Source organism: Planktothrix serta PCC 8927, assembly GCF_900010725.2.
In the GTDB taxonomy this organism is placed as follows: Bacteria; Cyanobacteriota; Cyanobacteriia; order Cyanobacteriales; family Microcoleaceae; genus Planktothrix; species Planktothrix serta.
In genome coordinates this window covers 249,284-292,011 of the sequence record NZ_LR734865.1, presented here as the reverse complement: position 1 = coordinate 292,011, position 42,728 = coordinate 249,284, and the positions used below count along the sequence as shown (strand labels likewise).

Genomic DNA, 42,728 nt, shown 5'->3' with positions numbered 1-42,728 from the left:
TAAGAATAACCATCCTTTTTATGAATTGATTGACAATATTTATGACTAATTCCTGCTACTCTTCCATTTTGAGTAACAATATCAAAACTGCCAGATGCGCGACAAAGAACTCGACCTAAATAAAAGCCTATTTTCTTACCTGCGGTAACAACAGCTTTAACAATATCGCCTGTCTGAAAGCCTTTGTGAATCTGTATTCGTGAGCGATGTCGTGTTGGAAATCCGTATTTGTCTGTACCACACATTTGACGAGTACCACGTCCTGTTGCCTGAATCAATAAGGGTTTATTGGTTAACACCTTTAAAGTTTTAACTTTCCCAACACAAGCTGCATCTAGCCAATGGGTTTTAGGTAGATTTAATCGAGTGCGATTGAATTTAGTTAAACCACCGGAGCTAGTTGAAACAGATAAACCTGTTTCTTTTAATCGATTAAACAGTAACCATCGAGTTGAGTTTACCACAGTAGCATCTTTTAAGGGTTGTTTAGCTTGTTTTAAAATCCGTTGCAGTAAGTTAGGTTTACCTGATAGGAAATCTTGAATATCTTGACTTCCTTTCTTTTGATTACAGTCATGACAAGCAACAGCAAGATTTGAAATTCGGTCAGTTCCGCCTTGGGATTTAGGGTGAATATGTTCTACTTCTAAGGGTACGTTTTCAACCCCACAGTAAGCACATTTTCTACTCCATTTCTCCAATAAATATTGTCGAACTTCGTATCCCTGTAACTCTCCTTGTTGGTACTCAATCCCAGAGATTTCAGGATTTTCAAGTTGCTGCAAGTCAAATCTGACTAACTCTTGAACAATTGAACCAATCGGTGCAAGCTTAATTAATTTGTTCACCCAAGTTAGAGTTGTTTCTACTCGATGTTGAAGACTGGGTGCTAACCCACCTTTTTGNTTGCTGCTATTATCAATAAAATTCGCCAATCCCTACAACTGGATACTATTTTTACCACAACAACCCAAGAAGTTTGTCACCTTTTAAAGGCAGATCGGGTTGTTATTTATCGATTTAATCCCGATTGGAGTGGAGAATTTTTAGTTGAATCAAAAACAGAGGGATGGAAATCTTTAATCGAAGAACAAAAACACGATCCTAAATTTGCAGAGAATATTAGTGAATGTAGTATCAAATATTTAGCCGATATCTCTATCACCGATAGCTATTTACAGGAAACCCAAGGAGGTGAATTTTCAAGGGGGGAAGTTTTTCGAGTTTGTAATGATATTTATAAAGCCAATTTTTCCGCCTGTTATATTCAAGCTTTAGAACGATATGAAGCCCAAGCGTATGCGATTATTGCGATTTATCAAGGGAAAAAATTATGGGGGTTATTAGCGGTCTATCAAAATCAAGAACCGCGACAGTGGGAAAAATCAGAAATTAATTTTTTAATTCAAATTGGGGGACAACTGGGAGTAGCCATTCAACAAGCAGAATTACTCGCTCAAACAGAACAACAAAAACGAAATTTAGAAACCATATTAGACGCAGAATTGCGACGTCAAGCAGAAAGTTTAGTTGAAGAAGCAGAACGAGAACGGGCTTTAGCCCAAGTGATTGATAAAATTCGCCGGACTTTAGATATTAATACGATTTTTCAAACCGCAACTTCTGAACTGCGTCAACTGTTGAATGCTGATCGAGTAGCGGTGTTTAAATTTGATCCCCATTCCCATTGGAATTTAGGAGAATTTGTCTCTGAAAACGTTTTATCTCCCTTTTGTTCTGTATTAGAAACAAAAATAGAAGATCACTGTTTTGGGGAAAGATTTGCTCAGAATCATCTAATAGATTATGTTTTGGATTTATCCGATATTCATCAGGCGGGATTAACAGATTGTTATATGCAACTGTTAGATCGATTTCAAATTAAAGCGAATTTAGTCGTTGCTTTACTTAAAGGAGATGAATTATGGGGCTTATTGTGTATTCATCAATGTTCAACACCCCGTCAATGGCAAAAAAAAGAAATTGAATTTGTTCAGAAAATTGCCGTACAGTTAGGGGTGGCATTACAACAAGCAGAACTCTTAACCCAAGCTCAAAAACGTTCAGAAGAACAGGCAAAAGTTGCTGAACAGGAACGAGCTTTAGCACGAGTCATTGATCGCATTCGCCAAACCTTAGATATTGATACGATTTTTAGTGCCACAACCCAGGAAGTTAGACAAATTCTACAATGCGATCGCGTAGTTGTCTATCGTTTGATCTCAGATCGTCGTGGAGAATTTATCTTTGAATCTAAGCCTTCCTGTGGAATTCCTTTAGAACAAGCCGAACATAAAAATTTATGGTTAGATACCCATTTACAATACCCCCAAATGGGTCAAGATCACAACCACGAAACCTTAATTATTGATGATATTTTTAACAACTCTTTATCGCCATCTCATCTCCAGGTTTTACAAGAATTTCAGATCCGTGCCTATATTTTAGTTCCGGTGTTTGTGGGAGAAATTTTATGGGGATCATTAGGAGCTTATCAACATACTAATATCCGGGATTGGGAATTAAGAGAAGTGAGTTTATTAACTCAAGTTGCCAATCAGTTAGGGGTGGCAATTCAACAAGCTAAACTATTAGCTCAAATTCAGGAAGCCAAAGAAACCGCAGATGCTGCCAACCATGCTAAAAGTGAATTTTTAGCGAATATGAGCCATGAATTAAGAACACCTTTGAATGCAATTTTAGGCTTTACTCAAATTTTAGCTAAAAATTCGGGATTGAGTTCTGTACAACAGGAATACCTCAGAATTATTGAACGCAGTGGAGAACATTTACTTGATTTAATTAATGATGTTTTAGAAATGTCTAAAATTGAAGCCGGACGACTGACATTAAATCAAAGCAGTTTTGATCTCTATCGGTTATTAAATAGCTTAGAAGAAATGCTAGAATTAAAAGCAGAAACTAAAGGATTAAACTTGATCTTTGAACGAGATCAAAATGTGTTTCAATATATTAAAACTGATGAAAGTAAACTCCGTCAAGTCTTAATTAATTTACTCGGAAATGCGATTAAATTTACCGAGGTTGGCTGTGTTGTTCTTCGAGTTAAACAAGAAGTCCTGAGCGCCACTGAGGGGCAACATCAAGAACCCTTAGATATTCTCCCAGAACGAGTTCAAATTACTTTTGAAGTTGAAGATACTGGCCCTGGTATTGCCGCAGAAGAAATTGATTTATTATTTGAAGCCTTTGGACAAACAGAAACAGGTCGAAAATCCAAAGAAGGCACCGGATTAGGGTTACCCATCAGTCAACAATTTGTATAAATGATGGGAGGAAATATTACCGTTAATAGTATATTAGGAACAGGAACAATTGTTAGATTTTTTATTCAGATAAGTTTAGCTGATAGTGACGATATTCAACCGCAATCTTCTAAAAAGTCAGTGATTGGTTTAGCACCAGAACAACCCCCTTATCGGATTTTAATTGTTGAAGATGCCGTTGAAAATCGTCAAGTTTTAGTAACCCTTTTATCTACAACTGGGTTTGAGGTTCGAGAAGCGATTAATGGTCAAGAAGCGATTGAATTGTGGTCAAGTTGGCAACCCCATTTAATTTGGATGGATATGCGAATGCCTGTGATGAATGGAATCGAAGCAACTCGCCACATTCGAGAAAATTCTACCTCAGAAAACTCCCCAATTATTATTGCATTAACCGCCAATGCGTTTGAAGAAGAACGCACCCAAGTTTTGCAAGCAGGATGTGATGATTTTGTCAGCAAACCCTTCCAAGAGCATATTATTTTTGAAAAGATGGCCGAGTATTTAGGATTAGAATATCAATATGCAGAATCCGACAAAGCCGGGACTTTAATCGCAAATTTGCCAGGAATTTCCGACCCTTCTAACTTAACATTAGACCATTTAGTATTAATGCCTCCCGCTTGGATTCAAGAATTTCATGAAGCGGTATTATGTACGAAAGAAAAGCGCATTTTTGAGTTAATTCAGCAAATTCCTGAACCCTATTCAGCCTTAGCTTTTACCCTCAAAAAATTAGCAGATGAATTTGAGTTTGATCAAATTTTAGCCGTCACAGAAACCCTAATTTTGTAGTAAGCCCTTCAGGGCTTCTTCCTCACAAGAAAAAAATGGGAAGGTTGGAAGCCTCGTCTCTTCAGAGCGAGGAGGAAAACCGACTAAGCGCGGTTTTAACCGCCTGAGTTCTTTTAGAATCCGTAAGAATAACCATCCTTTTTATGAATTGATTGACAATATTTATGACTAATTCCTGCTACTCTTCCATTTTGAGTAACAATATCAAAACTGCCAGATGCGCGACAAAGAACTCGACCTAAATAAAAGNAAAGACATTTTAATTGTTTGACCCCGATGGGTTAATTCTGCACCCCAAATTACTTTATTTCCCTGAACTAATGCAATTCCAGTGTTTTTTGAACCGGGATCAATTTTGAGGGTTATTTGTTGTATTTCTGGTTCGGGTTTTGACTCCTTTAAAATAATAGTAAATGGATAACGACGATAAACAGCAGCTTGACCTTGATTCAATAACAATCGAGCTTGGGCGGGATGTATTGGGTTTTGAGGCTGTTTATTCGGATCAATTACAAAGACGTAATTAGACATGAAATAACTCCTATTTCTAGGGTAATGTTCGCTTCGCCAATGTTTTCTGAACTTTTGGCGTTAACAACACTGTCTTACCCCTCGTAAAACTGTTTAATTGTTAACAATAGAGCCACAAACTAGCGTCGCATTCGTGGGTATTATGATTCAGAAAACGTAGCCGTTAGGCTTAGGCTGGTCAGCTATCTAAAGTTGGAGGCATGAAGCCCCGTCTCTTCAGAGCGGGGTGCTGACTACGGTTAACGAACTTCGATTTTTGCTAAAGCCGTATTGCGATAATAATGGCCTAAAATTTGCTGGTAATTGTATCCACCACGAGCTAAATTATAGGCGCCCCATTGACTTAAACCAACACCGTGACCAAAACCCCGACCTGTGACTTGAAAACTCGTGGTTCCACTTTTGCGGCTAACTTGAAACCGAGTGCTGCGAAGTCCTAACGCCGAGGCGATGTCCTCCCCACTCATAACTCGCGCCCCTTTGTCCCCCACGACTTTCATCGCTAGAATACTACCAAAAGCCGAAGTCCGTTGCGGGGTCATCGTTGTAACATTCCCTACACCCGAAATTCTCTTACTTAAATCCGCCTGCGAGAAGGTTTTTGTCCACTCAAATACCGGGGTTCCTTGGTCAAAATCCGGTACTCCCCGTAAATAAGGTAAGGGTTCATTCCAAACATCCTCAACGTTTTCGGTATGTCCCCCTGATGCAGAATGAAACGCCGCTAAAATCGCTTGACCATTATAGGTCAAAACCTGTCCCCGCGTGGCATTCACCGCCGACTGGGTTCCGTTAGACTCCGTAACTAAGCCTTTATAAACTTGCCAATTTTGGTCATCTCCGACATCAAAAATTCCATTGCTGCGTTGACGCTTGTAGAGGGCATAGGTTCGCGCTGCAACGGCCTGAGCTTTCAGGGCTTCCTGGGGCCATCCGCCATCCATTTCCGCCCCTAGAACGCTGTAGAGATATTGCTCTAAATCGACATAATTAATCGCTGTTAAACCGCCATTCCGAGGCACTAATAACACTCGCCCACGATACCAACCATTGCCGATCCAAACATTACCATTATTACTGGGATCAATCCACAGTTGGGAGCCTTGCCAGTTTCCCAAGGCGATTTTTCCCGATTTCGCCTGGGCGACACCGCCCCCCATCGCCACTAATTCCCCTAATGCTTGACCATTGCCATCTCGAACCAGCGCCTTAGTGGTACTCCCAACTTTAACCTGACTCGCACCGTCTTCGATGGCAACCCGTAATAATAATTCCGCTTGGGCGGGGGCGACCATACACAGCCAAATCAGCAACGTTGTCCACCAATAACGCTTAAACCGTTGCAGGGAGTTGGGGAAAGAGACAAAAGCATTCCAAGGGGAATTCGGGGGTTGGGGGGAGTCAGGAACAGAAAAAACCATTGTTGTGATCAGATCCAGTAAAATTGATCCATGAGAACTGCACTTTGGTTATATAACATATTTTTTCGCATTTGAAGAGGCAAGGCAGAAAGTGAATGCAGATTACTTTTTTAGGGACAAGTTCTGGGGTTCCGACGCGATCGCGCAATGTTTCTAGTATAGCTCTACGTTTACCACAACGGGCTGAAATTTGGCTGTTTGATTGTGGGGAAGGGACGCAACATCAATTCCTGCGGAGTGATTTAAAAGTTAGTCAAATTAGTCGAATTTTTATTACCCATTTACACGGAGATCATATTTTTGGATTAACGGGATTATTAGCCAGTTGTGGGTTAGCGGGAAATGCCAAACGCATTGATATTTATGGGCCGTCAGGTTTATCAGAGTATTTACAAGCCTGTGTTCGCTATTCTCAAACCCATTTTTCTTATCCGGTTAAAGTGCATACTATTGAACCGGGAATGATATTTGAAGATGAAGAATATCAAGTGGTTTGTGGTTATTTAAAACATCGAGTCACAGCCTTGGGTTATCGAATTATTGAAAAGGATAAACCGGGACGATTTGATATCGAAAAAGCCCAAAAATTAGGCATTCCTCCAGGGCCGATTTATGCTCAATTAAAACAAGGACAAACTGTTACCCTTCCCGATGGTCGTACTATTCGCGGTACAGAACTTTGTGGAGTTCCCCAAATCGGTCGTAAATTCGTTTATTGTACAGATACAGTATTTTGTGAAGGGGCGGTAGAATTAGCCCAAGATGCGGATGTTTTAGTTCATGAAGCGACGTTTTCCCATCAAGATGCAGAAATGGCGTTTCAAAGATTACATTCTACCTCAACAATGGCGGCACAGGTCGCGTTAGCCGCCGGAGTTAAACAGTTAATCATGACCCATTTTAGCCCCCGTTATGCCCCCGGAAATACGATTATTTTAGACGATTTATTAACAGAAGCCAGAGCCATTTTTCCTAATACCAATATGGCCTATGATTTCCTCACCCATGAAATTCCCCGACGTTCCTAACTTCGTAGTCAGCCCTTCAGGGCTGTCTTCATTTCCTCGTCTTCATTAAGAGGGGCTTTTGATTGGTATTCGGTATTGAGAGGACATATAGCAATCCGTGTAGGATTTGTGATCAAAACCTGTAGGGGTTTGGAAACCAAACCCTCTTTGCGCCTGGGTTTGGAAACCAAACCCCTACAGTTCTTTTTCACAAAAATAAGAATGCTATAATTAAATCATTATCTATGTTTGCTTATCTGTGTATTCGGTATGCTCGGAAAGTTACAAATCACTCACTTAGCATTTGTTATTCTGGCTAGGAATCATAATCCTAGTTTGCTAAATCCTGATTTTTTGAGAATCAATAAAATTGTTAATACAGATTGGGCAGTTACTTCTCCTACTTTTACTACGGATATCATTTCTCAGGTCGTTTATAAAAACGGCGTAACGATTATTATTCAATCTGATAAAATCTCTTTTGAACAATTAATTGAAGGAGAATATTCTGAAAACAAGGTGCTTCTTCAAGATATAGCTCTAAGATATTTAGAAGTTTTTCCCCATATTAATTATGAAGCCTTGGAAATTAATCCCAAAGGTCATATTGAGTTTCAATCTCAAGAAGAATTAGATCATTATATCTCTGATTACTTATTAAGACCCGGAGATTGGAAAAACTTCTTAAATAAAAAACCCTCATTATCAGCTACTTTCATCTATTCCTTTGAAGATTCTCAGATCAATATTTCTATCGATCCTGTCTTAATTTGTGATGATAAAAAAGCAACTGAAAAAAATCTAGGAATTTTATTTGCTGGTAATATTTATCGAGAGTTTAACCTAGATCATAGCTCAGAAGATAAGTTAAAACCTCTTAACGAAAGGGTATCTCTTTGGTCTGACGATGTGAATCGCTATATTTCATTAGTTAATGATTGTTTATTAAATGAGGAGGAATAATTGCTATGACAATCACCTATAAAAAAACAAGTGCTATCAAAGCGAATTTTGATCAGGCTTATCAAAAGCAATTAAGGGAAAGAATAGTTTTAAACACTCCAGTAGATTTGAGCCAAATTTTATCAACTATTTCACATCATCAAAAGCCATTATGTGAAGATTATCTAGCTAGAGAATCTTCACATAATTCTGATTTTATTATTACCTTTAAGCGTCTTTTAGAGTTAACAGAAATAGACCCTGATTTGGATGAGAACGAAGAGGATGAGATATTAAATCCATCAAGTTATGCAGTTTCAAAATCAATAAAACAGTTAATCCAGTTAGATGAATTATTAGGCCAATCTTTTCCTCGCGGTTTTTCTTCTTTAGAAAGTCGAGGAGGAGTTAACTTGATTTGGAAGAATCCAGATTTTGACAAAGAAATTCGGGTTAAAATTCCTGTTAATTGTGATTTTCAAGAGTCTGTTTATTACAGAAAAGGTGATGACAGCGAGTTAATTAAGAATCCTTCTTTAGAGAAAATCTCTCAGATTCTTCTTTGGCTATCTACTAATCAACCAATTATTTAGTGTATAAGCATCTGTGGATAAATTATCTGATGACACGATATTATATCGAGCTATTACTAATAAAAAATGGATTGACCCTGATACTAAAGCAGTTGATGCAGAAGCGTTTATTTTACGATGGTTTCCGAAGAGAGAAGAGTACGAGAAGGCTTTATCTGCTGCACTTAAACCTGAACAAGCTTATAATAGATTGTTTAAATGTTGGGGAGTAATTTGTTTGACTGTTAGGGATGTCAGAGAATTGGGGTTAGATGCGATTCAGGATAAGCCTGACCATGTAAGTATTATTAATGTTCCTAATCCCCAAACAAATGAAAAGGAAGCAACAGATATTCCAGCTAAGTTAGCAAAGAAAGCCTGGTTATATTTAGATCGTTTAGATGATCCTATTATCAACAAAAAGTAGATTTCTATTATTGAATCAGCTATAGCAATCCTATTGATAAGTTCTCCCGTACTCATTGAGGTTTGTGGATAGTCTCAGAAGACATCCTGAACTTTTCCATCCTTTTCCATCCTGACTTCCTAAGAAAGATTGTTTCTAGTCAGACCTGACCTTTGAGAACTCCTGAACTTATCCCTATCGACGGTTTTATCAATATAGAAGACACTTAAAGAAAGATAGATGGATACATGAACTAGAGTTCATTAGAGGGGTAAGATTATGATCAGAACCGTTTTAGTGGTTGAAGATAATCTCGTTAACTGGAAAGTGTTTGAACGCATTTTAACCAGACGGGGCGGGTTATTAGCGAAACACACCGAAGATGTCGAAACCGTGATGCAAATGGCGACTAACAAGCAAGCGGATCTAATTTTAATGGATGTGTCTTTAACGAATAGTTATTATGACGGGAAAGCTGTTGATGGGATTGAAATTACCCAAATGTTAAAAGCTAACCCGGAAACGGCACAACTTCCCGTTATTTTAGTCACTGCCAATGCTAATACAGGCGATCGGGAAAACTTTTTAGCCCGAAGTGGGGCTGATGATTATATTCCCAAACCTATTGTAGATCATAAAGCCTTTGTTGAACAAATTAAATCAAGACTGCCCTTAGATGACTAAAGAAAACGTGGATTTTCTAACCCCAAACGGTGTCAAAAATCATGATCTTACCAGCGTGCGTTATTCTTCAACAGGAAGCCGCAAATTCGACAACTTCTTCTGAACGTTTAGTCGAACTCGCTCAAAAAAGTATAGAATTAGCGCGACTGGTTGCCAATAATTCTAACGCACCAACAGAGGTATTAAAAACCTTGGGAAGGAGTGCAGATGTGGCAACCCGCAACCTCGTTGCGACTAATCCGAATACCCCTGGAGAAACCTTAATTAAATTACTCAATGAGTTTCCTAAACCTGTTTTGAGTAATCCTCAATTTTCGGTTTTATGTTCAAATTATCCCCAACTCTTAGATCAAATTCCCCTCTCTACTCTTCGTCTCCTCGTTCAGTTTAATGCTGCTCCTGAAAGTTTCCTAAAATGGGTCGCAAACCATCCTAACCCTGATGTTTTAGCGGTATTGAAACTCTCCCCAAATGTTCATCTATTCAATTAGAAATAATCGAAACCCCAACCCCATCTATCTCCCCTCAATTTTAACAGCATCAGTCCTTAATTTCACACAAATCTAATGTTCTTTTAAGGTTTAATTTTCATGAAGTTTAATCACAAAAGGTGGTAGTCTTATGATGTCAGGGTGTACTGAAGTGATCAAAAAAGAATTGCTGGATCGAGCAGAACTCTATCAAACTGGGTCTGAAGATAGCAATTATTTAGAACAGTTATTTAAACTGAAGTTACTCCCTGACTTTATTATTGATGGGTTAAATTTTATGCCCCCATTGAATAATATTCGGTATTTAAAGCCACCATCAAGTTTACTCGAAGAACCCCTGAGTACCTTAGTCAAAAAAAATCATCTATCTTCTCTATTTGAGATTGCTTATCAACCCCATAAACCCGGAATATTATGGGAAAAAATATCACAATTACCCCATGAAATTCGGTTATTATTAGCGGCTCATTGCCAAACTCCAACGGTGATTTTACAGGGGTTATTATATGATATTGAAGCCCAAATTCGCACAATTGCGGCTCAATCTTTAATTAAAACCCCTGAAGGAACAGGATATTTAATCGGCTATTATGCAAAAACCGCTCCTCCGGTAATTAGTGCTATTATTTTACTCCATCCTCAGACTTCCCCATCGATATTAGCAGCAATGACCGAACAGGTTAAATGTGTTCATTGTTGGTTAGTAAAATATGCGATCGCCCAACACCCTAATACCCCCATTTCTGTCTTAAAAACCCTAGCTGTTGATTCCCATCCTCAAGTTCAAGATGCTGCTAAAATTCAATTACAAGGTTATTCTAAATCATCGGTAATCTCAGCTTAAATTTTGGAGGAATACTATATTATATGAAATCTTTAAATGTTTGCTACGCATCCGTCCCCTGTAGAGACGTTGCATGCAACGTCTCTACAGGGGGTTTAGGAGATTATCTGTAGTATCAATTTTAGGATTTCATATTAAATTAAACTGATGTAAAAATAATCAGAAAAACCCTAATGATTTAAGCTTTAACTCCGTTTTAGGATCAACCAAATCAGATTTATGATCATCTTCTACAATTTCTACAGATTCAGGTGTTTTCATTTGAAGCCGAGATGCTAATGTTTGAAAAATGGATTTAGCAACCGCTTGAACTTGCCAAGGAGCCTCTGATGCTGTGAAACGTTGATACAAATCATTAGGAATATTATAATTAAAATCTTCTAAAACTGTTAAAAGACCAATAATTAAATCAATCTCTTGTAAATCTGCACATCTTAGACGCTGTAAAATTGGATTAATAGCCTCATAAATAGGAATAGAAGCCAAACAACTAGCGACTAAACAAGGATATTGTTGATCCTCAATAATCGCCTGTAATAAGTAACTTACTCCGACTTGAGAACCTAAACGTAATAAAACAATTGCTGATAAAAGTTTGAGTTCTGAATTTTCAGTTTCTTGAAACAGTGTTTCCAAGTGAGGAACAAGGATAGAACCAAATTGATACAAATGTTCAGCAATCAAAAAGGGATTATTACTGGTTTTAAAGGTTTCCAAAACCTTCATCGCTAAAACTTGCACGATATCGGCTGCTTGTTCCAACGCTAAAACTTGTGTTTCAAGTTTAGATGAATCCAAATCTTCAAGCACTAAAGTTAAGTTTACTTGGTTCATGGTCGAACCCTCATGACTAAAAATTTACCGTTTGAAAATGTTGTCTGGGCTGGAATTGTATATATACTACCCTGTTGTCTTATTTTAACAGGTAGAACTCTAATATTGTTGTCAATTAAAGCTGTTTCCTCAGAAAATTGAATAACAAATTTCTGCTTTTCTCCAAAAACACCGATTTGCTCTAAATTTCCTGCTGTAGCGTCAAAACCCAAATCTGTGATAAAAATATCACCAGGTTTTTGAGCATAGAATGAGTTAGAACCCTTTCCAAATGTTAGCGTATTAACAATAACGGGCTGATCTACATTAAGACGCTCACCAAAAATCCCTGTAATTCCGGTGAATCCTTCAGCATTGGTAAAATGGCTAAATATACGTCCTTCACCTAAATTTGGATTTTTCCAAGGTACTAACCCTTTTAATTGTATCATAAACAACGCCGATAATCGCAATTTTTGAATAAAAATTAATCAGTTTTTAAACTGTTTCATAAATTTTTGATCAATATAATCTTTCCATCGCCATAATAACGAATTCGGCCCTATATTAAACCATGCTTTAGAAGCGATCGCTTTTTGATCTCCTGTCCCAATTAAAATTAAAAATTCTTTTTGAGGGATAAAGGGTTTTAGGGGTTTTTCTTCTAAACTTCGTTTTAAATTTTCCAATAAGGGTTGACCTTGACGCACTGCAAAAACTCCCGCTTTGGGTCGGGGATAATTAACCATTGTGGCGATATCTCCGGCGGCGAAAACTTGGGGATGGGAAACCGATTGTAAGTTATCATTGACTAGAATAAATCCCCGTTTATCTGTTGTTAGTCCGGCTTGTTTTAACCAGGGGGATGCTGATGCTTGTGTTACCCAAAAAATGCGATCGCATTCTAGGGTTAATCCTGATTTACAGCTAATTTTTTTAATAGAATTTTGAGTCTCGTCAACTTGATCAACTGTTTCATTGAAGTGTAAATGAATCTTAAGTTTTTTAAGCAAATTTTCTACTTTTCGACTTAAGGAAGGGTGACGTTCAGATAATAACCGCTTACCGCTATGAATTAGATGTAATTCTAACTGATTTAAGGGTTGATTGGCTTGTTGATAAATTTGAGTGAGATGGCTGTGAATATTAAACGCTAATTCAACACCTCCCGCACCTCCTCCAACAATCGCTAACCGGATTTTTTGTTGAGGATTTTGCTGAATTTCTTCAATTAATTGATGCCAATATTGCAAAAGTTTGGATATCGGTTTAACAGCAATAGTATGTTCTATCGCACCCGGAATGCTTAATACTGTTGGAGTGCTCCCAATATCAATAGATAGAAGATCAAAGGGAATAGGAGAATTGTTTTTACAAATAACGAGATTTTTTTCTAAATCTAAACCGATGGCTTGATCAATATAAATTTTCGCATGGGAATATTTAGCTAAGGACGGTAAATCAATATGACATTGATCAAAGCTATAAAATCCAGCAATATAACCGGGTAACATCCCTGAATAGGGCGTTTTTACAACATTGGTAATTAAGGTTAATTCAACCTCTGATAAAGGATTCATCCCCCATTTTTTCAGGGCGATCGCATGGCTATGTCCGCCACCAATTAAAACTAATTTTTTCATCTTTTAAATTATTTCCTGCTTTAATTTAGAAAGGGAAGGGACGGCGGATAATAGGGTTTGGGTGTAGGGATGTTGAGGGTTTGTAAATAGGTCTTCTGTTGTCCCTAATTCAACAATTTTACCTTGATTCATAACGGCAATGCGATCGCATAAAAACCTCGCTACCCATAAATCATGGGTAATAAATAAATAGGTTAAATTAAACTCTCGTTTCAATTCTAACATTAACTCTAAAACTTGAGCTTGAACACTAGCATCTAACATACTAACAGGTTCATCACAAATTAATAATTGGGGATGAGTCATTAAAGCTCTAGCGATCGCAACTCGTTGTTGTTGTCCGCCGGATAATTCCCCCGGATAGCGTTGATAATATTCCTTTGTTGGTGTTAATCCTACCCGCTCTAACATCGCTAAAACCTGTTTTTTTGCCTCCTCTGGTGTTGCTAATTGATGAATTAAAAGCGGGTCAGCAATACTTTCGCCAACGGTCATCATCGGGTTTAAACACGCATGGGGATCTTGAAATACCATTTGCATTTGACGGCGATATTTTCGTACCTGTTCACGGGATAATTTAGTTAAATCCGTGCCTAAAAATTCAACACTGCCGTTCGTTGCCCGAATTAGTTGTAAAATCGTTCTGGAAAGGGTACTTTTTCCACAACCAGACTCTCCGACTAAGCCTAATATTTCCCCTGGATATAATTCTAAATTTATCCCATCAACGGCTTTAATCACAGATTTCTTTTGTTTGGAAAAAAGTTGTTGTAAAAAGCTCGATTCTAGGGTATAATGTTGTTGTAAATTTTTAAGGGATAATAAAGGTTGACCCGAAGATCCAGGGGTTTCTAAAGTCGGATTTGTTTCTTTATTTTCAATATCCTGTAAATGTAACGCCGATTTTAATAAAGATTGGGTGTAGGGATGTTGGGGAGATTGAAAAACCGTTTGAGATGAACCCATTTCTACCATTTTTCCTTGGTACATAACAGCAATTTTATGGCAATATTCTCCAACCATTGCTAAATCATGGGAAATCAATAAAATAGCGGTTCCCCGTTGTTCACACAGTCGAGTTAATTCCTTTAAAATTTGAGCCGAAACGGTGACATCTAAACTGGTGGTGGGTTCATCTGCAACAATTAATTTTGGATCTAATAATAAAGCTAAAGCGATCGCTACCCGTTGACGCATTCCACCACTAAATTCATGGGGATATTGTGACCAACGATTTGCGGGAATTTTCACCGCTTCTAATATTTCTAATGCTTTATTTTTAGCTTGAGAATTTGATAATTGCGGACGATGAGCTTTTAACGTTTCTAAACAATGATCGCCAATGGTCATTAACGGGTCAAGGCGAGTCATCGGGTCTTGAAATATTAAAGCAACCGCTTCCCCCCGAAACTGTCGCAACCGTTTTTCATCCATCCCAAACACAGGTTGTCCTTCAAATCTCACTTGTCCTTCAATTTCGCTCGTGTTGGGTAACAACCGCATCACAGCCCGCCCAATGGTAGACTTTCCACAACCGGACTCCCCCACCAGTCCTAGACGTTCTCCCGGTTGTAGGGAAAAGGAGATGTCATTTACAGCCCAACTTTGCGGAGTTCGGGAGTGGGGATAAGCAACCCGCAAATGTTCAACATCAAACAAACTTGGCATAAGGTGACAGGGTATAGATCAGTTCTGGGTTAACTTACGAGGGGTTTGGGGGAGCTATAAGTCCCACGCTGAATTTCTACTGCCCTCAAAAAAATAACCAGAAATCAGCGTGGGATACATGGACTCCCCCAAGTTAATTTTCGTCGGTCAATCCCGACAAAATTAAAAATGTCATGTTAGATTATATCAAAGAGTTGAAAACGACAATGTTTCAAGCATACAAGTATCGCATATACCCAACAACCGAACAGCAAATAGCCGCTTCTAAAAGCTTTGGCTGTTGTCGTTGGTATTGGAATTACGCCTTGAACTTGTGCCAAGAAACCTATAAAACAACAGGAAAAGGATTATCAAGAACAGCTATTCAAGGATTGTTACCTCAACTAAAAAAGGAATATCTTTGGCTAACAGATGCTTACTCCCAGTGTTTACAAGTTGTCGCTTTAAATTTATCGACTGCCTACAAAAACTTTTTTGACAAACGGGCCAGATTACCTCGATTCAAATCCAAACACGGTAGACAATCAATCAGTTATCCCCAAAACGTTAAATTTGAGGGAGATTATCTAAAACTACCCGGTAAAATTGGGTTAGTTTATTGTGTGCGTCACCGGGAATTTGAAGGGACAATCAAAACTGTTACTATCTCAAAGAATCCCGATGGAAAATACTACGCATCTGTGTTAGTTGATGACGGGAAAGAGCAACCTACGACATCAACCAATGGAAAAGCAATTGGAATTGATTTAGGATTAACTCACTTTGCCATTACCAGTGATGGAGACAAATATAGTAATCCCCAACACTTTACTAAACATGAACACAACTTAAAACGCAAACAACAAAAACTTTCTCGAAAACAGAAGGCTTGCACTGAGCGTAGTCGAAGTGGGAGTCTGAGTAGACAAAAAGCTAGATTAAAAGTAGCTAAAGTCCACGCTAAAATCTCTCGCTGTCGAGAAGATTTTCTACACAAGCTATCCCGCAAGATAGTCAACGAAAACCAAGTGATTGCTGTAGAAGATCTGGGGGTTAAGAATCTGGTTAGAAACCATAAATTAGCCAAGGCAATTAGTGATTGTGGCTGGGGAATGTTCTGTACGATGTTGAAGTATAAAGCCGAAAAAGAAGGGAAAACCTACCTGGAAGTTGATCGATTTTTCCCTTCTTCTAAAACTTGTAATGTCTGTCTAAATCAAGTAGGTAGCTTACCGCTTGATATTAGAAGTTGGACTTGTGAGCATTGCCAAACCACCCATGATCGAGATATAAATGCTTCCATCAATATCAAGAATGAAGCCTTGCGGATATTGTCGTTAGGAACTAGCGATACTGCCAATCTGAGGGGATGTAAGTCGTCTGATGAAATTTCTGTTTCTTCAGATGCTATCCCCGTTGAAGTTGGAAGCCCACACTTACTCGTAGAGAAGTGTGGGTAGTTCACTTGTTTATTGTTCACGGTTGAGGCGGGATTGGCAATAGGGTCTTGGCTATTAACAGTCAACTCATAACCATTGTCTTGTATAGTTAATATGGGGAACCCTGCACTTATATCATCAATTTTGACAATGATACAACAGCTTAAAACAATATTAAATTGGGGAAACTTATTACCAGGATTCGTGATTTCCCTGCTTTTAACGGTTATCGTTGGATTTTGGGCAACTCCGGCTTTAGCAACGGGAGTTTATCAAGTTCCGGCGTTATCCTCGGCGAATGAAACTTGGGTTGTGGAAATGGATGACGTTCTCAGCCGCAGTACGGAAGGACGTTTAAATAATACCTTATCGGACTTAGCAAAAAAAACAGGCTATGAAGTTCGATTTTTGACTGTTCACCGTTTAGATTATGGTGAAACCATTGATAGTTTTGCGGAAAAAGTGTTTAAAAAATGGTTTCCGACTCCAGAAATTGCCGCTAATCAAACCTTGTTAGTTTTGGATACGATCAACAATAATAGCGCCATTCAAACCGGAGAAAAAACCCAATCCTTATTAACGGATGAAATTGCTGAAAGTGTCGCTCAAGAAACCCTAAAATATCCCCTTCGTCAAGGGGGGAAATATAATGAGGCGTTTATTGCAGCCAGCGATCGCATTGCGACTGTTTTATCAGGAGAAACTGATCCGGGCGCGCCCACAGAAGTAGAAACTATTAATGTTGACAGTACCTTTAAATCCGCCGAAGAAACCAACGATACCAGTGCTACAATTATCGTTGTGGTATTGTTAGTTGTGGCGACGATTGTTCCGATGGCAACCTATTATTATTTCCAAGGAAATCGGAGCTAAAAATCAGTTATCAGTTGTCAGTTATCAGTTATCAGTCTAAGCTCAATATCTAATTCATCTAAATAAGAATAAAATGCAATTTATTGATCAAGTTGAAATTGAAGTTGAAGGCGGGAAAGGAGGCGATGGCATTGTTGCTTTTCGGCGGGAAAAATATGTTCCGGCTGGGGGGCCTGCGGGTGGTAATGGAGGCAAAGGCGGATCAGTAATATTAGTTGCCGTTGAACACCTGCAAACCCTGTTAGATTTTCAATATAATCATAAATTTCAAGCGGAGCATGGCACACGAGGAGGCCCTAAAAATATGACGGGGGCGAATGGAGAAGATCGTGTGATTCAAGTGCCATTAGGAACCGTTATTTATGATGCCAATACCGATGAAATTTTAGGAGATTTAATTGAAAAGAATCAACAACTTTGTGTTGCGGCGGGAGGAAAAGGAGGATTAGGGAATAAATACTTTTTAAGTAATCGAAATCGCGCTCCAGAATACGCTTTACCCGGTTTAGAAGGAGAAAATCGACGGTTAAGATTAGAATTAAAACTATTAGCAGAAGTCGGAATTATTGGTTTGCCTAATGCCGGAAAATCTACATTAATTTCTTCCTTATCATCAGCCCGTCCTAAAATTGCTGATTATCCCTTTACCACCTTAATTCCTAACTTGGGAGTTGTCAGAAAACCCACCGGAGACGGAACAGTTTTTGCTGATATTCCGGGGTTAATTGAAGGTGCTCATTTAGGGGCTGGGTTAGGACATGAATTTTTACGCCATATTGAACGAACTCGCGTATTATTGCATTTAATTGATATTACCGATAGTAATCCGATTGAAAATTATCATACCATTCAAGAGGAATTAAAAGCTTATGGCAGAGGATTAGGAGAACGTCCTCAAATTCTGGCATTTAATAAAGTGGATGCGGTGGATATTGAAACGGAAGAAATTCAAGCTCTGGCTTCCCAATTACAGCAATTACATCAAAGCCCAATTTTTATGATTTCTGCGGTAGCAAGAATTGGGTTAGATGGCTTATTACAGGAAGTTTGGCAACAGTTAGATCAACTTTCTTTAACCGAACAAAAACCGTTAGAAGTTAGAAAATTATAATCTAATTCCTATCAATTTTATATATCAAAAAAGGGTGAAGGATTAATTAACGAATGTCAAGGTTAATTTTTTATAAGTTGGGGTCAGATATTCTTTATTGTTCAGCTAATATATAGCAAAGCTCATGTATAAAGGGAAAACGATGAAAAAATCGATAGCCAGTGTTCTAGCTAGTGGAGTAATGGGCATTTTAACTTGTGTCTATCCAGCCCTAGCTGAGAATTGGGTTTATATGGGGAAAGCAGATACCGGAGAAAACATTTCTGTTGATGCGGATAGTATTTATGCTGGAAAAGAAGGAAAGCGATTTATTTATAGCATTGGAAATGAAACCCTTCATGCAGCCGCAAACTGTAGTAACAATACCTGGTATGTCCTAGAATATGATACCACTTATTCGCCCCAAAGTGAAGCGACTCAACGGATGTTAGTCTATGTTTGTGAATCCTAAAGTTAAATCCAGCTTAACAGTTTGATTTACCATTAATCTTTAGTTTAATTCAGGGTGCTTTTCTATTTTAATCCTAAAAATTTTAGGTTAAGCTACTATTTTATTCTTCTAATTTAGCCTTTCTACAATCAAAAAAAATCCCATAAAAAGCAAGAATCAATAAAATTGGAGATCAAATAGGATTGCTATAGATTAATAGAAACAATCAATAACCGCGATTAAGGAATTGTGAAATGTTCACTCAAAATTCAAAATTTTCAGGACGAAAACCTCTAATTAAATCTCGTCTAGGAAGCACATTAATTATTCCTTTTGTTCTCCAAATTACAGCAGTTGTTGGATTAGTCGGCTATCTTTCCTTTAAAAATGGTCAAAAAGCCGTTACAGATCTTGCCATTCAGTTAAATAATGAAGTGGCTGCACGAGTCAGTCAAACCTTACAAACCTATGTTTCCATTCCCAGTCAAATTAATCAAACAAATCGACAAGCAATTGAATTAGGAGAATTAAATTTACAGAATTATCAACAACTAGAAAAACATTTTTGGCATCAAGTTCAACAATTTTCATCGGTAACAGCCGTACTTCTGGGAACAGAAACACAGGAGTTCACCGGAGTAGAACGAGTGGCTAAAAACGAACTAAATATTGATATCTCTCGACCCGAAACAAACTATTCTCATGTGAGTTATGGCTCAGATCAAGACGGAAATCGGACTAAATTTTTAGGGGTAAATAAACCTAATTACGATCCTCGCAAACGCCCTTGGTATCAAGCACCCGCCGAAGCAAAACGCTCTGTTTGGTCGCCGATTTATACTTATGTTGATTCAGAAACCTTAGCCATTACCAACGGATTACCCTTTTATGATCAGAATGGAAATCTATTAGGTGTAACCGCAACGGATTTCTCTCTCTCCCAAATTAGTGAATTTCTTCAGAGCTTAAAAGTCGGTAAAACCGGACAGGTTTTTATTTTAGAACGTTCAGGAATGTTAGTAGCAACCTCGACGGATGAAAAACCATCCCGAACTAATACTGAGGGAAAAGCTGAACGATTTTTAGCAACAGATAGCACCAATCTCACCACTCAAGTCACAGCCCAATATTTAATCAAAAAATTTGAGAATCTTCAAGCCATTCACGATCCCCAACATCTGATTTTTAATCTGAATAATAAACCCGATTTTTTAAAGATTTTACCCTTTCAAGATGGTCAAGGATTAGATTGGTTAATTGTAGTTGTTGTTCCCGAAGCAGATTTTATGGCAGAAATTAATGCCAATAATCGCTCTACTATTCTATTAATTATTTATGCTTTAATTACTGCTATTGTGATTAGCATTTTAACAGCCCGTTTCATTACTCGTCCCATTGTTCAACTGACTCAAGCCTCTAAAAAAATTGCCGATGGCAACTTAGATCAGCGAGTTAATACCACTGATTTAATTGAGATTGAAGAAATTAATACCTTAGAATATTCTTTTAATAGTATGGCTCAACAATTGCAAGAATCCTTTGAAACTTTAGAAGATAAAGTCAAAGAACGGACGCTGGAACTTGCCCAAGCCAATCAAGAAATTAGTAGCCTGAATCAGAAATTAAAGCAAGAAAATTTACGGATGAGTGCGGAATTAGATGTCGCTCGCCAAATTCAACAAATGATTCTCCCTAAACCAGAAGAATTAGAAGGAATTGAAGGACTAGATATTTGTGGATATATGGAACCTGCTGATGAAGTCGGGGGGGATTATTACGATGTTCTTAATATTGATGGGATTGTCACAATTGGCATTGGAGATGTTACCGGACATGGGCTAGAAAGTGGTCTATTAATGTTAATGACGCAAACGGCAGTCCGTACCCTAAAAGAAGTTCGTGAACAGGATTCAACTCGGTTTTTAGATACCCTAAACCGCACTATTTATAAAAATGTTCAGAGGATGAATTCTGAACGAAATTTAACCCTGGCTATCCTGAATTATTCTGAGGGAAATCTCAGTGTCAGTGGTCAACATGAAGAAACAATTATTATTCGTAAAGGTGGAAGGATTGAACGCATTGATACAATGGATTTAGGGTTGCCTATTGGTATTGATGATGAGATTATCGACTTTATTAGTCGGACTACTTTAGAATTAGAACCGGGGGATGGTGTGGTGGTCTACACCGATGGCATTACTGAAGCCAAAGACATGAATAAAAAACAATATGGTATTGAACAACTCTGTGAAATTATTCATCAAAATTGGTATTTATCGGCTGAAGGACTTAAAGATGCTGTGATTACCGATCTTCGACACCATATTGGCAAGCAAAAAGTATTTGATGATATTACATTATTAGTCATAAAACGCCACAATAATTAGTTTAAATCATCAGAATAAATAATCCCCCTTTCCCCCTAGGGAAAAGGGACGGGGGTTAGGTCATATAACTTTTTGCGATTCATTAATTAAGAATTGTAACGGTTTTCTAGCCAAATTCTAACTTCCTGTTCCGTATCAAATAAAGCCCTATATCCGGTAATCGGATCATAAGTATGCCAAACAATATTCCCTTGAGCATCTTTTTTTTGCCAAATTTGGGGTTCAGGTTTTAAGACCAAGGAACTCAACAATGTGGCTGTGATCTGTTTAACAGTCTTAAGAATATTTTGCCCCGTACCCCATGCTTTTGACTGATAACGGGGTAAAGTTGGAAAAGAGGGTTGTAGAGTCGGTAATGATAAATTTCTAGCTGTTTTCATTGTAATTCACCTCACTAAAAATCGATGATGAATTTTCCCCAAAATTAATCAACATCTCTGAACAATCAGGATGTTTGGTTTCAGGAAAACTCAACTGAAAAAATCTAATTTCGCTATTCCCAATCGCTTCTCAATTTTGCCTTGAGAAACTAATGTTGTTCTTCTATTCCTATTTTTACTGTTTCCATCCAACCCGTACAGATGCAGTTATGCTAAATTGTAACCATAACAGTTTAATTGTTCTTAACTGTTATGCTTGGACGATAAAACAATCACTCGCAAAATTTAGCGGGTGCGTGCCATTGGTGTCAACTTAACGCTAAAAGTAGGCACTCAAACCGGAATTCACGCACTATCTGATCCCCAGTCAATGATCCCCCCTAACCCCCCTTAACAAGGGGGAAACAGGAGATCAAAGTCCCCCTTTTTCAGGGGGATTTAGGGGGATCTAATCTTGGCTGTAATCACGGGTTTTCGGCTGAAGTTGACACACTTTGGGTGCGTGCGCCTGCTCCCAAACCCCCTACAACCCAAAAATAATGAAAGTTAGACCCCTGGAAACTGAAAATGGGACAAATTTATATGAACAGGTGGCCCATCGTGTTGAAGCGTTGATTAGTGAAGGAACCCTGCAAGGGGGCGATCGCATTCCCTCGGTACGAAAAATGCACCAACAGATGAACGTCAGTATTTCTACGGTTTTAGAAGCTTATCGTTTATTAGAAGATCGGGGATTAATTGCGGTGCGTCCTCAGTCGGGCTATTTTGTGCGCTCAAACCTGATGTCCCACCGAGAGGAACCTAACCCTTCCGCCCCCCCACGAACCGCCCTCAACGTCGATACATCCTTAGCCTTTCGGATCAATAGAAGTCTGCGGGAGCCGAATATGATTAAACTGGGTGCCGCCGTTGCCGATCCTTCGTTGTTTCCGATCACAACCTTAAACCGTCTAATTGGACAAACGTTGCGGAATGCGCCAGAGTCCTGTCACTCCTATGATGTCTTACCCGGTTGTGAGCCCCTACGACATGAAATCGCCCGCCGCTTAATGGATGCGGGATGTTCGGTGACACCGGATCAGATTTTGATTACCAATGGCACCACCGAAGCGCTGTATTTATCATTGAGGGCGATCACAAAACCAGGGGATACCGTTGCGATTGAATCTCCGTCTTATTATGGATTATTAGAAGTCTTAGCATCCTTACATTTACGCGCTTTAGAATTACCGACCCATCCCCGTGAAGGACTCTGTTTAGAAGCGTTAGAAATGGTGTTAAAAAAAGGGTCAATTGCGGCTTGTGCATTAGTGTCTAATTTTAGTAATCCATTAGGCACTTGTATGAGCGATTTACACAAAAAAAAATTAGTGACGATTTTGGAATCCTATAATATTCCCTTAGTAGAAGATGATATCTATGGGGATTTATGTTTTCAAGGAAATCGCCCCAAAGCTATTAAAGCTTTTGATCAAAAGGGATTAGTTTTATATTGTGCTTCCTGTAGTAAAACCTTATCCCCAGGATTACGGGTCGGTTGGGCGGTAGCCGGACAATATCAAACCCAGTTAGAACAGTTAAAATTGTTTACCAATATTGCCACGGCTACGGTGAATCAATTAGCGATCGCGGCTTTTTTATCCAATGGCGGATATGACCGACATTTGCGCCAATTACGGCGATCTTATTATGAACAAGTGATGCGAATGACCCAGGCTATTTGTGATTATTTTCCCCCCGAAACAAAAGTTTCTCGTCCTTCTGGGGGTCACGTTTTATGGGTGGAATTGTCCCCGGAATTTGATTCGATGGAATTATATGAACAAGCATATCAGCATAAAATTAGTATTGCACCGGGTTCGATGTTTTCTGCTTCCGGTGGCTATCAAAATTGTTTTCGATTAAATTGTGGTTTACCTTGGTCAGAGGAATTAGAACAAGCGATGAAAACCTTGGGAAATTTAATTAAAATTATTAATAGATAAAATAGGATTTTTTTTATATTTTTTATCCTGGTTTTTATCCATTAAAGTATTCCTTGGGCAACTTTCACCTGATCACGTCCTTCGGACTTAGCCTTATACATGGCTTGATCTGCCGCACTAATTAACTCTTGTAAATAGGATTTTTCTCCTGGAACACAGCAAGCTACTCCCAAGCTGCTAGTAATATTAGAACGGATGGGAGATGAACGATGGGGAATCTTTAAAGACCGAATTTGTAATTGAATTTCTTCGGCGACTTTACGAGCATTTTCTAAATCTAAATGCGGTAAAATAACAGCAAATTCTTCCCCTCCATAACGAGCCACTAAATAGGGTTCCGGTTCTCTAACTCTTTTGACAGCCGTTTCAATGGCATTGGCAATTTGTTGTAAACAATAGTCTCCGGCTAAATGGCCGTAAGTATCATTATAAAGTTTGAAGAAATCGACATCACATAAGAGCATGGAAAGATGATCTTCTTGACAGGATTGCCATTGTTCTTGTAAACAATTATAAAATTCTCGGCGATTCGCAAGTTGAGTCAAATCATCCAAAGAAGCAAGACGCTTAAGTTGTTGATTCTCGGCTTGTAATTTAATCAGTAATTCTTGCTGAAGTTGAACTTGTTTTTTGAGACTGTTAATCGTCATGTCAGTAGGTAAAGTATTGAGAGAAGTATTCCGGTTAACAAAGGGATTTAAAGCCTCAAGAGTTGTAGCCAAAGCTTGGGGAGTTTGGGTTTTCAATTCAGAATAATTATTCATCCAGAGTACCGGAATATCTTGAGTAATTTTCGCCTGCTTGAGTTTATGATGAGTTTCTTGGGGATTGGATTGGTTAGGGTCAAAGGGAATCAGAATAATGTCGGGATTCGTATATTCAGCATGAAAGATAGCACTTTCTGGATGAGGTGCAATCACAAAACTTAAGTTAAGTTGGTTCAATAAGTTCACAAATGAGCTAAAGTTAAAGGGATGGGTTTCTTCAATGATAATAATGATATAGGGCTTCAATTGACTTGGGTTCATGACGGGTACGGGTGTGCAACCTGGGAAATTTAAGTTCAGCATTTTGACCTAATCCATGACGTCGGACTGAGTTAACTATCTAATGTTTAGTTGAGATTGACAGTGATAGCGCTCTTGATAAACCTGTGATAGTTCAAAAGCCTTAGAGTGACAGCAACGGAAGATTCAATGTGACAGATTGGCAAGCTTAAAAGTGATCGAGATCACAAGTTGGCGGTTGGCGGTTAACTGTAGGATAGGAAGGGATTGATGTAATGGACGTAGGGAAATTGTATTTATGTCAATTTGGCCTAGTTTAGTGACTGCTTGTGCATTGCTGCTGTATTTAGCGGTGACGATTAATGTCGGACGCGCCAGAATGAAATACAAAATTCTGCCCCCTGAAATGACCGGAGACGAGAATTTTGAGCGCGTGGTGCGAGTCCAACAGAACACCCTGGAACAATTGGTTTTGTTTCTCCCGACCCTGTGGCTGTTTTCTGAATGGATTAGTCCGGTTTGGGCGGGAGGTTTAGGTACTGTTTGGGTAATTGGACGGATTTTATACGCTTGGGGATATTACCAAGCCGCAGAAAAACGGATGTTGGGGTTTGGAATCAGTTCCCTGGTAACGTTCACTCTTTTGGGGGGTGCTATAGTTGGGATAATTCTCTCTCTGGTTTGAGAATTAAATATTTTGTAAAGCTCTGCTTTTTTGAACAGGATGGTAACAGAACTTTTATCTTCAGAACAAACCCTTAACCTCAACACCATCGAGGATGAAATGTTGCAATTAGCTTTATTAGAAGCTGAAACGGTGGGTCAACTGGCGGCTTTGATTGTTGATCATACTCATTCTGAGATTATGCAAGCCTTTGAACGGCTTTCCTATCCCCAACAACATCAATTACAGGAACTTTGGGAACTCAATATTCCTTAATTTGGGAAATAATTATAATCTGATGTCCCCCTTCCCCAACCAACCCCAACAATCACAAGATCAGAGTCATCCTGACTCAGAAGTTAACTTTACTGAACAGCCTGTTATTGATCTCGAACAGATTCCCCCACAGAGGTCAAATTTCTTACAGTTTTTGGGTATCGTCAGCGCTGTAGCTCTGTTGGTGGGACTGTTGCTGTTTGCGAATGGGGCTTCTACAAGTACCATCATCTTGAGCAGTATGGCTCTGGTGATCATGGTGTTGTGTTATCGATATCCCCGTCAAGGATTATGGGCATTTTTAATTTATTTACCGTTTGCAGGTACAATTTCTTATGGGATTGGCAACGATTATTTTCTTTTCCATTTAGCGAAAGATGGGTTTTATATTCCGGCTTTAATCGGTTTAATTGTTGAATTAAGGAAAAAAAAATTACCCCTGATTCATCCGCATCAACTTAAGATTCCTCTGTTAATTTTCTTCACGATTGTAGTTGTTACACTCCTGGCTGTGAATGGCGTTCTACAACGAAACGCCACCGTAGACAATCAACCTTTTTTAGTCGGATTATTTGGCTTAAAAGTTTTACTGGGATATATTCCCCTGATCACTTGTGCCTATTATCTAATTCGGAATCGACAAGAACTACAATTTCTAACCCGATTACAAGTTATTTTGATCCTGATTTGCTGCATCTTAGGACTGATCCAATTTGGATTAGTTGTAACCGGATATTGCCCCGATAATACGGGTTTACCCGACAATTTGTTATTGCGGGCAAATGTGCAGCGAAAATGTTTGGTTGGAGGCGCGTTAGGGTATTTTCCTGTCCAAAATTTTATTCGTTTACCGGGAACCTTTGTAGCCCCTTGGCATTGGGCGTGGTTTTTAATTTCCAGTACATTTTTTTGTTTTGCAACAGCATTTAGTGACCCCAAATTCCATTGGCGTTTAATGGGTTTAGGAACGTTATCTTTAGTCGTTTTAAATGCAATTGTTTGTGGTCAAAGAACAGCCCTTTTAGCGGTTCCTTCGATTATTATTTTGCTTCTAGTTGTCACGAGTCACATTTCACGGGTTAAGCGAATTTTAGTGATTGTTGTAGGTATATTTCTCTTGATTCTGTCAACTTATGTTTTGGCTCCCAATATGATTAATGAACGAGTCGATAACTTTATTGGACGTTGGAATGCTGATCCTCCTGCTGTCTTTTTAACCAAACAAACCGATTTTAGTTTGAAAGCCCATCAAGGCTTTTTAGGCAATGGTTTAGGACAAGCAACCACCGCAGCACGAGGATTAGGAAAAACCCAATTAATTGAAGCGTATTATCCTAAATTATTGTATGAAATTGGGCCCTTTGGAGTGGCTGCTTTTTTATTCTTAGTGACTAATATCACAATTTTAGGGTTTAAATCCTATCATCAATTAACAGATCATAGTTTGTGGGGTTATGGAATTGTTTTTTGGATTTTTATTGTTTTAATTAGTTATAATCCTTATTGGTATCCTCTTGATACTGATCCGGTAGCGGTTTATTATTGGTTCTTAGTAGGCGTACTGTTCAAATTACCGAAAATTCAACAACAAGAACAGGAGAAAGCTCAGTCCGATTACCCTCAACCCCCAGGATTAGTCTGAATTCAAGTGTCTTTGTGGAAAACCAACCGACAATTCTCACCAGAGCCGGATATGAAGATGATGTATATCACTGTTTTTATGCCGAAAAATTGTTAAAAAAGATCAGTGAGCTTTGGGATAGGGATGATCTTTGAGATTAAACTTCCCAGCCTCAGTCTATACCCTATCTTATTTGTTGCCTATCAACGTCAGCACCCCGCACTCTCTGTGACGGGGCTATGCGCGGAGCGCAGGCTTCGCGAAGTAATGCCTCTAACTTTAGTTAGTTCGTACCCGCCTAAGTCTTAACTGACTACGTTTTTTGAGTCAAGACACCCTGTTGGATGCGTAGCTAGTCCCTGGCTCTGTCGTTAGTAGTTAAACAGTTTTACGAGGGGTAAGACTGATGCTCCTAGCCTAACAAGCTCTTAAAACCTTATTGAAGCTAACTTTACCCTAGAAATAGGAGTTAGGAGGGCCATCATACCCTCCTCCCTGAAAAGGGAAATATAAAGCCTAACTAGAAGTTAGGGGTTTCTACCCATTTTTCTGATGAACCATTACAACCTTGATCTAACTAAAACTGATGATATTCTCATCGTTGATGATACACCGGACAACTTGCATTTATTGTCCCGAATGCTCACCCGTCAGGGATACAATGTTCGCAAAGCTTTAAATGGGCCAATGGCATTAACGGCGGCTCAAACCGTTGCTCCTGATTTGATTTTGCTAGATATTATGATGCCGGAAATGGATGGTTATCAAGTTTGCCAGCATCTAAAAATTAATCCCAAAACCGCAGAAATTCCGATTATTTTTCTGAGTGCTTTGGATGATGTTCTCGATAAAGTTAAAGGATTTCAAGTGGGAGGGGTGGACTATATTACTAAACCCTTCCAATTTGAAGAAGTATTAGCACGAGTCCAAAATCAATTGGCTTTACGAGCAGCAGAATTAGAAGTTAGGGTCTTAAATGCGGAATTAGAAGCACGGGTAAAAGAACGCACGCAGCAACTTGAAGAAGCCAATGCTAAATTGCTGAAAATGGCGCTTCATGATGCCCTAACGGGTTTACCCAATCGGGCTTTATTGATGACGGACTTACAGCAATCCATTCAGCGAGCCAAAGCTGATCAAAACTATCAGTTTGCCGTGTTATTTTTAGATTGCGATCGCTTTAAAGTTGTGAATGATTCTTTAGGTCATTTAGTCGGAGATGAACTCTTAATTTTAATTGCGCGCCGTCTAAACCTTTATATTAAACCCCACAATACGTTAGCTCGTTTGGGGGGTGATGAATTTGCAATTTTATTAACTGAAATTCCCGACTTTCCCCATGTCATCGCCTTAGCGGATCAGGTTTTAGCATCTTTTTCTGAACCCTTTCACTTAGAGAGGCATGAGGTTTTTATTAATGCTAGTATTGGGATTGTCATCGGTCACAATCAATATAATGAACCCGAACATTTACTGCGAGATGCGGATACAGCCATGTATCGAGCTAAAGCATTAGGCAAAGGACAATATCATATTTTTGATCCGGTGATGCACGCAGCCGCTTTAGAACGATTACAGTTAGAAACGGATTTACGTCGAGGCCTTGAACAACAAGAATTAGTCGTTCATTATCAACCGATTGTTGCTTTAAATACCGGAAAAATTGCCGGGTTTGAAGCTTTAGTTCGCTGGCGTCATCCCCAAAGGGGTTTAATCCCACCCGGTCTATTTATTCCCATTGCAGAAGAAACGGGTTTAATTACTCCCATTGGCTATTGGGTCTTATTAGAAGCTTGTAATCAATTGCGAACTTGGCAAAAACAAGGTTTAATTGATCCCAGTTTGTTTATAAGTGTTAATTTATCCGTTAGACAGTTTGCTCAACCGAATTTATTAGAACAAATAGATTACGTTTTAGCTCAAAGTCAACTGCATCCTGACTGTTTAAAACTGGAAATTACTGAAAGTGCTATTATGGACAATGAAAAGGATGTTGCCGTGATTCTTAAGGAATTAAGAAAACGTCATATTTTAATTAGTATTGATGATTTTGGAACCGGCTATTCTTCTCTCAGTTATCTCCATTCTTTTCCCGTTGATACTCTAAAAGTTGATAAATCTTTTGTTCAACGTCTCAACCTAGAATCTGAAAATGTGGGCTTAATTCCTGTGATTATCAGCTTGGCTAAAACAATGAATATGAGTGTTGTTGCTGAAGGGATTGAATTACCTGAACAGTTAGGAATACTCAGAGAATTAAATTGTGGATTTGGGCAGGGGTATTTCTTTGCTAAACCTTTACCCGGAGAAGAATTGATTAAATTTCTATCCTTAACTCCTCAGTGGTGAACAATGGATCAAGATGGTATTAGTTTGATTAAGGGAAATCTACTCATCGTTGATGATGAACCAGATAATATTCGGGTTTTATCAGCGTTGTTAACTCAACAGGGATATTATGTCCGCAAAGCGTTAAATGTGCAAATAGCACTCATAGCGGTTAACAGTCTCAAACCCGATTTAATTTTATTAGATATTCGGATGCCGGATGCAACCGGATATGATTTATGTCGTCAACTAAAATCCAATCCAGACACCCATGAAATTCCGGTAATTTTTATTAGTGCCCTCAATCAAATTGAAGATATTATGCAAGCATTTTCTGTCGGAGGCGTAGACTATGTTACCAAACCGTTTAAAGTTGATGAAGTATTAGCACGGGTGAAAAACCAGTTAACCATTTGTCAGTTAAAACAACAACTTCTGGAACAAAATCAACAACTCTTACAACAAAATAATCAATTAACACAAGAAATTAAAACTCGTCAAAAAGTAGAAGAAAATTTACAAACGGTTAATCGTCAATTACAAAATTTAGCGTCTTGCGATAGTTTAACAAGTTTAGCTAACCGTCGCCATTTTGATGAATATTTTCAGCAAACTTGGAAACAAATGATCGAGGTACAACAACCTTTATCTTTACTCTTATGTGATTTAGATTTTTTTAAACATTATAATGATCATTATGGGCATCCGGCGGGAGATATTTGTTTGAAATTAGTCGCTCAAGCCTTAGATCGATCCGTCAGTCATTCTAGGGATTTAGTCGCCCGTTATGGAGGAGAAGAATTTGCCATTATTCTACCCAATACGGATTTATCAGGGGCACTGAAAGTGGCTCAAACAATTCATCAGGAAGTCCAACAGCTTAAAATTAATCATGAGTATTCAACAGTGAGTTCTATTGTTACCGTGAGTATTGGTGTTTCCTATCAAATTCCTCAAAAAGATACCTCGGCTGAACATTTATTAACAATTGCTGATCAAGCTCTTTATGAAGCTAAACAGAAAGGTCGCAATCAATATTGTGTTAAAGTTTAATTAAAAAATAAAGATTAGCTTTAACTCCCAATTATCCCCATCTCGAATAATCTCAATTTTGCGAATAAATTCTCGAAAATAAAACCGCCTTTCAGTTTCCGATAAATCTAACCAAAACTGCGGAATACAAACCGCTTGTGCTGTTTCTTTTAAATTAACTGGGGGAAGTTGGGCTAACTTTCCTTGCAATTGAGCAATTTCTGTCCGCAATTTATAGGTTCTTAACTCTGCCGTTTCTGTGTCTAATATTCCCGAAGTTAATAAATCAGGAATTTGTAATAAAATCTCTTGTTTTTGGTTAATCTCCTGAATAATACCCCGTTTAACAATTTGTAAATCAGGTAAATTTAAACTAGAAACCGCCTCTGGTAAATCTTGACAAATTCGTTCAATTGTTAACTCTAATCCTGTTTGATAAGATAAGGCTTTACATTTAGGATTTTTCGGACAATTTGTCGGACGTAAATATAAATATTCTCGTTCTTGGCGATAGGTTGTAACTCGCGCAATAGTCATTAAAGATTGACAGTCTCCACAACTGACTAACCCCGCTAACGAACGTGGTGCACTGGCTGTTCGCGGCGGAAGCCGTTGATTTCGGCGTAATAATCGATCTACTTGAGCACCTTCATCTCGTGAAATAATCGGAATATGGGTATTAGAAATAATCTCCCCATTTTTATATTCTAAATCTCCTCGATAAACGGGATTTGTTAACCATCTTCGTCCTGTTGTCACCGAGATTTTTTTCCCATACCGTTTTTCTAAATAGCGCACCGCACCCCGCAAAGATCCATAAATTAAAAACCGATCAAAAAATTCTTTAACGATGGGTGAAACACTGCGATCTAAAATATAACGATCTTTTCCCCGTCGATATCCATAGGGTGCTTTTCCCGGTGGAGGTAAGGCTTTAATTCTATTTTGAGCGTGTCCGTGACAAATGCGACGACTGCGTTGGCGATTTTGAATTTCTATAAATAATTGGATTAAATCAGACCGATTAATCTGAGTTTCGGAGGTGTTAAAATCTGATTCAATGGCAATAATATTAATCTGGAAAGATTCTAATTGTTGTAAGCGATCGCTCACTTCTAAAACCGAATTTCCTAACTCCTCTAACCGTCGAATTAATAAATAGTCTGGGGCTTCTAAATCACAATCTTTTAACAATTGTTCAAGTTCCTGTCTTTCCCCTAAATCTTGATAAATCCGATCCACTTCCCAACCCCAAATCATCCGATCTGGAGGCTGTTCAAACAGAGGATCAGTATAGCAATAGGCAATAATTTTCATGCTTCATTTAATTCTATAATATTACCATCAGGATCTTTTGTAAACAAGGCAGACCGACCAGAAGCACTCATTTGAAATGAACAATTATAAGTAATTAGCTGTTGTTTTGTGGCTTCTAAATTATCAACCAAAAAGGCTAAATGTCGATTTCGTCCCCATTTTTCCTGATTCACTTGATCATTAATCAAGGTTTCAGCTTGAATTAAATGAATTTGAAACTCACCAATTTGATACCAAATCCCCGAAAAATTTAACGGACGTTCAACTTTTTCTAAGCCTAAGACTTGACCATAAAATTGTTCAGATTGTTCTAAATCAGACACTAAAATAGCAGCATGAAGATATTTATTGATTTTCATGATATCCAAAAACACAACAATTTTAACCCGTAGGGTGCGTAAGCGCAGCGCACGCACCAAAACAATAATAATTATACCATTTTATTTTACCTCAATTCCATCAGAATATGTTAATGGGCATTAAAAACCCGGTTTCTTTAAGAAACCGGGTTTTGGGAGTCCATGATTAAAGTGTAATTTTTTTAAGAGTCATTTCAATCGCTTCAATTAGAGTCAAAGGTGGGCAAAGCCCACCCTACTTTTAATTTTTAAACAGTAAACTGGCGTTAATGGCACTGACATACTCCAACACTTTTTGCTGAAAGTCAGTTTCAATCTCTTGTTGATCGACAGGTTGGGGATAGAAGGAGAGAATTTCAGCAATTTCCTTAACACAAACGGATAGCCGTTGAATATGTCTAGGCGTAATCTTTGTATCCGAGGGGAAGTCTAAGGGTTCTGGGGGAGTTTGTACAGGTTTAACCGCTAATTTATCCTCCTCTCGAACACAGGTTCCGCCATCACAGTCGATGTGTAATTCATGTTGATAATGGGTAGGAATTGCCCATCCTCTCTGTCCCGCGTGTTCATGACCTAGCTGTTCATTTTCAATATATTCAGTAGCTGATTCAAAACGATGTTCATGCCAATAGGGAACGGTAAAATAACCAAAGGATTTGCGGTATTCTTCCGAGTCTACTAACTCTGAAACCATTGCACCAACACCCCGACGGATTAAAATGTCATCCCATTCATGAAGTTCTTCATTGTTTTTAGGAGCCCGTCCTAAAAAATGTTTACAGGCATTTTCAATGAATTTAACATTAGAACTTTTTTCATAAAAAAGCTCTAAATAAATCGGACGAACTGCCAGACTTTTTAAGAAATGCCGAATTCCGATTTTACCCTTCATAAAATCTTTTTCTAAATCAGCTAATTGCTTGCGCTCAAACTCATAAAGCTGGCGTTCTAAAACTTGCTGATAAATTTGTTTTAAAACAAATTCTCTTTCTTCGGGTGAAGCGTCATGACGAGTCGTTACAGGTTGAGTTAAGGACATAAATTAAACTCCTGTGTGCATCAATACTCCAAATTAGCCTAGATTTACCCACTCTGGGATAATAATTGAAATTGTAGTTTGTTTTGATTTAAACGGGGTAATACCCTGATGGAAAATGAACAATCAATCTGCTTTAAACTCCACTACGTTGAACATTTGCCATCAGTTTAGGTGGTGTATCTAGCACTTCTAAAACAATATCCATATAGGGTTTTAATAACTGATTACACACACTGGGCAATTGTTCTTGTAGGGTTTCTTGAAGATAAGTATAGGCTTGAAGGCACTGGGTATTTTTTTCGTGAGCAGCTAAAATATTAGCTAACCACAACATTAAAGATTCCTTAAAAAAGTGAGGATCATCGCGTAACAAGGCAACGGACATCAAACACATCGTCATCGACATATCATAAACACAGCGTTTAGAATGTTTTTGCATGATTTCAGGATGAGACAGCATAAATTTTTTGAGGGTTTGCTTGATTAAACCTGCTGATTTTGCGCGTAAAACTTCATAGGTTTTGGTGCGAGCATTTAAAGTCTGAACATACTGATGCAGCGGCTTGAGTTCTGCATTGGTCAAATATCGCCCGTCGCACTGGATGATTAAATCATCCCAAGTTGAATTCATTGTTGGCATTTCAATCTCCTCTGTCTAGCCAGAATACTCTCTTCTAATGTGATACAAAATCAAATATAAGTCAAGAAATTGATGTAATTTTTAATATAAACCCAACTATTATTTTATTTTTACAACAGTAATTCTACTGATAATCATTTTACCGATAATCGTGGAGGAGAGATGATCCTGTGTTCACTCTTGTCAAGTGTCAAAAAACGATCCTTTGATGAGCTTGCCCTCACCCCACCGATGCAGGAAATCACGCTATGGTAAAAATTATAGATGAAAGGGGAGAGATCCCTACAACATGAGGTCATGGGATTATGGCAATATGGAAGCAGACCAGAGTTTTTCTAAGTCAGGATCGGAATCCTTATCGAAAATTCTGGGTTTAAAACCCCTAAGTTCCACTTAGGCTTTTTATTTGATTTTAATGTATACTAAAGGAGAAGATTTTAAGTGCAGAGAATGAAGTTAAGGTATCGATATCGAATCTACCCAACAGACCAACAAAAGAGGCTGATGTCTCAGTTGTTCGGTTGCTGTCGGGTAGTTTTTAACGAGGCTTTAGCTTACTGCCAAGAACAATACCGTTCAGGTAACAAAAAACCTAATATTAAGGAACTTTCTAAAAGGCTAACAGATCTTAAAAAGACTACTGAAAAGCAATGGTTAACAGAAGTTTCTTCTATTCCTTTGCAGCTGATGTCAATATCTATCCTTGTTAACAGTTAACCTTTAATTAAACACCATGAGTATAAAAGACAAACCCCAATTTCCCCGAAATCTTCCCATCGGAAGTATTTTATTTTGGTTGGGTATCATCTTCTTAATTGCTAACCTAACATTACCTGGATTATTCGGGCCACAAATTCCCAGTGTTCCCTATAGTTTATTCATTGAACAAGTTGAAGATGGTCAAGTTTCTCAAGTTTATCTCAGTCAAGATCAAATCCGGTATTTAGTTAAAGAAGAAGCTGATAAACCTGGACAAGTTCTATCAACAACTCCGATTTTTGATATGGATTTACCCAAACGTTTAGAAGCCAAAGGGGTTGAATTTGCTGCTGCTCCACCTCCTAAAAATACCTGGTTTTCGAGCTTAATTGGTTGGGTGATTCCTCCCTTAATTTTTGTGGGAATTTGGGTGGCTGTCGGACAATTTATGCAAAGTCGAGGCGGAGGAATGGGAGGGCCACAAGGGGCTCTTTCTATTAGTAAGAGTAAAGCCAAGGTTTATGTCGAAAATGATGCCACAAAAGTCACTTTTCAAGATGTAGCTGGGGTAGAAGAAGCCAAAACTGAATTAGAAGAAGTGGTGGAATTCTTAAAGACTCCTGAACGTTTTTTAAAAATAGGAGCTCGAATTCCTAAAGGAGTCTTATTAGTCGGCCCCCCAGGAACGGGAAAAACCCTATTAGCGAAAGCCGTAGCCGGAGAAGCAGGTGTTCCATTCTTTAGCATTTCTGGGTCAGAATTCGTGGAATTGTTCGTGGGTGCAGGGGCGGCGCGAGTTCGAGATTTATTTGAACAAGCCAAAAAGAAAGCTCCCTGTATTATCTTTATTGATGAATTAGATGCTATTGGAAAATCCCGTTCTAGTGGCGGAATGTATGGGGGAAATGATGAGCGAGAACAAACCCTCAACCAGTTATTAACGGAGATGGATGGGTTTGCTGCCGGACAAGCTACCGTAATCGTTTTAGCAGCTACTAACCGCCCGGAAACCTTAGACCCGGCGTTACTGCGTCCCGGTCGATTTGATCGCCAAGTTTTAGTAGATCGTCCTGATTTATCCGGTCGTTTACAAATCCTAGAAATCTATGCTAAAAAAGTTAAAATTGGGCCCGATGTGGAGTTAAAAGCGATCGCCACTCGCACCCCCGGTTTTGCGGGCGCAGATTTAGCGAATTTAGTCAATGAAGCTGCCTTATTAGCTGCTAGAAATAAACGGGAAACTGTTAGTCAAGCGGACTTTGCTGAAGCCATTGAACGGGTTGTTGCGGGGTTAGAAAAAAAATCCCGTGTTCTCAACGAAAAAGAGAAGAAAATTGTTGCCTATCATGAAGTCGGTCATGCTATAGTTGGATCAGTGGTTTCCGGTCAAAATAAAGTGGCTAAAATCTCCATTGTGCCGCGTGGAATGGCGGCTTTAGGATATACCTTACAACTGCCCACTGAAGACCGTTTCTTACTCAGTGAAGAAGAAATGAAAGCCGAAATTGCTACTTTATTAGGAGGACGTTCTGCCGAAGAAGTGGTATTTGGAAGTATTACCACAGGGGCAACAAATGACTTACAACGGGCGACGGATTTAGCTGAACGCATGGTCACCAGTTATGGGATGAGTAAAGTATTAGGGCCCTTGGCTTATGAAAAGGGTCAACAAAACAATTTTCTCGGCGATAATATGATGATGAATCCTCGTCGTTATGTCAGTGATGAAACAGCAAAAGCTATTGATGATGAGGTTAAACAATTGGTTGAACAAGCCCATGAAGTTGCCCTGGATATCCTGAATCAAAATAAAGAGTTAATGGAACAAATTGCCCAACAAATCTTACAAACAGAAGTCATTGAAGGGGACAATTTGCAACATTTGTTAAATCAAGTTAAGTATGAGGGTAAAATTCCCGCCGCGATCGCATAATTAATTTATCCCCCCTCGTTCCCTGGTTCTACCAGGGAATGCCGATCAGAGGCCTCTAAAAATACTATCCGATTTGGAGAAGGGTGGCAGAGCCGCCCTAGTAGCATTTCTAGGTTGAACCTAGAAACGAGGTTAACGAGAGCAACGAGAACAAACCAGAGCCAAATTTTATGAGTATTAAAAAAAGACCTAAATTACCCAGTTCTCAAAAAATTGCCCAAATTTTATTAATCTCAGCCGGGGTAATTTTAATCGGAAATTGGTTGTTTCCTCAACTGACTCGTCCTCGTTTTCCTAAAGTTCCCTATAGTTTTTTTATCCAACAAATTGAAGATGGTAAAGTCTCAAAAGTTTTAGTGGGCGACAACGAAATTCTTTACCAAATCAAAGGCGAGAATAATCAACCTGAAGGAATTTTATCAACTACCCCGATTTTTGATTTAGAACTCCCCAAACGCTTAGAAGCCAAAGGAATTGAATTTGCGGCTTCTCCGGCTCCTAAACAAAGTTGGTTAAGTGTTGTTTTAAATTGGGTAATTCCGCCTTTAATTTTAGTGGTAGCGTTTCAATATTTTATGAAACGAGATCCCCAAGGATCATTATCCATTAATAAAAGTAAAGCCAAGGTTTTTGTTAAAGGTGAAACCGATAATATTACCTTTGCAGATGTGGCGGGAGTTGATGAAGCAAAAACCGAATTAGCAGAAATCGTTGATTTCCTGAAAAGTCCCCAACGGTTTACCGAAATAGGAGCAAAAATTCCCAAAGGCGTGTTATTAGTTGGCCCCCCAGGAACTGGAAAAACTCTATTAGGAAAAGCGGTCGCTGGAGAAGCCGGAGTTCCCTTTTTTAGTATATCGGGTTCAGAATTTATTGAGTTATTTGTGGGAACTGGAGCCGCGCGAGTTCGAGACTTATTTGAACAGGCGAAAAAGAAAGCCCCCTGTATTATTTTTATTGATGAATTAGATGCTATTGGAAAATCCAGAAGTAGTGGAAGTTTCCAAAGTGGGAGTAACGATGAACGAGAACAAACCCTGAATCAATTATTAACTGAAATGGATGGGTTTGGGGTCGGAGATGCGACGGTAATTGTATTAGCCGCCACCAACCGCCCTGAAGCCTTAGACGCGGCATTATTACGCCCTGGACGCTTTGATAGACAGGTCTTAGTAGACAGACCCGACTTAGCGGGACGCAAAGCGGTTTTAGAAATTTATGCTAAAAAAGTTAAATTAGAAGATCATGTAGATTTACACACCATTGCCACAAGAACTCCGGGTTTTGGAGGCGCAGAATTAGCAAATTTAGTTAATGAAGCAGCCCTATTAGCGGCTAGAAATCAACGTAAGTTAGTGAAACAGGAGGATTTTTATGAGGCTATTGAAAGGGTGGTTGCGGGGTTAGAAAAACGCAGTCGCGTGTTAAACGAAAAAGAGAAGAAAATTGTCGCCTATCATGAAGTCGGTCATGCCATTGTCGGGGCGTTAATGCCGGGGGGTGGAAAAGTGACTAAAATTTCTATTGTGCCGCGTGGAATGTCCGCATTAGGGTATACTTTAAGAATGCCAACGGAAGACCGTTTTTTAATGGATGAAATTGAATTTCGGGAACAAATTGCCATGCTATTAGGCGGACGGGCTGCGGAAGAATTAGTCTTTGGAAATGTTACCAATGGCGCCTCAGATGACCTACAACGGGCAACGGGATTAGCTGAAAGAATGGTACTGAATTATGGCATGAGTAAAGCTTTAGGGCCCTTAGCTTATGAAAAAGCCAAACAGAATAATTTTTTAGGCAATTCTGATGCTAATCTTCGCCGTCCTATGAGTGAAAAAACCGCAGAAGCTATTGATGATGAAGTCAAGGATATTGTTAATAATGCTCATCAAAAAGCTTTAGCTATTTTGAATTATAATCGAGACTTATTAACGGAAATTTCTCAAAAAGTATTAGAAACAGAGGTAATTGAAGGGGATGAATTACAACAATTGTTAGAGCAGGTTAAACCTGTATCTCGATAATTCATATTTTAGATCAAGATAGTGTTTAATTCAAGTTTAAATGTCTAATATTAAATAAGTCTTCTGAGGTTAGATGATGAATTTGATATACAAGTATACTTTTTTCATCATCTGAGTCAACGAATAGTTGAGGAATGACTTTATTTCTTCTTCCCGAAGTCGGTGTTTTTTGGGCATTTGTTTGGAGGTCAAATAAAATATATTTGTATTCAATTTCATTAAAGCTAAATTCTGATGAAACCTGGTAAAACTCTCGAATAATATTAAAAATATACTTGATAAATAATGTTGAATTTATATATTTAATTATACAGTCTTGAAGTTTCGGGTTTTTAGATTTCATTTCACAAAAAAATACATAAAATATTCCATCAATTATAGTAAAAATAATTCCATCACAAGCGGTATTAATTTTAGGTTCACTAGGGTTTAAATATTGGCTAATTCTTTTTCCCTGTACATCTAACTTAAAAGCGTAGGTGTGTTCGGGCTCAAATCCAATCAGATTAACTTCTGTTAAAGTAGCACTAGGATCGGTTTCTTCTAAAGTGATAATACCATTTCTGGGTGCATTATAGGGATTTATATTAATGATAATATCAGAATCGGGGTTAATAATTCTCCTGAGATATTCAATAATCATAATTAACAGTTGCTTCATTGAAAAAGTTATTCATTTCAATAATCTCTTGATCAAAACTTCCAACTTCAATTCCTAAATCTGTTATGGTAGCAGGAGTTAAGGTATTTTGATCTGAGATATAAACTTTGACATCATTTTTATCTAAAATATCATCTTCTATATAATTATACTTTTCCATTAATTTTTCTTTACCTGGAAACGAATAATTCAATAAAATTAAGTTATTAAATTCTTTAATTAAATAATCACTATGAGTTGTCATCAATAATTTTACACCTGCTTTCATTAAACGAGTAAACAACTTAGCGAGTTTTCTTTGATTAGAAGGATGTAAATTAAGCTCTGGTTCATCTATAATTAATAAATCTCCTGGTTTAGCAAGATGCTTGATATAAAAGTTTAGATCAACTAAGGATTTAACACTAGAAGAACTCGCGTGTAGTGGAACCTGATTTGAACTTCCATCTTGATCAAAAGAAAACCAGATAGAACCTTCATCTTGAACTTCATATTCCCCACCTAAAATCTCTTTAAAAATATTTAAAATTTCTGGATGAGTTTCCCGAAGTGGACTTTTGTTTTTTTGAATATTGTCTAAATCTCTGACAAAATCTATTTCATCTTTAATGGGTTTGGAATATCGAGATAAACTATCATTCAACATATTGAGAAAGTCGAACGGTTCAATTTTAGATTTTTTTTTCAATTGCTCAATCATGATATTTTTGCTAATATCAAGTTCTTTATAAAAGAGCGATACTCCAGTTCTTTCAGATGTGATAATAAATGGTTTTGGAAAATAATATCCTGAGAATGCTTTCGCTAAAGTACGGTTAATCACGTCTCTAATCATTACTAGGGGTGGTGTTGGCTCTTTTTTGTCCTCACCTAAAGAATCCTCAATTAGTAATGAAATTTCAAAAATAGAACTATCTTTAGGTTTTATGATTTTCAAAAATTGTTTCTGCTTTTGGGAAAAGAAATTACTGGATATTTCTTGTGAATAATTTGGTGTATATTCAGATGGAATTACATTAAAATTTGCATTTTTTAAAAAATCTTCATCAACACTAAACATTTTATATATAGATTTAGAGTAGTTATTAACCGATTTGTTTAGTGCTTGGATAAAACTATCTTCAAGTGAAGACAAATCAATACTTACTGTCCCCTCTTGAAACAAACTTTCTATTTCATTATCTAAATTAAAATCTATAATAGAATCCCAGGTACTCAAAAATCCATAAATAGCATAATTGATATAGGTTTTCCCTGTATTGTTTTTTCCACAAATAATCGTTAACTTACCTAATTCTATATCAACGTCTTTTAAACAGCCTAAATTTTCGAGTTTAAATCTCATGCTTAAATCCTCCGCTTGTACTGATAATACAACACAATAGTTTAAACATTCAGTCAATAATATATACCTGACATCGACCCTAATGCCCTATAATTGACACCTTAGCACCACTGACTAGACTTGCCATGCCTCAAACTTCCTCAACCCAGAACCTAATATCCACTTCGGTTATAAGTTTAAATATTGCTCCCGCCCAAGTTTTACGCGGAAATCATGCCTTAATACAAGCAGGAGAGGCGATCGCAGGCTTTGGTCAACGTCCGCTAATTATTGGTGGCGATCGCACTTTACCCCTTACTATTCAAGCTCTACAACCCATTTTAGAGCGTCATCAGCTCCAATATTCTCAAGCATCCTACGGCGCTGACTGTAGCGAAACGAGCTTAACAGCCCTACGTCAAGCTGTCAGTAACCATAAAGCAGATTTTATTATCGGGACGGGAGGCGGAAAAGCCCTGGATGCGGCCAAACTGATCGCCTATCAATGCCATCTCCCCATCGTGACTATTCCTACTTCTGGGGCGACCTGCGCCGCTTGGACAGCCCTTTCTAACGTCTATTCCGAGGATGGGGCGTTTTTATATGATGTCAGTTTAGCCCGGTGTCCCGATTTATTGATTTTGGACTATAACTTAATTCAAACCGCCCCCCAACGGATGTTAGTAGCGGGTATTGGAGATGCGATCGCTAAATGGTATGAAGCCTCTGTCAGTAGCGGACATTCCGATCAAACCTTCATGATTGCTGCGGTACAACAGGCGCGAGTTCTGCGAGATATATTATTACAAAAATCCTTAACCGCGTTACAGGAAAACGGTGGCGAAACTTGGCGGGAAGTCGTGGATGCAACGGTGTTACTTGCTGGAGTTATTGGCGGTATTGGGGGCGCCCAATGTCGTACCGTTGCCGCCCATGCAGTTCATAATGGGTTAACCCATATTGCAGCCAGTCATGGGACTTTACACGGGGAAAAGGTCGCCTTTGGGATTTTAGCGCAATTGCGTTTAGAGGAAATGGTACAAGGCAACCAACTCGCTGCCACCGCTAGACAACAATTATTAAAGTTTTACACGGATTTAGGTTTACCCCAAACCCTGAATGATTTAGGGATGGGTGAAATCACCTTAGCCCAACTGCGACAAGCCACCGACGTTGCTTGTAATGAACGTTCTGATCTTCATCGTTTACCGTTTAAAGTGGTTCCTGAACAGTTAATGGCGGCAATGGTGTCAACTACAGCCCCCATCGTTGAAGTCAAGCTGAAGAATTCAACCCCTTAACTCTTGATCAGAATTAAGAATTAAGAAGGGAAGGAAAAAAGTAGACCCCATCAGGGGAAAATGAAGAATCATTGTTTAGGGTTAGAGATTGAATTATTCAGTTTCAATATCAAAACCCTAAATAAGAATCGATTTTTTTCTGGCTACTGAACACCTTAGTTTTAACCTCACATAATCGACCAATGACATTAGATTGGATTAGCCCTGCTGACCGGATACAAGCCCTACCGCCTTATGTTTTTGCCCGTTTAGATGAATTGAAAGCCAACGCCCGTCAACAGGGCTTAGATTTAATTGATTTAGGCATGGGAAACCCCGATGGCGCCACTCCTCAACCTGTAGTTGAAGCCGCAGTTCAGGCGTTAAGAAATCCGGCAAATCATGGCTATCCACCCTTTGAAGGAACGGCTAATTTTAGACGAGCAATTACCAATTGGTATCACCGTCGTTATGGCGTTTCTCTTGACCCCAATGGCGAAGCTTTACCTCTATTAGGATCAAAAGAAGGATTAGGTCATTTAGCCTTAGCTTATATTAATCCGGGGGATTTAGTGTTAGTTCCTAGTCCTTCCTATCCCGTACATTTTCGCGGGCCAGTCATTGCGGGGGGAAAGGTTCATCCTCTGATTTTGAAGCCGGAAAATGATTGGATTATTGATTTAGGATCGATTCCTGATTCGATTGCTGAACAAGCTAAAATTCTCTATTTTAATTATCCCAGTAACCCCACGGGTGCAACCGCCCCGCGTGAATTTTTTGAAGAAATTGTTGCCTTTGCTCATAAATATCAAATTCTGCTGGTTCATGATTTA

General features: G+C 38.5%; 39 protein-coding genes and 2 pseudogenes (1 of these 41 cut by a window edge). 25 read left to right on the top strand and 16 right to left on the bottom strand.

Annotated features, from left to right (window positions below; translation table 11 throughout):
• Nucleotides 1–902: pseudogene (iscB, locus tag PL8927_RS10550) on the bottom strand (RNA-guided endonuclease IscB); the annotation flags it as partial.
• Between iscB and PL8927_RS10545 the strand changes: the two are divergent.
• Together PL8927_RS10545 and PL8927_RS28010 are read left to right on the top strand one after the other, a co-directional pair.
• The gene (locus tag PL8927_RS10545; RefSeq protein WP_197047379.1) at nucleotides 903–3,287 is read left to right on the top strand and encodes a GAF domain-containing protein; all 2,385 of its coding nucleotides are present in this window, start codon (nucleotides 903–905) and stop codon (nucleotides 3,285–3,287) included.
• Nucleotides 3,288–3,290: 3 nt separating this feature from the next.
• Nucleotides 3,291–4,082 carry a response regulator gene (locus PL8927_RS28010; RefSeq protein WP_197047378.1) on the top strand — a complete coding sequence of 264 codons (792 nt, stop codon included), beginning with the start codon at nucleotides 3,291–3,293 and terminating at the stop codon, nucleotides 4,080–4,082.
• Nucleotides 4,083–4,195: 113 nt separating this feature from the next.
• Here the strand turns inward: PL8927_RS28010 and PL8927_RS29110 are convergent.
• The 3 genes and pseudogenes from PL8927_RS29110 to PL8927_RS10535 form a co-directional block, all read right to left on the bottom strand.
• Nucleotides 4,196–4,342: pseudogene (locus PL8927_RS29110) on the bottom strand (RNA-guided endonuclease IscB); the annotation flags it as partial.
• On the bottom strand, nucleotides 4,287–4,613 hold the full coding sequence (locus PL8927_RS10540; RefSeq protein WP_083620905.1) for an RRXRR domain-containing protein: 327 nt from the start codon (nucleotides 4,611–4,613) through the stop codon (nucleotides 4,287–4,289). The gene PL8927_RS10540 and the pseudogene PL8927_RS29110, both read right to left, overlap by 56 nt.
• Nucleotides 4,614–4,852: 239 nt before the next feature.
• On the bottom strand, nucleotides 4,853–5,908 hold the full coding sequence (locus PL8927_RS10535) for a SpoIID/LytB domain-containing protein (protein WP_407947398.1): 1,056 nt from the start codon (nucleotides 5,906–5,908) through the stop codon (nucleotides 4,853–4,855).
• A 221-nt stretch (nucleotides 5,909–6,129) separates the two neighbouring features.
• Between PL8927_RS10535 and PL8927_RS10530 the strand changes: the two genes are divergently transcribed.
• The 7 genes from PL8927_RS10530 to PL8927_RS10500 all read left to right on the top strand — a co-directional run bounded on the left by PL8927_RS10530 (nucleotide 6,130) and on the right by PL8927_RS10500 (nucleotide 10,980).
• Nucleotides 6,130–7,062 (top strand): ribonuclease Z, encoded by a 933-nt coding sequence (locus PL8927_RS10530; RefSeq protein ID WP_083620899.1) that lies wholly within the window; start codon nucleotides 6,130–6,132, stop codon nucleotides 7,060–7,062.
• Between the two features lie 249 nt (nucleotides 7,063–7,311).
• On the top strand, nucleotides 7,312–8,004 hold the full coding sequence (locus PL8927_RS10525) for a hypothetical protein (RefSeq protein WP_083620896.1): 693 nt from the start codon (nucleotides 7,312–7,314) through the stop codon (nucleotides 8,002–8,004).
• 5 nt (nucleotides 8,005–8,009) lie between these two features.
• Entirely contained in the window at nucleotides 8,010–8,576 is a 567-nt protein-coding gene (locus PL8927_RS10520; protein WP_083620893.1) for a hypothetical protein, read from the top strand.
• Between the two features lie 13 nt (nucleotides 8,577–8,589).
• Nucleotides 8,590–8,982: a hypothetical protein gene (locus PL8927_RS10515; RefSeq protein ID WP_083620891.1), complete on the top strand. Its 393-nt coding sequence runs from the start codon at nucleotides 8,590–8,592 to the stop codon at nucleotides 8,980–8,982.
• Between the two features lie 261 nt (nucleotides 8,983–9,243).
• Nucleotides 9,244–9,645 carry a response regulator gene (locus PL8927_RS10510; protein ID WP_083620964.1) on the top strand — a complete coding sequence of 134 codons (402 nt, stop codon included), beginning with the start codon at nucleotides 9,244–9,246 and terminating at the stop codon, nucleotides 9,643–9,645.
• Nucleotides 9,646–9,686: 41 nt separating this feature from the next.
• Complete coding sequence (locus tag PL8927_RS10505) at nucleotides 9,687–10,136, top strand: variant leucine-rich repeat-containing protein (protein WP_083620889.1); 450 nt, start codon at nucleotides 9,687–9,689, stop codon at nucleotides 10,134–10,136.
• 130 nt (nucleotides 10,137–10,266) lie between these two features.
• On the top strand, nucleotides 10,267–10,980 hold the full coding sequence (locus PL8927_RS10500) for a hypothetical protein (protein WP_197047377.1): 714 nt from the start codon (nucleotides 10,267–10,269) through the stop codon (nucleotides 10,978–10,980).
• 159 nt (nucleotides 10,981–11,139) lie between these two features.
• Here PL8927_RS10500 and PL8927_RS10495 read toward each other — a convergent pair whose 3' ends face one another.
• Genes PL8927_RS10495 through PL8927_RS10480 form a run of 4 tightly spaced genes read right to left on the bottom strand, consistent with a single transcriptional unit; the run spans nucleotide 11,140 to nucleotide 15,104 of the window.
• Nucleotides 11,140–11,814, bottom strand: a complete 675-nt coding sequence (locus PL8927_RS10495) for a hypothetical protein (RefSeq protein ID WP_083620885.1) — start codon at nucleotides 11,812–11,814, stop codon at nucleotides 11,140–11,142.
• Entirely contained in the window at nucleotides 11,811–12,245 is a 435-nt protein-coding gene (locus tag PL8927_RS10490) for a hypothetical protein (protein ID WP_083620882.1), read from the bottom strand. Before PL8927_RS10490 ends, PL8927_RS10495 begins: the two co-directional genes overlap by 4 nt.
• Before the next feature lie 39 nt (nucleotides 12,246–12,284).
• Nucleotides 12,285–13,436 (bottom strand): FAD-dependent oxidoreductase, encoded by a 1,152-nt coding sequence (locus PL8927_RS10485; RefSeq protein ID WP_083620880.1) that lies wholly within the window; start codon nucleotides 13,434–13,436, stop codon nucleotides 12,285–12,287.
• 3 nt (nucleotides 13,437–13,439) lie between these two features.
• Nucleotides 13,440–15,104, bottom strand: coding sequence for an ABC transporter ATP-binding protein (locus tag PL8927_RS10480; protein WP_083620877.1), 1,665 nt, complete (start codon nucleotides 15,102–15,104; stop codon nucleotides 13,440–13,442).
• 206 nt (nucleotides 15,105–15,310) lie between these two features.
• On the opposite strand from PL8927_RS10480, the gene PL8927_RS10475 reads away from it, so the two are divergent.
• The 5 genes from PL8927_RS10475 to PL8927_RS10455 all read left to right on the top strand — a co-directional run bounded on the left by PL8927_RS10475 (nucleotide 15,311) and on the right by PL8927_RS10455 (nucleotide 21,326).
• The gene (locus tag PL8927_RS10475) at nucleotides 15,311–16,543 is read left to right on the top strand and encodes an RNA-guided endonuclease InsQ/TnpB family protein (RefSeq protein ID WP_083620874.1); all 1,233 of its coding nucleotides are present in this window, start codon (nucleotides 15,311–15,313) and stop codon (nucleotides 16,541–16,543) included.
• Between the two features lie 129 nt (nucleotides 16,544–16,672).
• Nucleotides 16,673–17,395: a photosystem II repair protein Psb32 gene (gene psb32 / locus PL8927_RS10470; RefSeq protein ID WP_083620871.1), complete on the top strand. Its 723-nt coding sequence runs from the start codon at nucleotides 16,673–16,675 to the stop codon at nucleotides 17,393–17,395.
• Nucleotides 17,396–17,468: 73 nt separating this feature from the next.
• Nucleotides 17,469–18,506: a GTPase ObgE gene (gene obgE / locus PL8927_RS10465; RefSeq protein WP_083620868.1), complete on the top strand. Its 1,038-nt coding sequence runs from the start codon at nucleotides 17,469–17,471 to the stop codon at nucleotides 18,504–18,506.
• Nucleotides 18,507–18,648: 142 nt separating this feature from the next.
• The gene (locus tag PL8927_RS10460) at nucleotides 18,649–18,957 is read left to right on the top strand and encodes a hypothetical protein (RefSeq protein ID WP_083620961.1); all 309 of its coding nucleotides are present in this window, start codon (nucleotides 18,649–18,651) and stop codon (nucleotides 18,955–18,957) included.
• 233 nt (nucleotides 18,958–19,190) lie between these two features.
• Nucleotides 19,191–21,326 (top strand): SpoIIE family protein phosphatase, encoded by a 2,136-nt coding sequence (locus tag PL8927_RS10455; RefSeq protein ID WP_083620862.1) that lies wholly within the window; start codon nucleotides 19,191–19,193, stop codon nucleotides 21,324–21,326.
• Between the two features lie 86 nt (nucleotides 21,327–21,412).
• Here the strand turns inward: PL8927_RS10455 and PL8927_RS10450 are convergent, their stop codons facing one another.
• Nucleotides 21,413–21,706, bottom strand: a complete 294-nt coding sequence (locus PL8927_RS10450; RefSeq protein WP_083620860.1) for a hypothetical protein — start codon at nucleotides 21,704–21,706, stop codon at nucleotides 21,413–21,415.
• A 539-nt stretch (nucleotides 21,707–22,245) separates the two neighbouring features.
• Between PL8927_RS10450 and PL8927_RS10445 the strand changes: the two genes are divergently transcribed.
• Nucleotides 22,246–23,691, top strand: a complete 1,446-nt coding sequence (locus PL8927_RS10445) for an aminotransferase-like domain-containing protein (protein ID WP_083620858.1) — start codon at nucleotides 22,246–22,248, stop codon at nucleotides 23,689–23,691.
• A gap of 41 nt (nucleotides 23,692–23,732) precedes the next feature.
• On the opposite strand, the gene PL8927_RS10440 is transcribed toward PL8927_RS10445, so the two are convergent.
• Nucleotides 23,733–24,644 (bottom strand): GGDEF domain-containing protein, encoded by a 912-nt coding sequence (locus PL8927_RS10440; RefSeq protein ID WP_197047376.1) that lies wholly within the window; start codon nucleotides 24,642–24,644, stop codon nucleotides 23,733–23,735.
• A gap of 352 nt (nucleotides 24,645–24,996) precedes the next feature.
• Between PL8927_RS10440 and PL8927_RS10435 the strand changes: the two genes are divergently transcribed.
• The 5 genes from PL8927_RS10435 to PL8927_RS10415 all read left to right on the top strand — a co-directional run bounded on the left by PL8927_RS10435 (nucleotide 24,997) and on the right by PL8927_RS10415 (nucleotide 30,640).
• Nucleotides 24,997–25,383, top strand: a complete 387-nt coding sequence (locus PL8927_RS10435; RefSeq protein ID WP_083620854.1) for an MAPEG family protein — start codon at nucleotides 24,997–24,999, stop codon at nucleotides 25,381–25,383.
• A gap of 39 nt (nucleotides 25,384–25,422) precedes the next feature.
• Complete coding sequence (locus tag PL8927_RS10430) at nucleotides 25,423–25,638, top strand: hypothetical protein (protein WP_083620852.1); 216 nt, start codon at nucleotides 25,423–25,425, stop codon at nucleotides 25,636–25,638.
• 22 nt (nucleotides 25,639–25,660) lie between these two features.
• Nucleotides 25,661–27,280, top strand: a complete 1,620-nt coding sequence (hpsL, locus tag PL8927_RS10425; RefSeq protein WP_083620850.1) for a hormogonium polysaccharide biosynthesis protein HpsL — start codon at nucleotides 25,661–25,663, stop codon at nucleotides 27,278–27,280.
• 531 nt (nucleotides 27,281–27,811) lie between these two features.
• Nucleotides 27,812–29,608, top strand: coding sequence for a two-component system response regulator (locus tag PL8927_RS10420; RefSeq protein ID WP_083620848.1), 1,797 nt, complete (start codon nucleotides 27,812–27,814; stop codon nucleotides 29,606–29,608).
• 3 nt (nucleotides 29,609–29,611) lie between these two features.
• Nucleotides 29,612–30,640: a GGDEF domain-containing response regulator gene (locus tag PL8927_RS10415; protein ID WP_083620846.1), complete on the top strand. Its 1,029-nt coding sequence runs from the start codon at nucleotides 29,612–29,614 to the stop codon at nucleotides 30,638–30,640.
• On the opposite strand, the gene PL8927_RS10410 is transcribed toward PL8927_RS10415, so the two are convergent.
• The 4 genes from PL8927_RS10410 to PL8927_RS10395 all read right to left on the bottom strand — a co-directional run bounded on the left by PL8927_RS10410 (nucleotide 30,641) and on the right by PL8927_RS10395 (nucleotide 33,974).
• Nucleotides 30,641–31,936, bottom strand: coding sequence for a recombinase family protein (locus PL8927_RS10410; RefSeq protein WP_083620844.1), 1,296 nt, complete (start codon nucleotides 31,934–31,936; stop codon nucleotides 30,641–30,643). It abuts the gene before it with no gap.
• Nucleotides 31,933–32,295 (bottom strand): VOC family protein, encoded by a 363-nt coding sequence (locus tag PL8927_RS10405; RefSeq protein WP_083620958.1) that lies wholly within the window; start codon nucleotides 32,293–32,295, stop codon nucleotides 31,933–31,935. The genes PL8927_RS10410 and PL8927_RS10405 overlap by 4 nt, the downstream gene beginning before the upstream one ends.
• Nucleotides 32,296–32,536: 241 nt before the next feature.
• The gene (locus PL8927_RS10400; protein ID WP_083620842.1) at nucleotides 32,537–33,334 is read right to left on the bottom strand and encodes a phycobilisome rod-core linker polypeptide; all 798 of its coding nucleotides are present in this window, start codon (nucleotides 33,332–33,334) and stop codon (nucleotides 32,537–32,539) included.
• A 133-nt stretch (nucleotides 33,335–33,467) separates the two neighbouring features.
• Nucleotides 33,468–33,974 (bottom strand): globin family protein, encoded by a 507-nt coding sequence (locus PL8927_RS10395; RefSeq protein WP_083620840.1) that lies wholly within the window; start codon nucleotides 33,972–33,974, stop codon nucleotides 33,468–33,470.
• Nucleotides 33,975–34,424: 450 nt separating this feature from the next.
• On the opposite strand from PL8927_RS10395, the gene PL8927_RS10390 reads away from it, so the two are divergent.
• The 3 genes from PL8927_RS10390 to ftsH all read left to right on the top strand — a co-directional run bounded on the left by PL8927_RS10390 (nucleotide 34,425) and on the right by ftsH (nucleotide 38,630).
• A complete protein-coding gene (locus tag PL8927_RS10390; RefSeq protein WP_083620838.1) occupies nucleotides 34,425–34,691 on the top strand; it encodes a helix-turn-helix domain-containing protein in 267 nt (88 codons plus the stop codon).
• Between the two features lie 16 nt (nucleotides 34,692–34,707).
• Nucleotides 34,708–36,606, top strand: a complete 1,899-nt coding sequence (gene ftsH4 / locus PL8927_RS10385; protein ID WP_083620836.1) for an ATP-dependent zinc metalloprotease FtsH4 — start codon at nucleotides 34,708–34,710, stop codon at nucleotides 36,604–36,606.
• A 170-nt stretch (nucleotides 36,607–36,776) separates the two neighbouring features.
• Nucleotides 36,777–38,630 (top strand): ATP-dependent zinc metalloprotease FtsH, encoded by a 1,854-nt coding sequence (gene ftsH / locus PL8927_RS10380; RefSeq protein WP_083620834.1) that lies wholly within the window; start codon nucleotides 36,777–36,779, stop codon nucleotides 38,628–38,630.
• 25 nt (nucleotides 38,631–38,655) lie between these two features.
• On the opposite strand, the gene PL8927_RS10375 is transcribed toward ftsH, so the two are convergent.
• Together PL8927_RS10375 and PL8927_RS10370 are read right to left on the bottom strand one after the other, a co-directional pair.
• Nucleotides 38,656–39,291, bottom strand: a complete 636-nt coding sequence (locus PL8927_RS10375) for a hypothetical protein (protein ID WP_083620832.1) — start codon at nucleotides 39,289–39,291, stop codon at nucleotides 38,656–38,658.
• Complete coding sequence (locus tag PL8927_RS10370) at nucleotides 39,263–40,636, bottom strand: AAA family ATPase (RefSeq protein ID WP_083620830.1); 1,374 nt, start codon at nucleotides 40,634–40,636, stop codon at nucleotides 39,263–39,265. Before PL8927_RS10370 ends, PL8927_RS10375 begins: the two co-directional genes overlap by 29 nt.
• A gap of 125 nt (nucleotides 40,637–40,761) precedes the next feature.
• Here PL8927_RS10370 and PL8927_RS10365 point away from each other — a divergent pair, with 125 nt between their 5' ends.
• Together PL8927_RS10365 and PL8927_RS10360 are read left to right on the top strand one after the other, a co-directional pair.
• Nucleotides 40,762–41,916: an iron-containing alcohol dehydrogenase family protein gene (locus tag PL8927_RS10365; RefSeq protein ID WP_083620828.1), complete on the top strand. Its 1,155-nt coding sequence runs from the start codon at nucleotides 40,762–40,764 to the stop codon at nucleotides 41,914–41,916.
• Nucleotides 41,917–42,098: 182 nt separating this feature from the next.
• Nucleotides 42,099–42,728: the 5' portion of an aspartate aminotransferase gene (locus PL8927_RS10360; RefSeq protein WP_083620826.1), read on the top strand. It continues 573 nt past the right edge of the window; the window shows 630 of its 1,203 coding nt (coding positions 1–630); its start codon is at nucleotides 42,099–42,101; the stop codon falls past the right edge of the window.

Excerpts from the sequence above, each read along its gene's own strand:
- PL8927_RS10395 (WP_083620840.1), bottom strand. The coding sequence starts at position 33,974 with ATGCCAACAATGAATTCAACTTGGGATGATTTAATCATCCAGTGCGAC.
- PL8927_RS10520 (WP_083620893.1), top strand. The coding sequence starts at position 8,010 with ATGACAATCACCTATAAAAAAACAAGTGCTATCAAAGCGAATTTTGAT.
- PL8927_RS10530 (WP_083620899.1), top strand. The coding sequence starts at position 6,130 with ATGCAGATTACTTTTTTAGGGACAAGTTCTGGGGTTCCGACGCGATCG.
- PL8927_RS10475 (WP_083620874.1), top strand. The coding sequence starts at position 15,311 with ATGTTTCAAGCATACAAGTATCGCATATACCCAACAACCGAACAGCAA.
- PL8927_RS10405 (WP_083620958.1), bottom strand. The coding sequence starts at position 32,295 with ATGAAAATCAATAAATATCTTCATGCTGCTATTTTAGTGTCTGATTTA.
- ftsH4 (WP_083620836.1), top strand. The coding sequence starts at position 34,708 with ATGAGTATAAAAGACAAACCCCAATTTCCCCGAAATCTTCCCATCGGA.
- PL8927_RS10535 (WP_407947398.1), bottom strand. The coding sequence starts at position 5,908 with ATGGTCGCCCCCGCCCAAGCGGAATTATTATTACGGGTTGCCATCGAA.
- hpsL (WP_083620850.1), top strand. The coding sequence starts at position 25,661 with ATGTCCCCCTTCCCCAACCAACCCCAACAATCACAAGATCAGAGTCAT.
- psb32 (WP_083620871.1), top strand. The coding sequence starts at position 16,673 with ATGATACAACAGCTTAAAACAATATTAAATTGGGGAAACTTATTACCA.
- PL8927_RS10480 (WP_083620877.1), bottom strand. The coding sequence starts at position 15,104 with ATGCCAAGTTTGTTTGATGTTGAACATTTGCGGGTTGCTTATCCCCAC.
- PL8927_RS10410 (WP_083620844.1), bottom strand. The coding sequence starts at position 31,936 with ATGAAAATTATTGCCTATTGCTATACTGATCCTCTGTTTGAACAGCCT.
- obgE (WP_083620868.1), top strand. The coding sequence starts at position 17,469 with ATGCAATTTATTGATCAAGTTGAAATTGAAGTTGAAGGCGGGAAAGGA.
- PL8927_RS10375 (WP_083620832.1), bottom strand. The coding sequence starts at position 39,291 with ATGAAGCAACTGTTAATTATGATTATTGAATATCTCAGGAGAATTATT.
- PL8927_RS10450 (WP_083620860.1), bottom strand. The coding sequence starts at position 21,706 with ATGAAAACAGCTAGAAATTTATCATTACCGACTCTACAACCCTCTTTT.
- PL8927_RS10420 (WP_083620848.1), top strand. The coding sequence starts at position 27,812 with ATGAACCATTACAACCTTGATCTAACTAAAACTGATGATATTCTCATC.
- PL8927_RS10370 (WP_083620830.1), bottom strand. The coding sequence starts at position 40,636 with ATGAGATTTAAACTCGAAAATTTAGGCTGTTTAAAAGACGTTGATATA.
- PL8927_RS10495 (WP_083620885.1), bottom strand. The coding sequence starts at position 11,814 with ATGAACCAAGTAAACTTAACTTTAGTGCTTGAAGATTTGGATTCATCT.
- ftsH (WP_083620834.1), top strand. The coding sequence starts at position 36,777 with ATGAGTATTAAAAAAAGACCTAAATTACCCAGTTCTCAAAAAATTGCC.
- PL8927_RS10500 (WP_197047377.1), top strand. The coding sequence starts at position 10,267 with ATGATGTCAGGGTGTACTGAAGTGATCAAAAAAGAATTGCTGGATCGA.
- PL8927_RS10415 (WP_083620846.1), top strand. The coding sequence starts at position 29,612 with ATGGATCAAGATGGTATTAGTTTGATTAAGGGAAATCTACTCATCGTT.
- PL8927_RS10455 (WP_083620862.1), top strand. The coding sequence starts at position 19,191 with ATGTTCACTCAAAATTCAAAATTTTCAGGACGAAAACCTCTAATTAAA.
- PL8927_RS10365 (WP_083620828.1), top strand. The coding sequence starts at position 40,762 with ATGCCTCAAACTTCCTCAACCCAGAACCTAATATCCACTTCGGTTATA.
- PL8927_RS10430 (WP_083620852.1), top strand. The coding sequence starts at position 25,423 with ATGGTAACAGAACTTTTATCTTCAGAACAAACCCTTAACCTCAACACC.
- PL8927_RS10445 (WP_083620858.1), top strand. The coding sequence starts at position 22,246 with ATGAAAGTTAGACCCCTGGAAACTGAAAATGGGACAAATTTATATGAA.
- PL8927_RS10400 (WP_083620842.1), bottom strand. The coding sequence starts at position 33,334 with ATGTCCTTAACTCAACCTGTAACGACTCGTCATGACGCTTCACCCGAA.
- PL8927_RS10485 (WP_083620880.1), bottom strand. The coding sequence starts at position 13,436 with ATGAAAAAATTAGTTTTAATTGGTGGCGGACATAGCCATGCGATCGCC.
- PL8927_RS10390 (WP_083620838.1), top strand. The coding sequence starts at position 34,425 with ATGAAGTTAAGGTATCGATATCGAATCTACCCAACAGACCAACAAAAG.
- PL8927_RS10460 (WP_083620961.1), top strand. The coding sequence starts at position 18,649 with ATGAAAAAATCGATAGCCAGTGTTCTAGCTAGTGGAGTAATGGGCATT.
- PL8927_RS10505 (WP_083620889.1), top strand. The coding sequence starts at position 9,687 with ATGATCTTACCAGCGTGCGTTATTCTTCAACAGGAAGCCGCAAATTCG.
- PL8927_RS10435 (WP_083620854.1), top strand. The coding sequence starts at position 24,997 with ATGTCAATTTGGCCTAGTTTAGTGACTGCTTGTGCATTGCTGCTGTAT.
- PL8927_RS28010 (WP_197047378.1), top strand. The coding sequence starts at position 3,291 with ATGGGAGGAAATATTACCGTTAATAGTATATTAGGAACAGGAACAATT.
- PL8927_RS10490 (WP_083620882.1), bottom strand. The coding sequence starts at position 12,245 with ATGATACAATTAAAAGGGTTAGTACCTTGGAAAAATCCAAATTTAGGT.
- PL8927_RS10525 (WP_083620896.1), top strand. The coding sequence starts at position 7,312 with ATGCTCGGAAAGTTACAAATCACTCACTTAGCATTTGTTATTCTGGCT.